Genomic DNA, 46,191 nt, shown 5'->3' with positions numbered 1-46,191 from the left:
TTTCCGCCTTTCCGGAGGTACCGCTGTCCGAAGAACCGCCGCCGGAATTGCTTTCCGTACCGCTGCCGCCGTCCGTACTTCCATTCCCGCCGGAAGAGCCGCTTCCTTCAGATCCGCTTCCGCCCGCACTGCTGCTTCCTTCAGCTCCGCTTTCACCTGCACTTTCGCTTCCACCGGCTCCGCTTCCGCCGGCTCCGCTGCCACCCGTACTATCGCTTCCGTCCGCCGTGCCGCCGCCCGTACTTCCGCTGTCCGTGCTTTCCCCGCCGCCGGAGCTGCCGCCCTGGTTCCCCGAACCGCCATTGCCATCGGAACCATTTCCTCCGCTGCCGCCGGAATGGTTCTTATCATCCCCACCGCTTTCCGACTCATCCTCAGAAGGTATCTCCGTAGGATCCGTATCGCCCTTGCCATCCTCACCCTTATCAGGGATAACCGGCTTAATCTTATCAATCTCATTCTTCACATCATCGACAACGCCGTTGACCGTATCCATAGCGTTATTGATGTCACTGCGGACACCATCCACCAGCCGTTTTACCGTATCATTTCCCAGATTTCCGATGTTGTCCAGCGCACTGCTGATACTGTCGATATAGTCCCTTGTTTCCTGATGATCCTCGGAAATCGTATCGCGGAGAGAATTCACTTCCCGGTTCAGGCTGTCAATCGTATCCTCATACTGCTTCTGGAGCGCCTTTGTATACTCGCTGGCATCACTGGAGGTCTGGCTGAGAGCATCCGACATCTGTATCACCAGACGATTCATAGTCCCCAGATCATCCTGCAGCTTTTCCAGACGGTCCGACAAATATTCGGATTCCATATAAGGCTCAGCCTGGCCGGCAATACCGCCCACGTCCTTACGTCCCAGAATCTCCCCTTCATTTTCACATTCAATAATGGTTCCGCTCTGTCTTCCGGCAATGCCTCCCACGTTGTAGCCCACATGCGCATACCCCACCGGGCCGCGGTTAATACAGCCTGTGACAGTCCCGGAGGTAATCCCTGCAATTCCGCCGCTGTCATTTCTGGTAACCACATTCTGCGTCAGATTCAGGCTTCCCAAATCCACGCCATCCAAATCCAGCGTCGGCTTCAAATCCTCTCCATTCACCACACATTCGCTTACGCAGTCCTTAAGCAGCCCCTTATTTTCACCACATATACCGCCGGTGCCGTTGGTGGCCGTAACCGTGCCGGATGCGCTGCATCCCACCACCTTCCCGTCCGCCTTATTATACCCTACGACTCCGCCGACCGATTTGGATGCGGACACTGTGCCATGAAAGGAACAGCCAGACAGCATGCCGAAATTCATACCTGCCAGGCCGCCCACATTTTCCGCGCTGCCGTCCATCCGCACAGTCCCTTCCACAGTCAGCTCTTCAACCACCGCATTTTTCCCAAGATAGCGGAAAAATCCATAATCGGAACCTTTCCTGGAAAGTGAGAACCCGGATATGGTATGCCCGTTTCCTTTCAGCGTCCCGTTAAAATATGGTATCCCCTGAAAATCCGTCCCTGTCAAATCAATGTCCGCAGTCAGGGAAAAGACCTTCCCGTAACTATACCAGTCATTCCTGCATTCCTGTGCAAAGCTTTCAAGCTCCTGCACATTGGATATTTCGATGCTGTCCGCAACTTCTGTTTCCTGCACAGCAGTTTCTGTTTCCGCTGCACCTGTTTTTGCTGCACTATTTTCCTGCTTTCCCGTGCTGCCTTGCTCTGCCGCCATGCATCTGCCTGTTTCGGAGGCAAAGAGAGAAAGGGCCAGCAGAAAAGTCAGCGCTGTTTTTTTCATATATGCTTTTGCTTTCATTCCTCATCTCCTCCTTTCCCGGCAGCTTCCGCTGCCCCGCAGCCTTCCGGAGAAACGGTATCTTCCGAAGTACCGCCATCCTGTCCTCCGCCATCAAGCATGTCAATATTCGTCTGCTTTCCGGGCACCCAGGTTTCCAGGGATGCATTCATTTTACCCTGGAAGCTGCCCTTGATATCCGCATCGATTTCGCCCTGAATGTAGCCCTTCACATGCCCTGTAACCGACATTCTTCCGCCGATTTCCCTAGCATTGTACTTGGAAAGATTTATGGTAAGAGCCGTCTTTTCAATAATATAGTCACCGAACAGCAATATCTGCGGCAACACGAACAGTACCAGGATAATGGAAATCAACGTTCCCCGTCCCAGCGCAATACCAATGGAAGCCACGGTGGCATCGGAGGCGATCCTGCCGATCAGGAAGCCCGCGCAGGTCAGGATGGAGCCGGACGTAAAAATTGTGGGGAAGGACTGGTTCAGTGTCTCCACAATTGCCTCCTTTATCGGCATCAGCTGCTTTAGCTGCAGATACCTGTTGGAGATAACAATCGCATAGTCAATGGTCGCGCCCATCTGGATTGCGGATACAATCAGGTACGCGATAAAAAATACAGGCTCCCCCGACAAAGCCGGAACGGAGAAGTTAATCCAGATACTGCCCTGAATCGTCAAAACCAGCAGTACGGGAAGTCCCGCGGACTGGAAGGTAAAGAACAGGATTATCATGACAAACAGCGCCGTCAGGATGCTGATAATCAGGTTATCAGAGCCAAAAGAAGACATCAGATCATGATCACTGGTGGAATTTCCCACCAGGATCACATCCTTCCCGGGATAAAACCGCCTGCAGATTCCTCTGATCTCATCCATCGCCGCATAAGTCTCTTCCCCCTCCACCGGCAGCCGGAGAGACAGTACAAAACGGCTGTAATCCTCTCCCTGCAGCTGCTGCTTGGCATCATGCAGCGTATCATACAGCTCATTCAGGTTTTTATCCATTTCATCATCCAGCGTCACATATCCCTGCTCATACTGATCATACAGGAACAGGAACATGTCGATAATCGGGACATCATACTCATCAATTCCCGTAAAAACAGGTCCGTACTGCTCCTGGTTATAAGCGTAGGCCACATAAAGAAGCCTGACAATCTCAATATCCAAATCTGCCAGTTCCGAAAAATCCCTGGGCGAAATCTTATCCGTCAGCACATAATCATCATTGATGGACACATTGGCCAGCCCCAGGGCACTGTCCACATAATCCAGCTTTTCTATTTCCTTCAGTGTCTTTTCTTCCGCCTCATAATTTCCCCTGGGAACCATAACCACCAGCTGATTGGAGGTCCCGAAGGCTCCTTCTATCTTCTCCTGGGCGATTTTTGACTCACTCTTTTTCGCACTCTCCACGGAGCTGGTATCATATATGTATTCACATCCGTTGGATTTGAGGAAAGCAAATACAAGCACCAGCACAAACAGCGGCGGTATGATGTATTTTGTCTTATTCGCCAGCTTCCCTGCAAACGTTATATTAGGGACATAGCACCTGTGATGGGAGTTATCGATCCCTTTGGCAAAAAGCAGCAGGATGCCCGGCATCAGCAGGAATACGGAAACCAGGCTGAAAATAATCGCCTTCACCAGCACAATACCCATGTCATAGCCCAGCCTGAACTGCATGAACATCATGGCCACCATACCTGAAATGGTGGTCAGCGAGGAAGCGCTGATTTCCGGTATGGCTTTGGACAACGCCACCTTTACGGCGCTTTCCGCATCCATCGTCTCGTGCTCCTCCATAAAACGGTCGCACAGGATAATGGCATAGTCAATCGCCAGCGCCAGCTGCAGCACCACCGCAATGGAATCGGTGACGCTGGAGATGGTCCCCAGCCAGTAGTTGGTCCCCTTGTTCAAAATGGCCGCCACGCCAAAGGTAATCAGCAGCACCGGAATTTCCATATATGCTTTTGTGGAAAGCAGCAGCACCGCAACGATTATAATCACGGCCAGCACCAGGATCAGATTCATGTCCTTTGCCAGGGCTTTGCTCGTTTCCTCTTCCGCCCCGACCTCCGTAGACACATAGGTATCGTAGTCCGCCAGCGTTTCCCTGACCGCGTTCATGGCATCCTTGCTTATCTGCTCCTCTTCCTCTCCGGAAAAAGTAATGTCATAAAGAGCATTGGTCCCCGTGTAATGATCCTCGGAATCGTCAAAAGCCACTTCCTTCACGCCCTTGACCGCTTCCAGCTCATCCACCAGCTTTTGAGCATCCGTATATGTAATATTGGACACCATCACCCTGGCGCTGCCATAGGTCAAAAACTGCTCCTCCATCAGATTCAGCCCCCGGTTGGTCTCACTGTCCGCCGGCAGATATTTGGTAATATCCTGATTCACCGAAACCTTATTGACAGAAACCACGCTGTAAATAATCGCAATAAAAAAGAGCACATAAATGGCTTTACGTTTGTTGACAATAAATGTGGCCACCGTCAACCAGAAATTCCCTTTTTCTTTTTTCTCTTCCATCGAAGACACCTCTTGTCATATACTTTAAGTCACTTTCACAAGAGGCAATTATAGTCCCCTCACCGATTATTGGCAAGCTGGATTCCGCATTCTTTTTTACCCAATTCTCTCCGAGTGTCCAAAAGCACCGGTTTTTCCCCTGAAATACCATAAAAAACGCCTTCCCTTTTCGGGGAAAGCGCTTTCTGAAATTCAATGCTTACTATTCTTAATTCTTCTTCAGCCTTACCACATTCCAGCTGTGCTTACCGAACACAGTGCTGAAACGTCCGTCTTCCATAACGGAAGCATTGCTGTAAACAGGAGCCACACAGTCCGGAACAGCCTCCGTATTCACTGCCTTCATATCATCATTGGTCAGCACGATATGCTCAACGACCTTATAATCTGCAAACTGTCTGAAATCGCAGGTTACCTGCATATCCTCTTCCAGATCCTTATTCACTGCAAATACGGTCAGTTCTTCCGCCTCTTCATTCCAGATACATACGCTGTCCAGACAGGAAACCTCACCGTAGGTTTTGCTTTCATAAACAGGAGCCTGAACCAGTGTGTTCAGCACTGTTCCCCTGCCGAAAACGCTGGCATGCATATAAGGATAGAAAATTGTCTGTCTCCATGCGCCCGTATCGGAAGTCATTATCGGAGCAATTACGTTCACAAGCTGTGCCAGGCATGCTACCTTCACTCTGTCCGCATGTCTCAGCATCGTGATCAGCATGCTTCCCACAAGCAGCGCATCCTCAAAATTATATACATCCTCCAGCTGATGAGGCGCCTGCACCCATTTTTCCAGCTGAGAATCAGCTTCATTACTGTGATACCATACATTCCATTCATCAAAGGAAAGATTGATCTGCTTCTTGCTTCTCTTCTTGGCCTTTACGCAGTCACAGATAGAAAGCACGGAGGAAATAAACTCATCCATTCCCTTGGAATTTGCCAGAAATTCCGTAGTATTGTTGTCTCTGTTACCATAATACTGATGCAGGGAAAGATAATCCACCTGATCATAGCACTCACTGAGCATCTCATCTTCCCAATAGCCGAAGGTATCCATGGTCAGGGAAGAGCTTCCGCAGGCCACCGTTTCAATGGTAGGATCCATGAATTTCATCAGCCGGCTTGTTTCCGCCGCCACACGGCCGTATTCCTTAGCCGTCTTATGTCCCATCTGCCAGGGGCCGTCCATTTCATTTCCCAGGCACCAAAGCTTGATATCATGGGGCTGCTCATAGCCGTGCTTCTTTCTCAGATCGCTGTAGTAGGTGCCTCCCTTAAAATTGCAGTACTCCAGAACATCCTTGGCTTCCTCCGGTCCCCTGGTTCCCAGGTTTACCGCCATCATTATCTGCGTTCCGGCCTTCTTGGCCCAATCGGCAAACTCATTCAGCCCAAACTGGTTCGTCTCAATAACGGACCAGGCCAGATCCACCTTGGAAGGGCGCTCACTTTTAGGTCCCACACCATCTTCCCAGTGGTAACCGGAAACAAAATTTCCGCCGGGATAACGCACAATAGGAACCTGCAGCTCCTTCACCAGGTCGATAACATCCTTCCTCATCCCCTGCTCATCCGCAAAAGGGCTGTTCTCCTGATAAATTCCTTCATATACCGCACGTCCCAGATGCTCAATAAAGGATCCGAAAATTCTCTTATCCACCTTTCCTGTCAGGTAGTATTTGTCCACAATAATCTCTGCTTTCTTCATTCCCTCTCCATTCCGCCGCCAACGCGGCAAATCTCCTCTTCTTAATAACCCTATCATAATCTGGAAGATAAAAACAAGCCAGTTCTTTTTCTCCGATATATTTGACTTTTCTTCCGGTCCTGTGCTATGCTCAATCCGGAACCCCGATTCCTGAAAAAACCTTTGAGGAGTAAATTGTCATGATGACTCTCAATTTCTGTGAATACAACCGTTTCAATCAGGACTATGACCGGATCTGCAGGCCATCAGGCAGCGGCGATTACCTTTTTCTTCTCCTGAAAACTCCAATGAAGGTATATCTGGAGGATAAGCTGCATATCACCAAGGAAAATGCATGTATTCTTTACACCCTGCAGACGCCCCAGCATTATCAGGCTGTAAAACGTTTCTGCAACAGCTATCTGCACTTTTCTTCCGACATCAATCCCTGCCTCCGTTTCGGCATCCCGGCAAATACCATATTTTATCCTGCCAACTATATGGAGATTGATTCCTTGATCCGAGATCTCCAACAGGAATACTTTTCCACGGCGGACTTCCGGGAAGAATACATCCATACGCTGATTACCCAGCTGTTTATCTCCATTTCCCGTACTCTGACCAGCTCCGCAGTACGCAGCGAGGATACAGGGAATCTCTATCCTGCCTTCCAGAGCCTGCGTCTGCAAATGCTGTCCGACTGCCAGGAGGACTGGACCATGGAACGCCTCTGCCAGGCCGTCAATATGGAAAAGAGCCAGTTCTATGTCTACTACCGCCAGTTCTTTTCCACCACGCCCAAAAATGACCTTCTTCAGGTCCGGTTGGAAAAAGCAAAAAACCTGCTGAGCAACGAAGCCCTGCAGGTCAAAGAAGTAGCGCGTCTATGCGGTTTTTGCAACCTGCAGCATTTTACAAGATACTTCAAAAAATACTGCGGCTGCGCTCCCCGGGAATACGGGAAAATGCGTTAGAGGCTTTCTTCCTCTTCCTTCACTCCCATATACTCCGTCAGTCTGCTGTAGATTTCAGGATAATCCCTCTTCATATGGACCGGTTTCATTTTCCTGTCCAGGAAGCAATGGCTTGTCTCCCCCGCTGCATGGAGCTTTCCATCCTCCTGCCCATATATTTCGTACCGCAGGCTCATTTTGATTCCATTGAACTTCTCCGGAATAACCTTTACCCTGAAAACTTCAGAATACCGGAAGGAAATACGGTAATCACAGGATACGCCCAGAACCGGTATCAGAATCCCCGCTCTCTCAATCTTGTCATAAGGAAGTCCGATCTGCTCCAGCACATCCGTCCTGGCCTCTTCCATCCACCGGATATAGTTGGAATGATGGACAATTCCCATTCTGTCAGTCTCATAATATTGTACTTTTCTTACATAATCCTTTGTTTCTGTCATTATTCGTTGCCTTCCTTTCCCGGACACCGCGTTTCCAGCGGCTGATAAACAACAGGCGGGCACCTGCAGATGTCCGCCTGTCACTATCATATCTGTCCTGTTGCTTTGCTTATGCCGGATAAGCGCCGTTCTTGGTGTCAGCCTGAGTCATATCAACCTTCTCCTGCTGCGCCTGACGGTATTTGAAGAAGTCCATGGCAACCTGAGGGAACAGAGCATAGCTCAGTACATCCTCATCCTGCTGTTTCCATTCCTTCATTTCAGATTCAATCTTGTCCAGCTCGTTAGGAAGCAGGTCTGCAGGACGGCAGGTAATAACTTCCCTGTCTCCGATAACCTTCTTCTGAACCTCCGGATTGAAAGGTTTAACAGTTACACCGTATTTACCGGCAAGCAGATCCTTGGTCTGATCGGTAGCCATTTTATATCTCTCACCCATCAGAACGTTGAATACAGCCTGGGTACCAACGATCTGGGAGGAAGGAGTAACAAGCGGCGGCTCACCAAGATCCTTACGGACTCTGGGGATTTCCTGAAGCACTGCATCATACTTGTCGCTTGCGTTCTGTTCCTTCAGCTGGCTGACCATGTTGGAAAGCATACCGCCGGGTACCTGATACATAAGAGTCTTAATGTTAACGCCGAGAACCTTGGGATCCATCAGGCCGGTCTTCAGGCACTCTTCTCTGTAAGGTCTGAAGTAATCAGCGATTTCAGCAAGCAGAGCCTGATCATATCCTGTATCATAAGGGGTTCCGCGGAAGGTTTCAACCATAACCTCTGTTGCAGGCTGGGAGGTTCCCAGTGCGAACGGAGAAATTGCACAGTCGATAATATCAACGCCCGCTTCCACAGCCTTCAGATATGTCATGCTGGCAACACCTGAGGTATAGTGGGTATGCAGCTGAATCGGCAGCTTGGTAGCGGATTTCATGGAACGGATCAGTCTGTCTGCTTCATAAGGAACCAGAAGTCCCGCCATATCCTTGATACAAATGGAGTTTGCACCCATGTTCTCAATTTCTTTGGCAATGTTCATCCAGTATTCCATGGTGTAGGCATCGCCCAATGTATAAGCCAGAGCTACCTGTGCATGTCCGCCTTCCTTATTGCAGGCTTTTACGGAGCATTCCAGGTTGCGCAGGTCGTTCAGACAGTCAAAAATTCTGATAACGTCAATACCGTTTGCGATGGATTTCTGTACGAAGTACTCAACCACATCATCAGCATAATGACGATATCCAAGAATATTCTGTCCTCTTAACAGCATCTGCAGCTTTGTGTTCTTGAAAGCTGCCCTTAACTTTCTCAGTCTTTCCCACGGATCTTCATGTAAGAAACGCATGGATGCATCGAAAGTAGCGCCGCCCCAGCACTCTACTGCCTCGTAGCCAACCTTGTCCATCTTCTCAGCAATGGGAAGCATTAATTCGGTAGGCATTCTGGTGGCAATCAGAGACTGATGTGCGTCACGTAATACGGTTTCCATAATTTTAATGGGTTTCGGGTCTGACATTTCCTTTTCCTCCTAAATTTCTAATAAAGTGTAGTAATCTGAAAGACTGACCGTTACAGTTCAGCCTCACCCCGCTTACCTACCGGGCAGGCTGAACTGCAAAGGCGGCTCCAATCAGAATACTCCGAAGATAGCCATGAAGGTACCGGCTGCAACTGCAGTACCGATAACGCCGGCTACGTTGGGTCCCATAGCATGCATCAACAGGAAGTTCGTAGGATCCGCTTCGGCACCGACCTTCTGAGAAACTCTGGCTGCCATAGGCACTGCGGATACACCGGCTGATCCAATCAGAGGATTGACCTTGCCGTGAGTTACCACACACATCAGCTTACCGAAGAGCACGCCTGCTGCAGTACCAAACGCAAATGCGAGCAGTCCCAGAGCAACGATTTTCAGGGTATCCAGATTCAGGAATGCTTCTGCACTTGTTGTAGCGCCTACGGAAGTTCCCAGCAGGATAACTACAATGTACATCAGGGCATTGGAGGCTGTGTCTGTCAGCTGTCTTACAACGCCGGATTCTCTGAACAGGTTACCTAACATCAGCATACCAACAAGGGGTGCTGTGGTAGGAAGAATCAGACATACAACGATGGTAACAATAATAGGGAACAGGATTTTCTCCAGCTTGGTAACGGGACGAAGCTGTTCCATTTTGATTTTTCTTTCCTTCTCTGTGGTAAGAAGCTTCATGATAGGCGGCTGGATAATCGGAACCAGGGACATATAGGAATATGCCGCTACCGCAATGGGCCCCAGAAGAGTTGTCTGTCCCAGCTTACCGCAGAGGAAAATGGAGGTAGGGCCGTCAGCGCCGCCGATAATTGAAATAGCGGCTGCCGCTTTGTCATTGAAGCCCAGGCCGATAGCTCCGAAATAAGCTGCGAAGATACCGAACTGCGCCGCTGCGCCCAGCAGGAAGCTCTTGGGGTTTGCAATCAAGGGACCGAAGTCCGTCATGGCGCCTACGCCCAGGAAAATCAGGGACGGCAGGATTGCCCACTCATCCAGTTTGTAGAAATAATAGAGCAGTCCGCCCACTCCGTTGGCCGCGTCTTCCGCATGCAGCATAATATCAGGATAGATATTAACAAGCAGCATACCGAATGCAATCGGAGTTAAAAGCAGAGGCTCAAAACCCTTGGCAATTGCCAGGTAAAGAAAGATACAAGCTACTGCGATCATCAGGTAGTTTCCCCAGGTCAGGTTGAAGAATGCCGTCTGATGCACCAGATTGTCTAATGTGGTTACTATGTAATCCATTCTGTTGACCTCCCATGTTATTTCAGCCAAAACTCATAAATCACGACTTCATGGGCTTTGGTAGAAAACGGTATAAACCGCTTCTTCTGATTAGTTTAATGTTGCAAGCAGACCGCCTGCTTCAACGGCATCGCCAACAGCCACGTCAATACTTGCCACGGTTCCGTCAGAAGGAGCAACAACAGGGATTTCCATCTTCATTGCTTCAATAGTAACAATAGCATCACCAGCCTTAACAGCCTGTCCAACCTTGGCGTCAATGCTGAATACTTTTCCTGCTGCGCCGGCTTCAATCTTCACGCTGCCTGCTGCGCCTGCGGGTGCTGCTGCTTTGGGTGCTGCAGCGGGAGCTGCCTTGGGAGCTGCCTTCGGTGCTGCTTTGGGAGCTGCTGCGGGTGCGCCTGTGGAAGCGCCTTCTTCTACTACTACATCATATACGTTTCCGTTAACGGTAATTGTATAATTCTTCATGGTGAAATTTCCTCCTGTTAAACAATTATTTAATAATTAGCTTTCCATTTGCTGGTATTGGCGCGTCTGATGCTTCTTACTACAAAACCGTCCGTGGATGCAGCTCCTTCGCTTGCTGCAATGGCGGCTGCAATAACTGCTACCAGTTCATAATCATCTGTCAGATCTTCTTCAACGGCCGCTGCTGCTGCGGGAGCAGGTGCAGCGGGTACGGATACCGGCTCTGCGGTCTCCTTCTTCTTTCCTGTGAAAGCATCCTGTATTTTAGGAATTACTACGAAGCAGGAAATAATCAGGCTGATAAGAATCAGGACAACGAATACGGTTCCCATACCAAGAATGGTATTCAGGGCCGCTTTTTCCATAAGCTCTCCCATGGAATACTTAACGTTCGTCGTAATACCGGTCAGCGTCAGCTGGTCATCCAGAAGGATTTCCACAATCGCGTCATGATCGGTTCCTTCCACCATAACATGAATGGTGGCGCCGTCCTTGTCAACAATTACCTCATGGTCCGTGATAGACTTGAATTCCCCGATATCTTCCATCGCGGAAGACCAGCTGGTCAGGGCCGCGGAAACTACCGCGTCGTTTGCATACTGATCCTGCATTTCCTGTTCCACAATGGTTCTTACGGAATCAAGTACCTGGTCCGCATAATTGATAGCTCCCTCTTCCGTTATACCAAGTGCATTCGCTGCAGACTCATCTGCGGCTTTGCCACAGGCCGTCATGCCGAAGATACAGATGATAGCCATACCTAATACTAACAACCTTTTTTTCATATTAAGTATCATCCTTTCTTATACTGTACCGTGTTTTTTTGCAGGGCGGTCTTCTCTCTTTGTGAAGAGCATCTCGAATGCACCGATTACATATTTTCTTGTATCGGCGGGTTCGATAATAGCATCTACATATCCTCTCTTAGCAGCAGAAACTGCGCTGGTCTGCAGGTAAGCATATTCCTTTGCACATTCATTCACTGCGTCAGCACCCTGTCCGTCGCAGATGATCTTGGCTGCCAGCTTGGCATCCATGGTTCCGATTTCAGCATCCGGCCAGCAGTAGGTCATATCTGCGCCGATAGCCTTGGAATTCATTGCAACGTAAGCGCTTCCGTAAGCCTTTCCGATAATAACATTAACCTTCGGAACAGTTGCGTCCGCAAACGCATATGTAAGTCTGGCAGCAGCCTTTGCAATCTTCTTCTCGGAGCACTTGTCCGCCGTAAAGCCGTTTACGTTGGTCAGTGTAAGCACCGGAATATTGAAGGCATCGCAGAAGCTGACGAATTCAGCGGCCTTATCACAGCCTGCGGGAGAAAGCGCAGCATCAAAGGAAGCGGTCTTCTCACCTTCGTCATTGTAAACTTCACAGCGGTTAGCCACAGCGCCTACGGTAATACCGTTCAGCTTCATAAAGCCGGTTACCATTTCTTTGGCATATGCAGCCTTAACTTCAACAAAAGCATTGTCGTCTGCGATAGTGGAAAGAGCGATGGATGTATCTCCCACACAGTTGGCCAGAGATGCTTCCGCACGGTTCAGATCGTCCGTGCATTCCACGAAAGAATTGTCATCTTCATTGTTGGAAGGAAGCATGCATACCAGATCCCTGATCTGTCCGAGAACGGCTGCTTCGTCACCAACGAAATCCACGATACCTGCTTCTTCACTCTGGAAAGCCGCACTGGAGGTATCACATTTGGAAATTTCATTTCCTGCAAGCGCATTGGGCGCGTTTACAAACAGCCTGGCCTTCTTCTCTTCCATGAAGGTAAAATCGGTCAGCGCGGGGAACAGTGCAAGTCCGCCGCCGCAGGTTCCGAAAACAGCTGTAATCTGAGGAATAACACCGGAAGCAAGCGTCTGTTTCTTATAGATTTCCCCGAAAGCGTTCAGCGCATCCGTTGCTTCCTGTAATCTGAGTCCGGCGGAATCAATCAGGCCAATCACAGGTGCGCCTGTCTTCATCGCCAGATCATAGAGTCCGGCAATCTTCTTTGCATGCATCTCGCCAATACTGCCGCCCAATACGGAAGCGTCCTGGCTGTAAACATACACAAGGTTGCCTTCAATCACTCCATAGCCGGTGATACATCCGTCGGAAGGAGTTTCTGTCTGTTTCAAATTGAAATCAGTTGCTCTGGCAGTTACCATAGCGCCAATTTCAACGAAACTGTTGTCATCGAGCAAAGCGGTAATTCTTTGACTCGCTTGTGAAGTAATACTCATTTTTCAGCCCTCCATTTTATATTAATAAAAAAGTTAACTTTAATCTACGGCTGTACAAGCACCTGCAGGCTGAAATCTGCGGCCGCGGGCAGTGGTTCCGATTGGGACAACCTCACCGCTGCTTCCTGACCCGTGCTCATAGCATCCGTATTTTAGTAGTATAACACGAAACCTGAAAAAGGACTAGATGGAAAAAGTAAAATTTTCATGCAGAAAACAAATTTTTTTCGGTTTTTTTCCGTGCAAATTCCCCTGTTTTTTCAGCAGCTTTCCTCTCTGCCATATTTTTCTTTTACGGATCGGCCGGCCATGCTTTGCATCAGAGCCAGAACAGCTCCAGGATACAGTCCAGGCAGTACCGGTAGGTCAGCGCAAGCACATCCGCCGCCGTAGTGATCGGCAGCTGGGCATATACCTCGCCGTTGACATAGTAGGTTTCAAAGCCCACCGTTTTCCCGGCCAGTACGGGCGCTTCCATAGTCTCAGGGATCTCCGCCTCCATGCGCACCTCGTCCTGATCACACAGCAGCAGGGAAATCTCCTGTTCCTGTACCTGGAGGGGCATTTCCGCCTGGATTCCCCCCGTTACCGGCACCGGCGCCAGCTCTGCCTTTTCATAAATATTCCTCTTCTCATAATTGGCAAGCCCGTATTCATACAGCAGCTTGGCATCGTGCCATTTCCAGCTCTTATGGTTCGGCCAGCCGCAGGCAAGCAGGGCGATGGAGAAGGTCTTTCCCTCCCTGGAAAGCGCCCCTACGTAACAGTAGCCTGCTTTGCCCGTAAAGCCGGTCTTTCCGGTGAGCGCCCCTTCCATCATATTAAGGAAGGCATTGTGGTTCGTACAGGAAAACTGCCTGCTTCCCGTTAACCATTGATTGTCTTCCCCCAGCTTATAATCGGTAAAAGAATAATTGGGAGTCCGGGTGATTGCAAGGAAATCCTCCTTTTTCGGGGAATCGGTAATGCAGTAGCTCATGATGCGGGCCAGATCCCCGGCTGTGGTGGAATGCTGCCGCTGGGCCTCGTTCCCCTCATCGTCCGTATAAGTCATAATGGCGTCAAGGCCGTTGGGCGTAATGAAAAAAGTATCCGTACAGCCGATCTCCTCCGCCTTCGCATTCATCAGCGCTGCAAACCGCAGTACGGCCGCCCTGCTCTCCTCCTCCGAATTGTCCGCGCTGCGTTTGCCGCCCCCGTCCAGGCAGTTGCCTACATGCTCGGCTATAATGGCGGCCGCGTCATTATGGGATTCCAGCATCAGGGAATAGAGCAGATCACCCAGACGGAACACCTGCCCCCTGGATACACCCAGATGGACCTTAGGCATGCCCGCCGCATAGGAGGAAACGGAAACATAATCGTCCGGACTTGCCTGCTCAAGCGCCAGGATACAGGTCATGATCTTGGTTGTGCTGGCCATGGGCAGCACCTCCGAAGCATTTTTCTGCAGCAAAATACGCCCGTTGTCCGCATCCATAAGGACGGCGGACAGGGCGTATAATTCACTGGTTGTACTATTTTCATCATTCTCCCGGGCACATACCTCAAGAGGTCTTACGGGAAATAGGACAGCCGGGCTGAGTGCCAGGATACAGGAAAGAACTATCACATGAAAAAATTTTGTGCGCATACGGATACCTGTTCGCAATGTATTGATACATTTTATTGCCACGGTAACGTTTTTATGTATGCAGCTTTTCCTGCGATGTGATTTTTGGGAATTAATCCCCCATAGCCTCAACAGCCGCAGCCTGTGCAGCCGCTTTGGATGCTTCCTCCTGCGTTACGCCGCTGATATTGATATTCCGGTTTACCTTGGCATCATAGGTGCCTGCCTTTACGATTTCGGACATATCTATTCCCACGGTTTCCTTCATGGTTTCAAACAGCTTCGTCATAACGGCAGGCACATGATCCGCCACGGCGCCCACGCCGTCGCTGTCTCCGCTGCCGATAATGGTAATTTTGTCGATCTTGGTGAGAGGCTCCGCAATCTTTCCGGCGATATCAGGCAGTACATTAATGAGCATTTCCGCCATGGCGGCATTGTTGTACTTCTGGTAGGCCAGCGCCTTTTTCTCCATGGCCTCCGCTTCCGCAAGACCCCTGGCACGGATAGCCTCCGCTTCCGCTTCACCGACCATGCGGATACCGGCAGCCTCCTGCTCCTTTGCAAACGCCTGGGCTTCCGCCGTAGCCTTCATGGCCATGGCGCTCTTCTCAGTCTCGAATTTCTCAGCCTCAGCCCTCTTCTGTCTTTCATACAGTTCAGCCTCGGACTGCTGCTGACGCGCGTAGCGGTCTGCTTCCGCTTTCTTCTTTACCTGTGCGTCCAGCGCCTTTTCCTGCACCTCGGCCTCGCGCTGCTTCAGGATGACTTCCTTTTCCTGCTTGGCGATACTGGCTTCCGCCGTGGTAATTTCAATGGTCTTTCTCTGCTGCTGCTGTTGGATACTGTAGGCTGCGTCCGCTTCCGCCTTCTTGGTATCCTCCATCTTCTTCAGTTCGGCCTTCTGCAGTGCAAGCTCATTGTTCTTTTTAGCAATTTCACGTTCTGAATTAATCCTTGCGTCATTGGCCTGGCGATCTGCCTCCGCTTTGGCAACGGCGATTTCCTTTTCCGCCTCCGCCTTTGCAATGGCAGCTTTTTTCTTAATCTGGGAAATATTGTCAATTCCCAGATCTTCGATGACGCCGTTGCCATCGGAGAAATTCTGCACGTTGAAGCTGACGATATCAAGACCCATGGCAGCCAGGTCGGGTTCCGCATTCTCTTTTACCAGATTGGCGAATTTCTGACGGTCGCTGACCATCTCCTCCAGACGCATGCGGCCCACGATCTCTCTCATGTTGCCTTCCAGCACCTCTCTGGCAATGGATGCAATGTACTGGGTATTCTGGTTCAGGAAGTTCTGCGCCGCCAGGGCAAGCCTGGAAGGCTCGCTGCTGATCTTCACATTAACCGCCGCATCCACCTGGATATTGATGTAATCCGCAGTGGGGACCGCATTGGTGGTCTTTACGTCAATGGCGATCAGCTTCAGGCTCAGCTTATCCATTCTTTCCAGGAACGGAAGCTTCACGCTGGCCTTTCCGATAATGATCTTCTTACGCAGGCCGGAAATAATAAAGGCCGTATCCGGGGGCGCTTTCTTATATCCGGTGAATATAATGACAATTACTAAAATGATGACTACTCCGGCAATGATATATGGTAACTGTATCATACCTTCTCCTCCTTTTTCGTAGGTGCCTTGCGGCAAATTTATATGCGGCATCCGTTTTAACGGCGGATCACCGTGTTCTATGGCCCATACGGAGCTGCCCTTTGCTTTATGGAAAGCAAAACCGCCAGGGCCCGGGAACCTTTATATGTTCAAAGCAAGCTCGGCCTCTTCCTCGGCCTCCTCCTTGAATTCTTCCAGCTTCATCTCATTTAACTCAGGCAGATCCTCCAGGGATTTCACCCCGAAGCTTCTCAGGAACTGTTCCGTCGTTCCGAACAGAAGCGGCCTTCCCGGCGCGTCCATCCTGCCAAGCTCCGTCACGAGATCAAATTCAATGAGTCTGTTTACCGCGTGATCGCAGTTGACTCCGCGGATTCTTTCAATATCCAGCTTGGTTACCGGCTGTTTATAGGCGATAATGGAGAGCGTTTCCAGAAGGGTTTCCGTCAGGACATATTTTTTCGGGGTTTTGGCCACCTTGAGCAGATATTCATACATATCCCCTCTGGTACACATCTGGTAGGCATTTTCAAATTCCACAATGGAAACCCCTCTGCCTTCCCTCTCCCACTTATCCTTCATTTCAGCAATAATCTGCCTGGCCGTCTCTTCCTCTTCCTCTATCACCTCAGCCAGCTTGTCTATTTCCACGGATTCCCCCATGGCGAAAAGAACCGCTTCAATGGCCGCCTCCTGCTGTCTGCGCTCCATCACTGATTTTCCTCCCTGTCAATGTCCTCATTCTCCCCCACAGCGTCCCCCAGCGAGGTCAGGCCATGGAATTCCAGCCCGTCCTCCGGGATTTCCCGGGTGGTAATGATAATATCATCCTCAATGGATTCCTGCTCTACGGAAACAACGCCCGTCTTCATCAGCTCCAGTACCACCAGAAAGGTGACGATGACATCCATCCTGCTTTTCTGGTTCTCCAGAAGCTCCCTGAAATTCATCCGCTTATGGCTTCTTATATAACCGGCCACATAATTTGCCTTGGCGTCAATGTTGACCTCATCCTTTTCTATCCTTCCGAAATGGCTGCGGACAGGATCCACCTTGTCCTCCTGCCGTTTCAGGCAGTTTCTGAAAATTTCATTCAATCGGGTCAGCGTCAGATCCGCAAGCAGCTCCTCATAATTGACCGGCTCCCTGAACTTCAGCACCTCCTCAGGAATGGTGGGAGGCTTATAGAAAACCTTCAGGGCATCCACCTGCATGTCCCGAAGCTCATAGGACATATATTTATAAGCCTTATATTCCAGCAGCTTCTGAACGAGCTCCGCCCTGGGGTCCTCTTCCTCGCCCTCTTCATTCACTTCCCGGGGAAGAAGCATCCTGCATTTGATATCCAGCAGCGTGGCCGCCATCAGCAGAAACTCGCTCATCACATTCATATCCCCTTCTTCCATCTGGCGGATATACTCCATGTACTGCTCCGTGATTTCCGCAATGGGGATATCGTAAATATCCACTTTATTCTTTTCTATTAAATGCAGCAGAAGGTCCAGCGGGCCTTCGAATACCTGCAGCTTGACTTCGATCGCCATCAGTTCCCTCTTTCCGGCTCCAGGCGGACCACAATCAGTTCTCCCGGGTTAAATACCCGTATTGGCAGCGTGTGGGTTCCCAGCCCCCTGCCCAGTACCATTTTACTCTTTCCTTCCTCATACAGGCCCCCATCGTATCTGGGGAACAGGCGCAGCGCCGGGGAAAGCACGCCTCCCAGCACCGGCAGCCGCATAATGCCGCCATGCACATGCCCGGAAAGCACCAGATCCGCTCCCCAGCCTGCATAGGCCTGGAAATAATCCGGATTGTGGGCAAGCAGGATGTTATATTCATCCGCGCAGGGTCGTCCCAACAGCGAATTGAGGTAAGAAACCTTCATCACACTTTTGCGAAGCTTCTTATAATAATCCATATCGATTTCCACGCCAAAAATCCGGATTCCCGTTTCCGGCAGTAAAACGCTCTCATTTTCCAGGAGCACCACTCCCGCCCGGCGCAGCTGCTTTGCATACCGCTCATATCGGTCCTCGTACCTCTCCGTATCCGTTTTCACACGGTATTCGTGATTGCCGTTGGCATAATAAACCGGATACTTCTCCGCCAGGGCGCTCACCGTCTCCAGCGCCGGCGCAAAGGAGCCGGAAACCTGTGAGGTCAGCATATCCCCCGCAATCAGGACGCCGTCGGGACGGCACTCCTCCACCGCTTCAAGCAGCCTGCTGTTATGTTCCCCGAACTGCTTGTTATGCAGATCGGAGAGCATGACGAAACAGCAGCTCTTCTTCAGTCCCCTGCAGGGGATGCGGTATTCAACGGTTACAAAACGGTTGACATCCCGTATAATAACAACAAGGAAAAAAAGAACACATAAAGCCATCAGGCCCAATAAAATCTGTATCAATCGCTTACTCCTTTGCCTTCAGCTCCTCTTATATATAAGAAGCAGCAGCTGTACGGCATCCCTGCTCCGGCCGCCTGCACGAAAAGGGGATGCTGAACAGTTATCAGCAGTATATCATATTTTTAAATATTATAAAAGAAAATATGCCAGAACTTTCAAAACATAATCCCGGTAAACGGCCTTCTCCACATTCTCGGAAAACAGGATGGGCACGGTGCCGATCGTCTCTCCATTCAGCCTGTAGACCGCTTCTCCCGCCTTATCTCCCGCCTTTACCGGCGCCTGTGCGCTCTCCGGAAGATGTATCACCTTTTCTATAGTGCTCAAATCATTTCCCTTCACGTCCAGATAGGAAAAGCCCTGCTGATAGGACAGGCCCGCGTCATCCTGGACGCCGCCGTCAATGAGAAGCCTGGGCAGCGCATCCTGGTTGGCATCCTTATACAGGGCGCTCACGCTGTAGCCATAGTTAAGCAAGGTGGCCGCATCGCTGAAACGCACCTTATAATCCGGCGCTGTCATTACCACGGCTATCAGATCAATATCATCCTTCCTGGCCGTGGCGGACAGGCAATATTTCGCCTTGCTGGTGGAACCGGTTTTCAGGCCCGTGGTCCACTGGTACTGCTTCAGCAGCTTATTGGTGCTGGAAAGGGTAAAGGTGGAGCTGCCCCTTGCCGTATTGTGGGTGATATCCTCCATCCAGATCATGGTGTAATTAAAAACATCCGGATGCCTTGTAATCAGTTCCCTTGACATGGCCGCCACATCCCGGGCCGTGGTATAGTGATTATCCGAATCCGTCAGGCCGCAGCAGTCCTCAAAATGAGTGCCGTTCATGCCCAGCGCCTGCGCTTTTTCATTCATCCTGGAGACAAATTCTTCTTCACTGCCCGCAATGAACTCCGCCATGGCCACTGCCGCATCATTTCCGCTGGCCACCGCAATACATTTGATCATGGTGTCCACCGTCTGCATTTCCCCTTCCTCCAGAAAAACCTGGGAGCCGCCCATGGACTGCGCATGGGCGCTGGTCATCACTTCATCCTCCAGCTTGATGTCCCCTCTTTCCAGCGCTTCAAAAATCAGCAGCAGCGTCATGATTTTGGTAATGCTGGCCGGAGAACAGGCAGCGTCCGCATTCTGTTCATAGATCACAGTTCCGGTGGATGCCTCCAGCAGAATGGCAGAGGGCGCTGCAATGGTAACCGGAGCGCCTTCCTCCGCATACGCCTTTATCCCCGGCATCCATATCAGACATATGACCAGCATGAAAGAAATGATTTTCCTCGCCGTCACCTTTCGATACACACATTTCATAAGGGAAACTCCCCTCTACATAAGTTCTATAACACATTTTATGTAGACCTGGAGGGATTATTCCTTCGGCGTGCCTGTCCCTGAAAATAAAAAGAAAAATCCGCGGTTCCGCCGGAGCTTTATCACTCCGGCAGATCCGCGGTTCCTTTCGGGCACCTGAATTCCTGTGCCGCGCTTCTTACACCTTTTATATTTTATCCGGTTACTGCGCCGCCTGTGCCTGGGCGATTACCGCCGCGGCGATTGCGGGATCCACAGGAAGCCCCGTTGCGGTGTCAATCATATTCCCTGTCGCCGGGTCAATCACCCAGGTGGAAGGATCCACGCCGGTCAGATCGATATCCGGCACCACCACTTCCTGGCCGTAGCCTGTTGCATCGAATATATAGGTCTTGCCGTCCAGCACCAGCGTCTTGTTCATCGCCATGCTGCCGTCCTCCTGGAAGTAGCGTACGCCCTTCTCATCGGTAAACCAGCCGTACTGCATGGAACCGTCCGCACCGAACAGATAGGTCAGGCCGCCGATGTTTACAAATCCCTTCTGCATGAAGCCGTTTACGTCAAAGTAGTAATTCTTTCCCTGGATATTCACCAGATCATGGAGCATATGGCCGTCCTTGGTGTCCATATAGAAGGTATTTACGCCGTCCGTCAGCCAGCCATTGGTGTATAGGGTTCCGTCCGCATTCATGAAATAACGGTTCCCTTCATAGTCCACCCAGCCGTACTGCATACGGTAATTATTGTAAAAATAAGTATTACCGCCCCTTGTAGTAAAGCCGTAAGGGATGATGATATTGGAATAATCCTTGAACTGGAAATTCAAATCTACACGTCCATCAATGCCGCTCACCGTTCCGCTGTTGGAAAACTGCCAGAAGGCCGGATTGGGATATTCACAGGCCTCTGCATACTGTGCCACCCATACGTCAAAAGGGATTGGCCCAACTCTCTGTGTCAGCCAGTTCTTGCTGGAGTACACCATGGGCTGGTAGCCTGCGCTCTGTATAATGGAACAGAAAACCACCGTAAGCGCCTGCAGCTGCTCAGGAGTCATCGTTTTATGCACCGCATCCTCAAGATCAAAAACCACGGGCATGCTTACCGTAAAGGGCGCGATGGCAGCCAGTGTGAACTGGGCCTCCGCCATGGCCGCCTCAACTGTCGTGGCATAAGAATAAAGATAAACTCCCGTCTTAAGCCCCGCCGCATTGGCTCCCACCATGTTGGCGGCAAAATAAGGATCCAGGCCGCTCTTGGCGCTGCCTACCTTAATAAATGCAAAACTGTATCCCTCCGCTGCCACTGCGCTCCAGTTAATGGCGCCCTGATATTTGGAAACGTCAATTCCCTTTGCTATGGCTCCGGCCGCTTCCGCTTCCACGCCGGACGCAAGGAACGTGCTCAGTCCGATTACCGCAGCCAGCGCCAGACTGACAATTCTTTTCTTCCAGTTCATATGTAGCTTCCCTCCTGCTTTTGTGTCCCGATGAATAATAAAAGACGGGGGCCTGAAGGTCCCCGCCTTTTACGTCAGAGTTAATACCATCTGGCTTTGAATTCCTGATATTTTTCCACCAGCCTGTCCCTCTGATCCGTCACATTGAAGTGCAGCGCAGCAAGCAGCTGATGTAAAAAGTCAATTGTAAAAATAAAAATAATCGCTTTCAGCACCCACAATCCGGGGCCGTATGTATACCATGAGGCAACATCCATCACAGCCTGATGGAGATAACCGATTATGATTACCGCATAAAATCCCCATGCTATTGTACTTTCCAGGCAGATAATTCCCTGATAGTTAAAGGGCTTCTCCCTGTAGTCCCACCATACCTCACCGAAAAGGCGAAGCATCAGACGCCCTACCATGTACTCAAAGACAGTCGCCGTAAAGGCTCCCGCCAGGTACAGCATTACCGGATTCCCGGCAAAAGGGCGCAGTAAAAAATAGCCTGCAAGCGCTCCGATCCCATAAATAGGGCAAAATGGACCTTTTGCAAATCCTCTGTTTGTCAGCCTGCGGTTACAGAACGACATGTAGACAGATTCCACAAACCAGCCCAAAATACTGTAAATACAGAACGCCGCGAGCAGATGATAAACATCATTTCCCAGTATTCCACCTATCCACATATTTCTTTCCCCTCTGATCTCCGGCCTTCAGTTCAATGCACAGGATGTCCTGAATGCAGCTTCCGTACAAAGCAGCGTCAGCCCCATCTCCCTGGCAGAAATTTCCAGCCGGATAAAACACAAGTCCTTGGTAGTAAATGCCAAGGACTTCCGTTTACTTAGTTATATTTACGTTTTCTAGCCGCTTCGGATTTCTTCTTACGTCTTACGCTGGGCTTTTCGTAATGCTCTCTCTTGCGGATTTCCTGCTGGATCCCGGCTTTTGCGCAGCTTCTTTTAAAACGACGTAAAGCGCTGTCCAAAGTCTCATTTTCTTTTACGATAATGTTTGACATAGCTCACACCTGACCTCCCTTCAGTCCCTTCAAGTTCACGACTGATTGGGTTTTTTATGCATACCAATGCACAAGAAACATTATACCAAAAATTGCAGGTACGTCAACCATTTTTTTTGCAATTTAAGTATATTTTAAGAAAAAGTGCATTCAAAGTCCTTTTTTCATCAGTTTTTGGTCACTTTTTCCAAATTTCCGTGCTGTTAACAAGTTACTTAAGCTGTCCTTCCAGAACCTTCTCCACTTCGGCAATCGCCTGGGGGATTCCTGCAGGATTCTTTCCTCCGGCCTGCGCCATGTTCGGGCGTCCGCCGCCGCCTCCGCCTACCAGTGCCGCGATTCCCTTGATCAGATTGCCGGCATGGGCTCCCTGTGCCATAGCGCTGTCCGTTGCCATCGCCACCAGGTTCACCTTTCCGTCTTTTTCTGAAGCCAGGACAACAACGCCCTCGCCCAGCTTCTCTTTAAGCTGGTCTCCCAGATCGCGAAGACCGTTCATGTCAGCGCCGTCCGCCTTGGCAGCCAGCAGCTTCACACCCTTGATCTCCTTCACCTGATCCATGACATTGCCCAGGGATTCCCTGGCAGCCTTGCTCTTTAAGGATTCGTTTTCACTGGAAAGCTGCTTCACCTCAGCCATAAGGTGCGTAAGCTTCTCCGTAAGATTGGCGGGAGTCGCCTTCACAATCTTCGCGGCCTCTAAAAGCCTGTCTTCCAGTTCTTTATAGTAAGCGAATACGCCGGGGCCGGTAAGCGCCTCAATTCTTCTCACGCCTGCCGCCACACCGCTTTCCGAAAGGATCTTGAATACGGCAATATCACCGGTATTGGCCACATGGGTGCCGCCGCACAGCTCTGTGGAGAAATCTCCCATCTGCACCACGCGCACACTGTCGCCGTATTTCTCGCCAAACAGCGCCATCGCGCCTGTTTTCTTCGCTTCCTCCAGCGTCATGACTGAAGTCCTGACGGGAAGATGCGCATTGATTTCATCATTTACAATCTGCTCAACCTTTGCCAACTCCTCCGGGGTCATGGCGGAAAAATGGCTGAAGTCAAAACGTAGCCTGTGGGCATCCACATAGGAACCGGCCTGTTCCACATGGGAACCGAGCACAGTGCGCAGGGCTTTCTGAAGAAGGTGGGTTGCGCTGTGGTTCTTGCAGGTATCCGCTCTTCCTGCAGGATTCACGGAAAGCTCCACTTTATCACCCAGCTTGATCATTCCACTGGTCATTCTTCCGATATGGCCAATTTTGCCGCCTGCCAGATGAATGGTATCCTGTACTACAAATTCACCGTCGCCGCAGCGGATTACACCGGTATCGCCGCACTGTCCGCCCATGGTTCCGTAGAAGGGTGTCTGCGCCACGATAATCGTGCCGGACTCCCCATCGGTAAGGGCATCCACAACAGCCTCCTCCGTAGTCATTGCCGTTACGTCAGATTCCCATGACAGCTTGTCATAACCAACGAATTCAGAGGTGATAGCAGGATCGATGGACTCATAAACCGTAACGTCCGCGCCCATATAGTTGGTTACCTTCCTGGCCTTGCGGGCTTTTTCCTTCTGCTCCTTCATGGCAGCCTGGAAGCCCTCCTCATCAATGGTGAGGTTTTTCTCCTCCAGGATTTCCATGGTGAGATCCAGAGGGAAGCCATAGGTATCATAAAGCCGGAAAGCATCTTCGCCCGAAAGCTGCGTCCTGCCTTCCTTCTCCATATTCTCTTCCATCTCGGCCAGAATATTCAGGCCCTGGTCAATGGTTTTGTTGAATTTGCTTTCTTCCTGCGTCAGGACGTTGAAAATAAAGTCCTTTTTCTCTTCCAGCTCCGGATAACCGTCTTTGCTTCCTTCAATTACCGTGCTGCTCAAGTTGGCCAGGAAATCTCCTTCGATTCCCAGAAGCCTTCCATGACGGGCCGCGCGGCGGATGATACGGCGCAGCACATAGCCCCTTCCTTCATTGGAGGGCATGATGCCGTCTGAAATCATAAAGGTGGCGGAACGGATATGATCCGTTACAATACGGATGGATACGTCCCATTCATGCTTTTCTTTGTAGGTCTTTCCCGCCAGCTCGCATACGCGGTTGCGCAGCGCCTGGATGGTATCCACATCAAAAATAGACTCCACATCCTGCACAACGGCAGCCAGACGTTCCAGTCCCATGCCGGTATCTATGTTCTTCTGGGACAGATCCGTATAGTTTCCGTGTCCGTCGTTGTCAAACTGGGTAAATACATTGTTCCATACTTCAATATAGCGGTCGCATTCGCAGCCTACGGTACAGCCGGGCTTTCCGCAGCCGTACTTCTCGCCGCGGTCGTAGTAAACCTCGGAGCAGGGACCGCAGGGGCCTGAGCCGTGTTCCCAGAAGTTGTCCTCCTTGCCGAAACGGAAGATGCGCTCCGCCGGAATTCCGATTTCCTTATTCCAGATATCAAAGGCTTCATCATCATCCAGATATACGGAAGGATAGAGCCTGTCCGCTTCCAGTCCCACCACTTCGGTCAGGAACTCCCAGCACCAGGCAATCGCTTCATGCTTGAAATAATCCCCGAAGGAGAAGTTGCCCAGCATTTCAAAAAAGGTTCCGTGCCTGTCCGTCTTGCCGATATTTTCAATATCGCCGGTACGGATACACTTCTGACAGGTAGTCACCCTTTTGCGGGGCGGAATCTCCTGTCCTGTAAAATAAGGCTTGAGCGGCGCCATGCCTGAATTGATTAACAGCAGGCTGTTGTCGTTATGCGGCACCAGGGAAAAGCTTTTCATCACCAGATGTCCTTTGCTTTCAAAGAAGTCAAGGAACATCTTTCTCAGTTCATTTACTCCGTATTTATTCACGTTTCTTTCCTCCACATCACTGCAGTATGTCCGCATCCTTCCCGCAGGCCGTTTTCCGGGCCGCAAAACGGATCTCAGACACGCTCAATCTATCCTATTATATGTTTAATTTTTTTCCTTGTCAACGCCGCCGCACAGGGTATTTGCAAAGGCTTCTATATTTTCTTCCCGCACGGACGGCATGGCGGCCTTATAATGCTTCACCAGGTTGGTCATCATCCTGGCCATGAACCGGTCAAAGCCCTTCTGCTTATGGATATCCACCTCACCGCCGAACCCGGCGGCACAGACCGAGGCCTCCAGAAGCTCCCTGGGGAAATTCTCCAACAGCACCTGCTGTGTCTGTGCGGAAAAAGCGCTGCAGATAAAAAAAGCGGTTTTTTTACAATTCAGAAGCTCATTCCTGCCCGCTTCCAGAAAAGCCTTTGTTTCTTTCGGGATTTTACCCATACGCACGGGCGCTCCCGTAATAATGCAGTCATAGCCGGCAAGCTGCGGCCTTCCGGCCGCCAGATTGGCAGCTGTGACCTGCGCCCCTCTTTTTTCCAGCTTCTTTTTCAGAATTTCCGCGCATTTTGCCGTTGTCCCCGTTTTACTCTGATAGCAAATCAAACATTTCATCTTAACAGTACTCCTGCCTTTTCCCTGAATCTAACCATTATCAATATCTTCCCGCCAATATCAGCACAGCGGGGCAAATACACGGAGGACGGAATCGAAAAGGCCTCCGATAATTCCCTGTTTGCAGTCCTTTAACGTAATTTCCCGGCTCGCCGCAATGGTTTCCAGACTGTCCTTTTTTAATTCCTCCAGCCCGCTCGTACGGTAAAGAAGCGTGGCGCATTCGAAATGCAGGTACAGGCTCCTGAAGTCCATATTTACGCTTCCCACCACGCCGAACTCGTCGTCGCAGATATAGCTCTTCGCATGAATAAAGCCCGGCGTATATTCAAAAATCCGGATGCCCGCGCGCAAAAGCGGAGGATAATTGGAACGGGTCAGCCGGAAAATGGTTGGCTTGTCAGGAATGGCCGGCGTCACTATCCGCACATCCACACCCCTTTTGGCCGCCGTGCACAGCGCGTTTCTCATCACGTCGTCCACTATCAGGTAAGGCGTAAATATGTAGACATATTTTTTCGCCTGATGGAGAATGTCCAGATATACATTTTCCGCAATGGTTTCGTTATCCAGGGGCGAATCGGTATAGGGCTGCACGAAGCCCTTTCCCTCAAAAGGCTCCGGATGATGCACATGAGGCTTGAAGCAGCTGATATCCGTATCCTCTTTCCTGAAGGCATTCCACATTTCCAGGAACATCTCTGTAAAATTCCACACGCCGTCGCCCTTTAAGCGCACTCCCGTATCCTTCCAGTAGCCGAACCTGACCTTTTCATTAATATATTCATCCGCCAGGTTGATTCCGCCCGTAAATGCGGTATGACCGTCAATGTCAAGGATTTTCCTGTGATCCCGGTTGTTCATTACCAGGGAAAAGAAAGGGATGACGTGGTTAAAGGCCATGCACTTTATCCCGTATTTCTCCAGTCCGGCGTAATAGCCGGCGGGCAGCAGGGTCAGACAGCCCATGTCATCGTAAATCATTCTGACATCCAGCCCTTCCTCCGCCTTCTGCTTCAGGATTTCCAGGATAGTTTCCCACATCTTGCCTTCCGCCACAATAAAATATTCCAGGAAAATAAAATGCTTTGCCTGGCGCAGCTCTTCCAGCATATCCACAAACATTTCTTCCCCGCTGGGATAATAGGTCACGTCCGTATTTTCATAGGCAGGGAAGTCGCTCACACGGCGCACATACTGAAACGTTCCCGCCGCGCGTCCGTGTATCTTTCCCAACCGGTCCTGCAGTTCTCCCTCCTGTATCAGGGTATCCTTAAAAACATCATGCTGGGCATTCAGCTTCCTACGCATATTCCGGGAAGGCTTTTTATCCCCCAAAAACAGATACAGCAGGCCGCCGAACAGCGGCAGCGTCATGATAAGGACAATCCAGCCTATTTTATAGGCCGAATTATCATCTTTTCCGATAATGTAGAGTACAATGGCGATACTCAGTGCTGTGAACGCCGTGGTGATCCAGCTGGAGTATCTCGCCAGCTTTTCCAGCATAAAAACAAACCAAACTATCTGAAGCAATATAAGAACAACCGTAATAACTATCCGGTTGACCACAAGTCTTTTGTACTTCCCCTTCATCAGCTGTCTATCTTCCTTTCTGCTTCTCACGCCGCCCTACAGATGCGGCCGCTTCCCGGGGAACCTTTTTTTGAGCCTCCTGCGGGGTTTCCCGGATATTTTCCTGCGGGTTATCCGGTCTCCTGCCGTTGCGTCCCGCCACATCATTTCTTATCAGCTTATAGGCGGTTGCCGCAACCGGAACACCCAGAAGCATTCCGCCGATGCCTCCCAGTCCGCCGCCCACCGTTACGGCCGCCAGCACCCAGATACCGGGAAGGCCGATGGAAGAACCGACAACTCTGGGATATATCAGGTTTCCTTCCAGCTGCTGCAGCACTACAATAAATATAATGAACAGAAGCGCCTTCAGCGGATCTACCGTCAAAATCATGAATGCTCCCACCGCAGCGCCCAGATAAGCGCCTACAATGGGGATCAGCGCCGTAGCCCCGATAAATGCCCCGATCATCGGCGCATAAGGGAAACGGAACAGCAGCATTCCTATAGTACACAGTGTACCCAGAATTACCGCTTCCGTACACTGTCCTATTATAAAACTGGAAAAAGTTTCATTGGCTGTCCTGTAAATATATCTGATTCTGGCAACTGTCCTTTCCTTCATATATGCATGCATAATCCTGCTCACCTGGGAATGCAGCTTTTCCTTTCCTGAAAGGATATAAATTCCGAAAATCAGACCGATAAAAAAGTTCACCACGCTGCCGACCACAGCGCCAACTGCGGTCAGTGTGGAATTCACAAAGCTGGTAAAGCCCGATTTTACAACATCCGCCACTTTATCCATGACACTGTTCCAATCCACATTCTTCAGCATGTCAGCAGTATTGCCTGCATTATTTTCCTCCAGCCATGCCGCCGCTTCCTCCAGGAAAATCGGCACATTCCTGCCGATTACGGCAAAGGCCTTCCCAAGCTCTGGCAGGACCAGCCTTGCAACCAGGGAAAAAATCCCCGCAACCAGCAGCAGGGACACAACGATGCTTACGCCTCTCCTGCTCGCCGCAACAAACCGGTTCTTTGTTTTCGGGAAATAAATCCGCTCCACCCGGACCATAATGATGTTGATAACATAGGCGACAGCCACTCCCAGAATCAGCGGAAACGCCACATTCCAGAGTTTCAGGGCAACTCCGGCTATCTGGTCAAAATATTTAATTCCGAGAATCAGCAGCGCCGCAAGGCAGATATAAATAATCACAGCAAAATCCGTTTTCTTCTTTTTCATAGTACCTCCGTAAACTCCTGCAGGTTAGTTGCAACTTCCTCATAAACAATATTAATCTATATTACCACAAATCTTTCCAGAAATGTAGTCCTTTCCTGTTTTGAATAAAAATCGGAACATAAAAAAAGTAACTGTCCTCCTCCGCCCGGGGCCCTGCAGGCACAGGACGGCGGCGGCAGGAACCCGGGCGGGGTGCGGACAGTTACAAAAAACGCCAGACACAGAGGATATCAGAATCTGTGCTGGCGGTAGTACCAGTGGAAGGTGCCTTTGTATGAATTTTTTGAAAAATAAAGGGCTTCATCGGCGCGGGAGTACAGGTTTTCAAAGGTTTCTTTATCGGCTTCCCGGTACATGCCGATGGAACAGCTCAGCTGAAAATCATTTCCGTATTTTTCGGATAAAGCGCTGTAGTCCTGCAGAACGGCCCGGGCTTTTTCCTCCGCTTCCTTTCTGCCGCAGCAGCCCGCCTCATAAACTGCGAACTCATCGCCGCCCAGCCTGCCGATGACAGCTTCCTTTGCAAATATCCGCCGTAAGATATCGGCCATGTCCATGATGACCCTGTCGCCTGCCACATGCCCGTAGGTATCATTCACCGCCTTAAAGTCATCCAGGTCGATCATATAGAAGGTGCCGCCTTCACCGCTTTCCAGCCTTTTTTTCACATAATATTCAAAACTGCCCCGGTTATAAAGGCCTGTCATCAGATCCTTTTCAGAAAGGCGTCTGTAGTAATCCACCGTCTTTTTCTCCGGCTCTGGCAGCATTTCCGTTCCTCCTGCAGCCTGGTCCGGCCTTCGGGCCGGCTGCCCGCAGCCGTCTTCCTGGGGAACGGATATATGAATATGTATAATCCGGTTCGCCTTTCCATCTTTTTTCCATACCATGCTTATACGGACGCTTGTTTCTGTCAATCCTGTTACTGAGAGGCCGGCATTCTCAAAAGCCTGTTCTTCATTACCAGGCTGAAATATTTTTTCTATCCGGAGATTGCCGCAGACCAGATAGATATTTTCGGCCAGCCGGGTGCATTGGTACCAGTCCTTCACAGGCCTGTACACATACTCCCTGCCATCTTCCCACTTACCGGAATCCAGTTCACTTTTTATTTGTTCTACAGTTGTGTAGTATTCATGGGCCCGGCTTCCTATTACCACCGAATTTTCCTCAAGAATGCCGCTTATTTCCTGTATTTTACCCGAATTTTGACCGCTCAGGCAGGTAAACATCAGCTGTTTTGTTAAGTCACATAATTCTCTATCTATCATTCCTGCACCTTTCCCGGCCACAACTTCTCTTTGCTCTATTTATAGAGCAATTATATCTTACTTTTTTACTAAAATCAATAATATATCCCACAATTGAATCTGGGAGGCCGCTGTTTGGAATTCCTATCCCTGCAGCGGTATTGGGAGTAATTCATGCAGAAAATAAAATACAATGTTTCTTTGGGTGCTAATATCCGCGCACTCCGCAGGGACTGCGGCCTGACTCAGGAGCAGACAATAGCAAAGCTGCAGCTTTTAGGCTGCAGCCTTACAAGAGGCTCCTATGCAAAAATAGAAGCCGGTATTCAGAATATAAGCGTACAGGAGCTGCTGGCTATGAAAGAAGTTTTTCATGCGGATTTCGAAGACTTCTTCCAAAAACAGCCGGAAGAATAGTACGCTTTTTTTCCGTCCTTCACTGCGGCAGGGGCTTTTCCTTAACAGCCTGTCATAATGCGGATAATCTCCTTATCTGTTTCCTTCATGCCGTCTTTGCCCAGGCGGCCCACGTTTCCTATTGTCTTTTCCACTCCTTTGGATATAATCCCGTCACCGCCGTAGAACTGCTGTCCTTCCCTGTACATGGCATATCCAAGAATTCCCGCATCTACGGAAGAGGCGATTTTCGCCGCACAGGAGGGCTTGGCTCCATCGCAGATAATGCCCGACACAATGGCCAGCGCGTTGACAAGCGTATGATTGACCGCTTCCAAATCACCGCCCTGCAGATAAGCGATGCCGCAGCCGGCCGCGCAGCCGGCGCTCACCGCGCCACAATAAGCGGACAGCCGGCCAATTCCGCTTTTCTGATGGATTGCCGTCAGATTGGACAGTACCAGCGCACGGTACAGCTTTTCCTCCGGACAGCCCAGCTCCTTCGCATATTCAATCACAGGAAGGGAAACCGTCATTCCCTGGTTGCCGCTGCCGGAATTAATAACCACAGGCATTTCGCAGCCGCTCATCCTGGCATCGGAACCGGCAGCCGCTGCCGCCTTTGCCCGGTTTTTAATATCATTTCCATAGGTATGGAGCAGAACCCTGCCGATATTGGCTCCGTAATTTCCCTTCAGGCCTTCCTCGGAGATCGCCGTATTCAATGCAATCTGCCTTCCGATAACCTCCCGCACATCATCCGGATCCACCGTTTCGGCAAAATCATAAATTGCTTCCATATTCAGAAGCGCCCTGTCGGCATCTTCCCTGTTTCCACCTTTTGCACCCACTTCCGGTTTGCAGCCCACAGCGCCCTGCCCGCCGTCATTATCCGCATCCTCCGCCGCCCGGAGCACCTTATCAGCGCACTTTTCCCGGTATAGCGCTTCCCCGTCCTTTTCGATCAGGACAATATTCGTATGGCTCCGGGAAATCTGCACCCTGGCTTCTTCCCCACCCTTCCAGAGGGTAACCGCCATATCCAGCACTTCCTCCGTATCCATGGGCCTGACCTGTATTTTCCCGGCCTTTAGGAAACGGCTGATTTCCTCCTTCTGCCCTTCCGTCACCCCTGCGATGACCTCCAGCGCCCTGTCCGCCTCACCTGCCACAATTCCGGCAGCCGCCGCTGCCTCCATTCCCTTCAGGCCGTTGGTGTTGGGGACCACCACGCTCTTTACATTCTTAATTATATTACCGCTTGCTTCCACCAGCACGCTGTCCGGCATGCAGCCCAGTATTTCCCTGGCCTTTGCGGCACAGTAGGCCAGCGCTATCGGCTCCGTACAGCCCATGGCCGGCACAAGCTCTTCCTTCAGAATTCTGAGATACGCCTGATATCTTTTGTCCTTTTTCTCCATGTTCGCTCCTATCTGCACGCATTTACGCGGCTGGTGATCTGGTTCCGCTTTAACCGCATTATAACAGATACCCGGCAAACAGGCAATGCCGCAGGATAGTGGGCTGCAGGATGGTGGACTACAGGATGGTGGACTGCAGGATGGTGGCTTGCTGCCGGTACAGCCGGCGGACGGCAAAAAATTATGACAAAAAACACAGGCAAAAAAACTTCCGCAGACAGGTATCCATACCTGCAAGCGGAAGTTTTACACTGCATTGAAATATTATTATTAAAGCTATGAAGCTGGAGAACAGTTCAGAATTTGCAACTGTTTAAGCGTCTTCACATTTTCATGGATTATTCTGAACATTTATACAATGCCCTGTGCGGTCATGGCTGTTGCAACCTTTTCAAAGCCTGCAATATTAGCGCCTGCAACATAGTTGCCTTCCATGCCGTAACGCTTTGCGGCGTCATCCAGGTTGTGGAAGATATTGATCATGATGCCCTGCAGCTTGCTGTCCACCTCTTCGAAGCTCCAGCTGAGACGCTCGCTGTTCTGGCTCATTTCCAGAGCGGAGGTTGCCACGCCGCCTGCATTTGCAGCCTTTCCGGGAACGAACAGAACGCCGTTTTTCTGCAGATACTCGGTAGCCTCCAGGGTAGTAGGCATATTAGCGCCCTCGCATACTGCCTTTACGCCGTTTGCAACCAACCCTTCCGCATCAGAAAGTGTCAGTTCATTCTGTGTTGCGCAGGGAAGTGCGATATCCACCTTCACACTCCATACGCCCTTTCCGGAATGATATTCCGCATTGGGCCTGTAATTCAGGTAATCGGAAACCCTTCCGCGTTTTACTTCTTTGATTTCCTTAAGCGCCGCCAGATCAATTCCCTCCGGATCGTATACCCAGCCGGTGGAATCGGAGCAGGTTACTACCTTAGCGCCCATCTGCTGTGCTTTCTGGATGGCATAGGTGGCCACATTACCGGAACCGGAAACTGCGATGGTCTTGCCTGCAATATCAATGCCGTTACACTTGAGCATTTCCTTTGTCATGTACAGGAGTCCGTAGCCGGTAGCCTCCGTCCTTGCCAGGGAACCGCCGTAAGTAAGCCCCTTGCCTGTCAGAACGCCTTCGTAAACATTGCGGATTCTCTTATACTGGCCGTACATATAACCGATTTCCCTTGCGCCGGTTCCGATATCTCCGGCAGGAACATCTGTGTCTGCGCCGATATGTCTGTAAAGCTCCGTCATGAAGCTCTGGCAGAATGCCATGATCTCTCTGTCGGATTTCCCTTTCGGGTCAAAGTCGGAACCACCCTTGCCTCCGCCGATGGGAAGTCCTGTCAGGGAGTTCTTGAACACCTGTTCAAAACCAAGGAACTTGATGATGCCAAGGTTAACGGAAGGGTGCAGACGCAGGCCTCCCTTATAGGGTCCGATAGCGCTGTTGAACTGAACACGGTATGCTGTATTCACATGAACCTGTCCCTTGTCGTCTACCCACGGTACCCGGAAGATAATCTGACGTTCCGGGTTAACCAGTCTTTCCAGTAAAGCATCTTTTCTGTATGCTTCCTCATTGGCTTCCACTACAACTCTGAGAGATTCCAGAACTTCCTTAACTGCCTGATGGAATTCAGGCTGTGCAGGATTTTTCTCCACTACCTGTGCAATGACCTCATCTACATATGACATGTGTGATTCCTCCTTTAATTGTTTTACAAAAAATGCCCGGGACAGAAAACTGGCCTGGGCATTCCAGATGGCTTTGTCCGGCTCTTATTATATAATGGATAAAGCCCGTACGCAAGTACTTTATTACGTTAAATTGACGAAATTTGCTAAAAAACACCTGCTTATAGATATTTTTTCAGCTTTTCAATGGTTTTTTCCTCAAAATCCATGAGCTCCCGGGCAAGCTCCGTGCTCTCATTTCCGGCATTTCCATAGTGGTTCAATGCCTTCCACATGCTTGTCAGCCCCCTGTTACTGCCCTGAATCATCAGCTCCGCAATATGGCTGGTGCTGGTATTCAAAAGCGTATTGGCCTGTATTCCGCCCTTAAGCATCAAATCAGTGACACCGCTGCTGCGGTACTCCTCCGCACGCCCCTCCAGCATCTCATGCCTGGCTTTATCCCTGATTTCTGAAAACTTCAGTTCCTGCCTGCTTAGCTGCAGAGCAAAGGCATCGTCCGTCAGCTTGGGGCTGACAGCTTCTATCGCTTTGATTCCCATTTCTGCATTTTTTTGGATTTCCCTGTATATAGCCGCATCATCACTTCTCATACTCCGCCTTCCTTCCCGGTTGTGTACGCTCCGTGCTGTCCGGGGGTTTTTCCGCTGGCTCCGTTATCCGGTCCTGCTCCGGCGGTGGCGGGTGTTTTCTGGTGCATTTCAAAAATGGGATGTTTCTAACTGTTCTGTCCTGTCAGGAATCGGCTAACGCGGCTGAACTCCTCACATAAGCGTCTAAATACGCCGGCGCCTTGCGGCTAGGCGTATTTAGATGCTTATGTTCGTCAGACAAGCCGCTAAAAGCAGCCGGTTCCTGGCAGGGCAGAGCAGTAAGAAACATCTCCATTTTTTCTCATGCACCGGAAAACACCCGCCACCGCCGGAGCAGGACCGGATAGCGGAGCGGCGGAAAAACCCCCGGACAGCACGGAGCTGAGCCGTAGTTATTGAAAAAAATATATTTTTAAAAAATGAAAAACCGGAAATACTTTTTTTAGTAAGTATTTCCGGGGAGATTTTTATTATTCATTTTTATTTTCTTTATTCTTCTTTATAATTATGATGGTTTCTTATTTAATTAGTTATGTTACGCGCCGTGCGGCCTTGTGCTGTGGGGATCGCGCCCCATACTGCTTCCCGCCTCCCATTTCGGGCTGGCCGGCTGCTGTGTGGGGCTTTTTTCTGCTCCATAGGAAAAAACGGTGATATTACTTACTGATCCGATCTGCCGGACTGTTGCCGTTTTAGTGGCTTGTCTGACGAGCGCAGCGAGGAGTTCAGGCATGTTGGCAACAGTCTGGCAGAGCAGTTAGAAATATCCTAGTTTTGAGGTTGGCGCAAAAAAGCCCCATACGGCTGCCGGCCGGCCCGAAATGGGAGGCGGGAAGCAGTATGGGGCGCAATCCCTGCAGCACAAGGCTACACGGGTCACAAACAACAAATTAGCTATTTTAATACATCCGTCTTAATATATCCGGTCTCTCCTTTGAATTTGACCTTTGTCCAGCCGTCGGCCTGTTTCATCAGGATTTCCACTTCGTCACCGGAGTACCCTACGCCCAGCCTGTCGGCTGTTTCGCTTGCGGATTTACGGACATTAACGGTGGTGGTAAGGCGGTAGGTTCCGCTGTTGGGTACATTGGCAGACGGCGCGCCGTCACCTGCGCCCGGCGTATCTGCCTGGCCGTTGTGTGTGGTATTATCAGTGTTTGCCGTATTATCGGTATTTGCGGTATTATCAGTATTATCTGCATTAGCCGCTTCGTTTCCTGCTTCGGCATTTCCGTCACCTGCATTCTCAGGTTCTTCGGAAACCGCTTCCAGGAACTCCGATTTGATAAAGGCCTCCTGGCCGTTATAATCAATTTTGGACCAGCCGTTGGCACGGTTCTCCAGGAGGGCGAATTCGTCTCCCACCTGAGCCTTTCCAAGAGAATCGGCTGTCTCACTGTCGGACTTTCTGATATTGACCACATCAGTGGCCTTTACCCTGGAAGAGGCGGCTTCCCCTGCATTATCGGCAGGCTCCTGGCCTTCTTCTTCAGTGGTCTCCGTCCCGCTTACTGTTTCGGCTTCCGCCAGGGCATCGCCGACCGCTGTCTTGAGCTTCTCGGACAGATCGGTAAGGAATGCGGCAAGCTCTTCATTCTCCGTCACGGCTTCGTTATATTCTACCTGAACTTTATTGAACAAATCCACCACATCGTCCTGCTTGGTTACGTTGGTGCGGTATTCCTTCATGGACTCATCTTCCGAGCAGTCATGGATATAGTAGGAATCATCCGCCTTCCGGCATACAATGTAGGTATTCAGCCCCGTCACCTTCTGGTCAATATCGTGGAACTTGGCATAATAGGTGACATAGACAACATAGGAATCCTCGATGGGGCCGGGCTTTGTATAGCAGTTGATATCATCATAGCTTTCCAGGTATTTGCTCTTTTCCTGGATGCGCAGCAGCTCGGCCTGATCCGAATAGTCCTTCAGGGACTTGACGGTCTCCATGTCTCCCTCTGCGGCTGCATTATAATATTTCTTCATCAGTGAATTGATTTCGGGATAGGCGTTGACCTCCATGGGCACATTGGGAATGGCCTCTGTGGACTGTGTCTGCGCAGCCGCAGCCTGGGACTGTTCCTGGGTAGCATCCTTGTCTCCCGATTTCTTGCCTATCAGCGAACCGAGCAGAATCCCGATCCCCAAAAGCACCACCGCTGTCACAATGATAACGGCAAGCGACTTCTTGTTCTTTTTCAGCAGTTCTATAAATTCGTTCAGCGCACCCTCCGGCTTGGAGCCATCAGGCATTTTCTTCTGTTCCTCGCTCAATTTCACACCTTCAATCCTGAAAACATCGACTTTAAAACAGAACCGCCCTGCGGCGGTTCTCCAGTTACACTTGGCTGATATATTCACAGCAAGGCAAATTATATGCCAGAGTGACACAAATGCACCCGACAGGAATCGAACCTGCATTAAAGGCGTCGGAGGCCTCCGTTCTATCCATTAGACTACGGGTGCATAAGATATGTTGATGCACTGATTAAATATTACAAATTTGTTACATGCATCACTCTGACATATAATAGCACAAGTTTTTCCGGTTGTCCAGATCTCATTTTGGAAAAATAGAAAATTTATAGCATCTTAAGAATTATTCAGAATATCAAAGAATTGTTATCTTTCCGCTTTTCAGGCTGAAATAGTAAACATTGTCCGATAAAAGCTCCTCCTCAGGCACATTCTGCGCATTTACTTCCCGCACCATATCATATAGATGCTCTCTGTCTTCCACTCCCGTATCCGCAAGCAGAATCACTTCATGCACGGAACTGGGCAGGATATAAAAATCATGTCCCAGTTTACCGGCATAGCTTTCCAGAATCCCGGGATACAAAATGGCTGCCGCTCCATAAAAATGCTGCTTATTGGTAAGTATGTACATTTTACGCTCCGGCTCCTTTTCCAGGGGAAGCCCTGCCAGGAATTCCGCAATCCCGTCCAGTATGGCCCGGCACTCCTCATCCTCCTGCGTTTTCTCACCCTCTGCTGTCAGCTCCAGCTTTTCCTCTACTGCCTTCCTGACTATGTCATACATGAAATCATCCATGTCGGAAAGCTCGTCAGGCAGTATGCGCGGCATATTCTCCAGCGCATCCCGGTAAAGCGTCTCTTCGTCCACATCCCAGTACCGGGCGTGCATATCGCTGATCAGGACACAGGCGCAGCCCATGTTATCGCTCATAAGGATACAGCAGTATACAATGGCAAGATCCAGAAATTCCCTGTGGGGATGGCCGCCAAGCAGCTCCTGATTCTTCTCACAGTTAATCAGGCGGCAGGCCAGCCTTGGCTTCACCATCTTATAATCGTGGAAAAAATCCATATTCAGGTTCTGCTCCGGTTTATTTTCCTCATAAACCGTACATACCTGGCGGACGATTTCCCCCATCGTTTTTCCTCTCTTATATTCCTCATAAAGCCCGTCCAGATATATGGTGGAAGCGACGTCGCTGTCCCCGTCCATGAAAATAATCCCCGTAAGGTTAACGCCGTTGTTCTTTAATACTGTGCTTACGGACAGGGAAACGCCGTCTCCCAGATAGGCCTGTGCGCCATCCTTTACTTTTTTTACAAATTTTTCAAAATCCATTTAATATCCTCTCTTTGTTAGAATTTAAGATTTGACTTTCAGACATGCTTTTCGATCCGATAAAATTTGGTTCATGAGGCATTTGGGCCGCGGCTTTCGTTCGGCCGCAGGCCGCATTTTCCATGAAATAAAAAAGACAATGAAAACTCTGCCATGCAGAAATTCCATTGTCTTATAGGCTAAATAATAGAACAGCATTCCGTTGCTGATTATGCTCTGGACAGATATTCTCCGGTTCTGGTGTCGATCTTGATCTTGTCCCCCTGGTTTACGAACAGAGGTACATATACAACAGCTCCGGTTTCCACTGTAGCAGGCTTGGATGCGCCTGTAGCGGTATCTCCCTTAAATCCGGGTTCTGTTTCGGTGATCTCCAGTTCTACGAAAAGAGGAGGCTCCACTGCAAATACGCCGCCATTGGTTGAGCATATCTTGCACACTTCATTTTCCTTTACGAATTTAAGCGCATCTCCGACAGTCTCGGAATTCAGCGCAACCTGATCATAGGTTTCCATATCCATAAAGGTAAATAAATCACCGTCAGAATATAAATACTGCATATCTTTTCTATCAATACGTGCCTGCGGGAATTTTTCAGTAGGACGGAAGGTCTTTTCCACCACGCCTCCGTTAATGATATTTTTCAGCTTGGTCCTTACAAAAGCGGCGCCCTTGCCAGGTTTCACATGCTGGAATTCTACTATCTGAAAAATATTGCCATCTACTTCAATTGTAATACCATTCCTGAAATCACCTGCAGAAATCATAAAAAATATTCCTCCTAAATTTTCACGTTTAATTCCCTACTAGTTTATAATAAAAATATGCTTTTTTCAACTGTTTTTTTACAGAATTTGCTTTTCCAGTATAAAATCTATGGCCTGGAGGTATCCATCCAGCCCCTGGCCGTAGATTTGGCGGTCACAGGAGGGCGCGGTAACGGAAGTTTTCCGGAATTCCTCCCGTTTCGTGATATCGGAAATATGGATCTCCACCTTGGGCACCGTAATACTTGCAAGCGCGTCTCTGATGGCATAGCTGTAATGGGTGAAGGCGCCCGGATTGATGACAATACCATCCGTCCCGTCAAAATAGGCTTCCTGCAGCCGGTCTATAATCGCGCCCTCGTGGTTGCTCTGGAATACGGTCACCTCGCAGCCCGCTTCCTTCCCTTTTTCCTCCAGGAGCTTCTGCAGATACGCATAATCCTGGGTTCCATAAATATTCTTCTCACGAATTCCGAGGAAATTCAGGTTCGGCCCGTTAATTACAAGTATTTTCATTTTAATCTCCCTTCCGGCTGGATGTCCGTTCCATCCAGTATCTCTTCCAGCAGCTCTTCAAAATCCTTCCCGTCCACGTCCACCACCCGGTCGGCGGCCTGTTCATAAATGGGGTTCCTTACGGCGAGCAGCCTGCGTATCTCCCCTTCGGGATCAGGCTTTTGAAGCAGCGGCCGGGTGGTGTCCCCCTTCAGCCTTTCGCATACCGTTTCCGGACGAATCCTTAAAAAGACCACAAAGCCCAGCTGCTTTAACAGCGCCTGGTTCTCCTCCCGCATGGGAAGCCCTCCCCCGGTGGAAATCACCTGGCCGGGCTCCGCTTCCAGAAGGCTTTTTACCGCCTGGGTTTCCAGCTGCCTGAACCCTTCTTCCCCATAGGAGGCAAAGATGTCCGACACGCTCATCCCCTGCTCCTTTTCGATCCATCTGTCCGTATCCAGGAGCGGACGGCGCAGCCTGTAGGAAAGGCGGATGCCAAGGGTTGTTTTCCCGCTTCCCATGAAGCCGATAAGAATAATATTCCTTTTGTTCCTACTCATTTTTTTCCAGTTCCTTTTTCATCTGTTCATAGCAGAATGCCGCATCCTCTTCCTTCACCTTCAGGCCGGTCCACAGCTCGAAGGCTTCCACACCCTGATACAGCAGCATCTTCAGGCCGTTGCAGGCTTTTCCGCCAGCTTCTTCGGTCAGGCGCATGAACCTGGTATTCGCCGGACGGTAAACCAGATCAAAGCCCGTATGTATCAGCCGGTAGAAATCCCGGTCCTCAATCACCGCTTCGTCCGTATTGGGGGCAAGTCCCACGGAGGTTCCCTGAATCGCCAGATATTTCTTTTCAGGAAGGCTCTTCCAGCTGGAAAGCTCCATGGGCAGGATACACTGCCGCCCCGCCGCGAGATTGGCCTCCTCTGCAACAGCCTGCGCCTTTTCCAGGCTCCGGTTCAGCAGATACACTCTTTCAGCGCCCCGCAGCGCGCAGAGAAAGGCTGCCGCCCTGGCCGCTCCGCCCGCGCCCAGAAGAATCACCTCTTCCCCTGACAGGCTGATCCCTTCGGAGACCAGCGCCCGGTACAGGCCGGGGAGATCCGTGTTATAGCCCTTGAAGCCGTTTTCCACCGGGACAAGCGTATTTACCGCACCGATTAAGGACGCTTCCCTGTCAATCTCCGCAAGGTACGGGATCACTGCGCTCTTATGGGGAACCGTCACATTCACTCCCAGCAGCTGCAGCGCCCGGGCGCCTTCCACTGCCTGCTTCACCTGGTCCCCGTCCACCAGGAAGGGCACATATACCATATTGATCCCGCACCGCTTCGCAAGCGTATTATGAATAACAGGGGAAAGCGTATGCTCCACAGGATTGCCGAACAGACCGCAAATCCTTGTTTTTCCGTCAATCATCTTTCCTGCCCTCCTTTTCCAGTTTCTTCTTATAAAAATGAAGAACGATTTTTTCCAGATAGCGCTTCAGGACGATCTGTATCTCTTCCCTTGGGTTGATGGGCTTAACAAGAAAGCTGTACAGCCCCGCATTCCTGGCGCCCCACACATCCGTAAACAGCTGGTCGCCCACAAAAAAAGTGTTCACATCGTCCGTCCCCATCAAATCCATGGCCCGTTCATAATTTTTAACGCCCGGCTTCCCCGCCTTGTAAATATAGCGGACATGCACGGCGTCATTGAACATTTTCACCCTGGGTTCCTTGTTGTTGGAAAGCAGCAGGCATTCGTATCCAATGGCCTTCAGCCGCTTGAAAAGAGCGATGCTCCTCTTGTCAGCCGGTGCCCCATGGGGCACCAGCGTATTATCAATGTCAAAAATAATTCCCCGGTAGCCCTTTTTATACATGCCCTCGTAATCTATCACGTAGGCGCTCTCCACATATTTATCCGGATAAAACCTTTCAAACATCTGTTTTCTTCCCTTTCCTCATTTCCACCGGCCCGCCTGCAGCCAGGCCGCCTGTCAGTCGCCTTCCTCCAGTATCCCCGCCGCTTCCAGAAGCTTCTTCGTATAAGGATGCTCCGGATGGAAATAAACCTGTTCCACGTCGCCGCTTTCCACGATTTCCCCGTCCTTCATGATCATCACCCGCTGGCTCAGCTGGTACACCACGCGCATATCGTGGGAGATAAAAAGGATGGCAAGCCCCATCTCCTTCTGTATGCTGCGCAAAAGGGCGATAATCTGCGCCTGTATGGTTACGTCCAGGGCGGAAACCGGTTCATCCGCTATCAGAAGCTTCGGGGAGAGCATCAGGCTTTCCGCAATGCAGACGCGCTGCCGCTGGCCTCCAGACAGCTGTCTGGGATAGCGCTGCGCCAGCTTTTCCTCCAGCCCCACCCTGCGCAGCATCTCAGACACCTTTTTTTCTCTCTCAACCCTGTTAAGCCCCGTGTTCAGGCGGAGCGGTTCTTCCAGAATCCATCCCACCTTTTTCGCAGGATTGAGGGAGCTGAAGGGATCCTGGAAAATCATTTGGGGATGCTCCGACTTCTGGACAATCACCCCTTCATATTTGGGAATCAGGCCCAGGAGCGCTTTGGAAAGCGTTGATTTCCCGCAGCCGCTTTCTCCCACCAGCCCCATAACCTCCCCTTCACGGATGGAAAAGGAAACGCCCTTTAAAACGTCCAGATCCTTCTTGGGGCGGAACACGCTGCCCGCCTCCTGGGAATAGGAAACCCGCAGATCCTTCACCATCAGAATATTGTTCGTCTGTGTATTTTCCATGTCAAACCTCCGCCGGCTTTTCGCATCTGGGGATGGCAGCTATCAGGTTTTGCGTATAGCTTTCCTTCGGCGCATCAAAAATCTGATCACATGCGCCCTCTTCCACGATCCGGCCGTCCTTCATCACCACAATCCGCTCGCAGAGACGTTTTACCAGGCTCAGATCATGGGAGATGAATAAAATCCCTGTTTTTTTCTCCCGGTTCAGCTTTTTCAGAAGCTTTACAATTGCCAGCTGCACCGTCACATCCAGCGCTGTCGTGGGCTCATCCGCTATCAGCAGCGCCGGATCGCAGATCATGGCCGCCGCTATCATGACACGCTGTCTCTGGCCGCCGGATATTTCATGGGGATAGGAATGGTAAATTCGCTCCGGATCGGGAAGCTCCACCGCGCGGAGCATTTCCATCGCTTTTCCCTTCCTGTCCTCCCGGCTCATGGAAGGGCGGTGTATCCGAAGGCTTTCCTCCACCTGCCAGCCGATCCGGTATACGGGATTGAGGGAGGTCATCGGTTCCTGGAAAACAATGCCGATGTCATCCCCCTGATAGCCGCGCAGCTGATTTCTCGGACAGGTCAGAAGATCGGTGCCGCGAAACATTATCTGTCCTGTCTTTTTCATATCGTGCCGGCGGAGAAGCCCGGCGATTGCCAGCGCTGTCATGGATTTTCCGGAGCCGGATTCCCCTACCAGCCCCACGATATCCCCTTCTTCCATATGCAGGTTAAAATGATGCACCACGGTTTCGGGGACCAGGTGATCATGAAATTCCAGATTCAGATCGATTACGTCAAGCATCGCTTACCGCCTTTCCAGAGGGAGCACACAGCCTCCCCTAATCCCTTTTTAAGCCTTCCGCTAGCAGGCTGAAGCCAAGCACCATCACCACGATAAAAATGCCCGGAAACAGGGCAAAGCCCGGCGCGGAAAAAATATAGGTCTGCGCTTCGGAAAGCATCCGGCCCAGGCTGGCATCCGGCGGCTGCACGCCTATCCCCAGATAGCTCATGCCCGCTTCCGCCAGAACGGCGTTGTTAAAGCCGATCATGACTGCCGGGACCAGCACGGATATGGTGTTGGGCAGGATATGCACGAACATGATGCGCAGATGCCCCGCGCCGGCCAGCCTGGCCAGCTTCACGTAATCCATGTTTTTGCAGCGGATGAACTCCGAGCGCACGATCCTGGCAAAGCTGGGAATGAAGGCGATTCCTAAGGATATGATCACGTTGCCCTTTCCCGGCCCCAGAAGGCTGATGAATACCAGCGCCAGAAGGATGCTGGGGAAAGCGAACACCACATCGATGATACGCATCAGCACCTCGTCCAGGAGCCCGCCGAAATATCCTGTAAAGGCCCCCAGCAGCACGCCGAAAAAGGTGCCGATGGCCACTGTGGACAGCGCCACCAGAAGCGTGGTCCCGCTGCCCTTCATAACACGGCTTAAAATATCTCTTCCGAAATTATCACAGCCGAAGGGATGTGCAAGGGAAATGCCGGAAAGTTTATTCGCGTTGTCCATGGCGGTGGGATCATAGGGCGTGTAAAAAATACCCACCAGCACCACCAGAAGGACGATTCCCGTAAGTATGCTTCCCAGAATAAAATTCAAGTTCTTTTTTTTCATTATCAAGCCTCTTCCCGCCGGTTCCCGGTCGCTTGGGGCGCTGTAAAAACAAGCAGCCGCCCAAACCGTTGCGCCGGCAGACTTTCCGGTTACTGTACACGGATCCTGGGATCGATTTTCTTGTAAATAAAATCTACAAGGAAGTTGATGAAAATAACAAGGAAGGCCAGCAGCACAATGATGGCCTCCACCACAGGATAATCCCGGTTGGAAATGGAGGTGAGCAGAATTCTGCCCAGCCCCGGAATATTAAAAACCTGTTCGATAATAATGCTTCCCGCTATCATATCCGCAAGCGCCATTCCTAAAAAAGTCACTACCGGAATCATGGCGTTCTTCAGGAGATGCCTATACATCACATTCCTGGTGCTGTTTCCCCTGCTGTACGCCGTTCTCGCATAATCCTGGTGCATTTCCTGCACAATGGAACTGCGCAGCAGCTTCACCGCCATGGCCGCCTTGGGAAGGGCAATGGCCAGCGCCGGGAAAAAGAGGTAGCCCAAAAAGCCCGGAATGCTTTTTGTATAGGAAACATAGCCGCCCGGCGTAAACAGATGCAGAATCAGCCCGAACAGGAGCGTAATCAGTATTCCTGAAAAAAACGGCGGCACAGCCATGATGATCTGGTTGAGCGCCAAAACCACATGATCGGCGGTCCCTCCCTCATGCTTTGCCGTATACAGGCCAAGCGGTATGGAAATAAGCACCATCATGGCAAAGGACATCAGTGTCAGGGTCAGGGTTACCGGAATTTTATCCGACACCATTTTCGTTACAGGCATGCTGTAGCTGTAGGAGGTTCCCATATCGCCCTGCAGCAGGCCGCCCAGCCAGGCGGCATAACGCACGGGAATCGGACGGTTTAAGCCCATCTCCTCCCGCAGCGCCTCCACCTTGGCCGGCGTAGCCTCCGTACCAAGCTTCGCAGTGGCGGGATCCCCCGGTATCACTGCAAACGCCAGAAACACCAGGAAGGATACCACCAGAAGGGTCGCTGCCATGGATATCAGTTTTTTTATAAAATATTTCACGTCGCACTCACTCTCCCTTGCGAAGCTGCCGCAGCTCATTCTTTGTAAATGTGCAGGCCTGTCTGAACTATAACTATTCTTCCACGATATAAAGCTTGGAAACATCCTGTACGTACAGCGGATAGAATTCGTAGCCTGCATATTTTTTATTCAGCGCCACCAGATAGGGCAGATCCTGGATATAAACATTGGCCGCATGCTCTGCCAGCAGTGTTTCGCATTCCTTGAAGGCAGCCGTTTTCTCGTCATCATCGATGGTGCCAAGCGCTTTCGCATAAGCGGCGTCATAATCGGCATTGTTAAAATTGATGAAATTATTGCCCGCGGTGGAAACAAATCGGGAAAGCAAGGCGCTTGGCGTCAGGGCCGAGGCATCCACGCCCACCACCGTAGCCTGGTAATTTCTTTCCGCATAGACGTCGGACAGCCAGCTGTCCCATTCAATCAGGTTAATGTCAGCTGTTACGCCGATTTTTTTCAGCTGCTCCACCAGGACCTGGGCGGTGTCGATGTGCTGCTGGTAGTTGGAAGGCACGGTGATGGTGAAGGAAAATCCGTTTTCATATCCGGCTTCCTTCAGAAGCTCTTTGGCCTTCTCCAGATTCACAGCATACATATCTGAAAGCTCGGGCATAAAATATTTTTCAAAGGCGGGGAACATGCTGCTGCCGATGGCCGTTCCCTTTCCTTCGGAAATCATGTCCATGACTCCCTGGGGATCGACTGCATAGCAAAGCGCCTGCCGCACTCTTTCATCGGTAAAAGGCTCCGCCGCATTGTTCAGGTAGAGCGCCTGCACCAGGTTCATGGTTCCCTCCAGCACCTGGTAATTATCTCCCAGCTGGTCCGCCTGGGCGGTGGTCACTCTGGCAAACATATCAATGGAGCCGCCGTTTAAATCCATGACGATGGAATCCGTATTGGCGCATACCTTGAAGGTAACATGCTCGATATTGGCCGGAGTTCCCCAGTAATCGTCGAATTTCTCTATGACAAAATTCTCCTGGGGGGAACGGGACACATATTTATAGGGGCCGGTACCAATGGGATTGGTATCCGGATTCTCATTGGAAGCGGGAATGACGGCATTGGTCATATAAGCAAGGAAATCGGTGTCCGGGCCGTCCAGCACCACTTCTATTGTTTTCTCATCCACAATATTCACGCTCTGAATATGGGAATACGCCGCTACCAGGGGTTCTCCGTTCGTGGTATCGGCGCATCTGTCTATGGAATACTTCACGTCCTCCGCCGTTACCGGACTGCCATCATGGAATTTTACCCCGTCTCTGAGGGTAAAAGTGTAGGTGGTCGCATCTTCCGATATCCGATAATCACTCGCCACCGCCGGCTGCAGCTCGCCGCTGCTGTCCGGCTTAACAAGTCCTTCGTACAGGTTGAACAATACCTCTTCAGTTCCTGCCGCCACCGCTTTGTGGGGGTCAAGACTGTCTTCAATGTCCTGAGGTATGCCAATCGTTATCTGAGAAGAGTCCTCACCTGCCTTATCACCTGAGCATGCGCTCAGTGCAATAGTTAGTGTTGTGAACACTAAAGTCAAAAGAAACCTTTTTAAAGCCTTTGTCTTCATGTGTTTTTCCTTTCTCTCTCAGCACTTTTCCGACTGGGCGTGAAAAGTACCTTTTCTTTATTTAGTTTTACCGCCCTATTGTATACAAAAACAACTTAAAAAGCAAGAAATTTTTTCGGGCATGGGGATAATTCGTTGGCGTGGGGGGTGGCCATCCCGTCTCTGTTTTGGGGGCCGGACTGCCGGGGGGAGCCTCTGCTGTTGCTTACCGCTGGGGGGGCGGCATAGTTTTATGTAAGGGTCGTATAAAAACGCCGGTCCTTACGACGCGTCCTCTGCGTCGTTAGTACCGCTGCGTTTTTA

40 protein-coding genes and 1 tRNA gene are annotated in these 46,191 nt (G+C 50.6%); 2 read left to right on the top strand and 39 right to left on the bottom strand.

What is annotated here, in order from left to right:
• The 3 genes from HMPREF1548_RS29580 to arfA all read right to left on the bottom strand — a co-directional run.
• Positions 1 to 1,822 (bottom strand): GLUG motif-containing protein (locus HMPREF1548_RS29580; RefSeq protein ID WP_021637608.1); only part of this gene is annotated, 1,822 nt, incomplete at its 3' end.
• Positions 1,819 to 4,362, bottom strand: a complete 2,544-nt coding sequence (locus HMPREF1548_RS16975) for an efflux RND transporter permease subunit (protein WP_021637607.1) — start codon at positions 4,360 to 4,362, stop codon at positions 1,819 to 1,821. The genes HMPREF1548_RS16975 and HMPREF1548_RS29580, both read right to left, overlap by 4 nt.
• A 208-nt stretch (positions 4,363 to 4,570) precedes the next feature.
• Positions 4,571 to 6,073, bottom strand: coding sequence for an arabinosylfuranosidase ArfA (gene arfA, locus HMPREF1548_RS16970; RefSeq protein WP_021637605.1), 1,503 nt, complete (start codon positions 6,071 to 6,073; stop codon positions 4,571 to 4,573).
• Positions 6,074 to 6,252: 179 nt separating this feature from the next.
• Here arfA and HMPREF1548_RS16965 point away from each other — a divergent pair, with 179 nt between their 5' ends.
• Positions 6,253 to 7,026 carry a helix-turn-helix transcriptional regulator gene (locus tag HMPREF1548_RS16965; RefSeq protein ID WP_035322645.1) on the top strand — a complete coding sequence of 258 codons (774 nt, stop codon included), beginning with the start codon at positions 6,253 to 6,255 and terminating at the stop codon, positions 7,024 to 7,026.
• Here HMPREF1548_RS16965 and HMPREF1548_RS16960 read toward each other — a convergent pair.
• From HMPREF1548_RS16960 to HMPREF1548_RS16865, 20 genes are all read right to left on the bottom strand, one after another.
• A complete protein-coding gene (locus tag HMPREF1548_RS16960) occupies positions 7,023 to 7,466 on the bottom strand; it encodes an acyl-CoA thioesterase (RefSeq protein ID WP_025490923.1) in 444 nt (147 codons plus the stop codon). The two genes, HMPREF1548_RS16965 and HMPREF1548_RS16960, sit on opposite strands and share 4 nt — an antisense overlap.
• 109 nt (positions 7,467 to 7,575) lie before the next feature.
• Positions 7,576 to 8,982: an oxaloacetate decarboxylase subunit alpha gene (locus tag HMPREF1548_RS16955; RefSeq protein ID WP_021637601.1), complete on the bottom strand. Its 1,407-nt coding sequence runs from the start codon at positions 8,980 to 8,982 to the stop codon at positions 7,576 to 7,578.
• 114 nt (positions 8,983 to 9,096) lie between these two features.
• Positions 9,097 to 10,248: a sodium ion-translocating decarboxylase subunit beta gene (locus tag HMPREF1548_RS16950; protein ID WP_021637600.1), complete on the bottom strand. Its 1,152-nt coding sequence runs from the start codon at positions 10,246 to 10,248 to the stop codon at positions 9,097 to 9,099.
• A gap of 90 nt (positions 10,249 to 10,338) precedes the next feature.
• Complete coding sequence (locus HMPREF1548_RS16945) at positions 10,339 to 10,719, bottom strand: biotin/lipoyl-containing protein (protein ID WP_021637599.1); 381 nt, start codon at positions 10,717 to 10,719, stop codon at positions 10,339 to 10,341.
• Between the two features lie 29 nt (positions 10,720 to 10,748).
• Positions 10,749 to 11,504, bottom strand: coding sequence for an OadG family transporter subunit (locus tag HMPREF1548_RS16940; protein ID WP_035322644.1), 756 nt, complete (start codon positions 11,502 to 11,504; stop codon positions 10,749 to 10,751).
• A gap of 18 nt (positions 11,505 to 11,522) precedes the next feature.
• Positions 11,523 to 12,953, bottom strand: coding sequence for an acyl-CoA carboxylase subunit beta (locus tag HMPREF1548_RS16935; RefSeq protein ID WP_021637597.1), 1,431 nt, complete (start codon positions 12,951 to 12,953; stop codon positions 11,523 to 11,525).
• 319 nt (positions 12,954 to 13,272) lie between these two features.
• On the bottom strand, positions 13,273 to 14,586 hold the full coding sequence (locus HMPREF1548_RS16930; protein WP_021637596.1) for a D-alanyl-D-alanine carboxypeptidase family protein: 1,314 nt from the start codon (positions 14,584 to 14,586) through the stop codon (positions 13,273 to 13,275).
• 91 nt (positions 14,587 to 14,677) lie between these two features.
• Complete coding sequence (locus HMPREF1548_RS16925; RefSeq protein ID WP_025490919.1) at positions 14,678 to 16,183, bottom strand: flotillin family protein; 1,506 nt, start codon at positions 16,181 to 16,183, stop codon at positions 14,678 to 14,680.
• Between the two features lie 141 nt (positions 16,184 to 16,324).
• On the bottom strand, positions 16,325 to 16,894 hold the full coding sequence (scpB, locus tag HMPREF1548_RS16920) for an SMC-Scp complex subunit ScpB (RefSeq protein WP_021637594.1): 570 nt from the start codon (positions 16,892 to 16,894) through the stop codon (positions 16,325 to 16,327).
• Complete coding sequence (locus HMPREF1548_RS16915) at positions 16,894 to 17,727, bottom strand: segregation and condensation protein A (RefSeq protein WP_021637593.1); 834 nt, start codon at positions 17,725 to 17,727, stop codon at positions 16,894 to 16,896. Before HMPREF1548_RS16915 ends, scpB begins: the two co-directional genes overlap by 1 nt.
• Complete coding sequence (locus HMPREF1548_RS16910) at positions 17,727 to 18,590, bottom strand: metallophosphoesterase (protein WP_051358427.1); 864 nt, start codon at positions 18,588 to 18,590, stop codon at positions 17,727 to 17,729. The genes HMPREF1548_RS16915 and HMPREF1548_RS16910 overlap by 1 nt, the downstream gene beginning before the upstream one ends.
• Before the next feature lie 129 nt (positions 18,591 to 18,719).
• The gene (locus HMPREF1548_RS16905; RefSeq protein ID WP_021637590.1) at positions 18,720 to 19,910 is read right to left on the bottom strand and encodes a D-alanyl-D-alanine carboxypeptidase family protein; all 1,191 of its coding nucleotides are present in this window, start codon (positions 19,908 to 19,910) and stop codon (positions 18,720 to 18,722) included.
• 202 nt (positions 19,911 to 20,112) lie between these two features.
• The gene (locus HMPREF1548_RS16900; protein WP_021637589.1) at positions 20,113 to 21,369 is read right to left on the bottom strand and encodes a GH25 family lysozyme; all 1,257 of its coding nucleotides are present in this window, start codon (positions 21,367 to 21,369) and stop codon (positions 20,113 to 20,115) included.
• Between the two features lie 80 nt (positions 21,370 to 21,449).
• On the bottom strand, positions 21,450 to 22,043 hold the full coding sequence (locus HMPREF1548_RS16895) for a putative ABC transporter permease (RefSeq protein ID WP_021637588.1): 594 nt from the start codon (positions 22,041 to 22,043) through the stop codon (positions 21,450 to 21,452).
• 158 nt (positions 22,044 to 22,201) lie between these two features.
• Positions 22,202 to 22,378, bottom strand: a complete 177-nt coding sequence (gene rpsU, locus HMPREF1548_RS16890) for a 30S ribosomal protein S21 (RefSeq protein ID WP_009252110.1) — start codon at positions 22,376 to 22,378, stop codon at positions 22,202 to 22,204.
• Between the two features lie 211 nt (positions 22,379 to 22,589).
• Positions 22,590 to 25,196 (bottom strand): alanine--tRNA ligase, encoded by a 2,607-nt coding sequence (gene alaS, locus HMPREF1548_RS16885; protein WP_502690636.1) that lies wholly within the window; start codon positions 25,194 to 25,196, stop codon positions 22,590 to 22,592.
• Between the two features lie 138 nt (positions 25,197 to 25,334).
• Entirely contained in the window at positions 25,335 to 25,850 is a 516-nt protein-coding gene (locus HMPREF1548_RS16880) for a flavodoxin domain-containing protein (RefSeq protein ID WP_021637585.1), read from the bottom strand.
• A 60-nt stretch (positions 25,851 to 25,910) separates the two neighbouring features.
• The gene (cls, locus tag HMPREF1548_RS16875) at positions 25,911 to 27,446 is read right to left on the bottom strand and encodes a cardiolipin synthase (protein WP_021637584.1); all 1,536 of its coding nucleotides are present in this window, start codon (positions 27,444 to 27,446) and stop codon (positions 25,911 to 25,913) included.
• A gap of 7 nt (positions 27,447 to 27,453) precedes the next feature.
• Positions 27,454 to 28,674, bottom strand: a complete 1,221-nt coding sequence (locus HMPREF1548_RS16870; protein ID WP_021637583.1) for an AI-2E family transporter — start codon at positions 28,672 to 28,674, stop codon at positions 27,454 to 27,456.
• Between the two features lie 230 nt (positions 28,675 to 28,904).
• Positions 28,905 to 29,945, bottom strand: a complete 1,041-nt coding sequence (locus HMPREF1548_RS16865) for a GGDEF domain-containing protein (protein WP_051358426.1) — start codon at positions 29,943 to 29,945, stop codon at positions 28,905 to 28,907.
• Positions 29,946 to 30,098: 153 nt separating this feature from the next.
• Here HMPREF1548_RS16865 and HMPREF1548_RS16860 point away from each other — a divergent pair, with 153 nt between their 5' ends.
• Entirely contained in the window at positions 30,099 to 30,341 is a 243-nt protein-coding gene (locus tag HMPREF1548_RS16860) for a helix-turn-helix domain-containing protein (protein WP_021637580.1), read from the top strand.
• Positions 30,342 to 30,382: 41 nt separating this feature from the next.
• Here the strand turns inward: HMPREF1548_RS16860 and HMPREF1548_RS16855 are convergent, their stop codons facing one another.
• The 16 genes from HMPREF1548_RS16855 to HMPREF1548_RS16780 form a co-directional block, all read right to left on the bottom strand.
• Positions 30,383 to 31,741, bottom strand: a complete 1,359-nt coding sequence (locus HMPREF1548_RS16855) for an L-cysteine desulfidase family protein (RefSeq protein WP_021637579.1) — start codon at positions 31,739 to 31,741, stop codon at positions 30,383 to 30,385.
• Positions 31,742 to 32,092: 351 nt separating this feature from the next.
• Complete coding sequence (gene gdhA / locus HMPREF1548_RS16850; RefSeq protein WP_021637577.1) at positions 32,093 to 33,427, bottom strand: NADP-specific glutamate dehydrogenase; 1,335 nt, start codon at positions 33,425 to 33,427, stop codon at positions 32,093 to 32,095.
• 161 nt (positions 33,428 to 33,588) lie between these two features.
• Positions 33,589 to 34,020: a hypothetical protein gene (locus tag HMPREF1548_RS16845; protein ID WP_021637576.1), complete on the bottom strand. Its 432-nt coding sequence runs from the start codon at positions 34,018 to 34,020 to the stop codon at positions 33,589 to 33,591.
• Positions 34,021 to 34,914: 894 nt separating this feature from the next.
• Entirely contained in the window at positions 34,915 to 36,303 is a 1,389-nt protein-coding gene (locus HMPREF1548_RS16840; protein ID WP_181970209.1) for an SH3 domain-containing protein, read from the bottom strand.
• A 114-nt stretch (positions 36,304 to 36,417) separates the two neighbouring features.
• Positions 36,418 to 36,489: transfer RNA gene (locus tag HMPREF1548_RS16835), tRNA-Arg, on the bottom strand.
• Positions 36,490 to 36,634: 145 nt separating this feature from the next.
• Positions 36,635 to 37,621: a DUF5688 family protein gene (locus tag HMPREF1548_RS16830; RefSeq protein WP_021637571.1), complete on the bottom strand. Its 987-nt coding sequence runs from the start codon at positions 37,619 to 37,621 to the stop codon at positions 36,635 to 36,637.
• 209 nt (positions 37,622 to 37,830) lie between these two features.
• Entirely contained in the window at positions 37,831 to 38,388 is a 558-nt protein-coding gene (efp, locus tag HMPREF1548_RS16825) for an elongation factor P (RefSeq protein ID WP_021637569.1), read from the bottom strand.
• 78 nt (positions 38,389 to 38,466) lie between these two features.
• Entirely contained in the window at positions 38,467 to 38,904 is a 438-nt protein-coding gene (gene aroQ / locus HMPREF1548_RS16820) for a type II 3-dehydroquinate dehydratase (RefSeq protein ID WP_021637568.1), read from the bottom strand.
• Positions 38,901 to 39,443, bottom strand: a complete 543-nt coding sequence (locus tag HMPREF1548_RS30075) for a shikimate kinase (RefSeq protein ID WP_021637567.1) — start codon at positions 39,441 to 39,443, stop codon at positions 38,901 to 38,903. The genes aroQ and HMPREF1548_RS30075 overlap by 4 nt, the downstream gene beginning before the upstream one ends.
• On the bottom strand, positions 39,436 to 40,305 hold the full coding sequence (gene aroE, locus HMPREF1548_RS30070) for a shikimate dehydrogenase (RefSeq protein ID WP_021637566.1): 870 nt from the start codon (positions 40,303 to 40,305) through the stop codon (positions 39,436 to 39,438). The genes HMPREF1548_RS30075 and aroE overlap by 8 nt, the downstream gene beginning before the upstream one ends.
• Positions 40,298 to 40,816, bottom strand: a complete 519-nt coding sequence (locus tag HMPREF1548_RS16805; protein ID WP_021637565.1) for a YqeG family HAD IIIA-type phosphatase — start codon at positions 40,814 to 40,816, stop codon at positions 40,298 to 40,300. Before HMPREF1548_RS16805 ends, aroE begins: the two co-directional genes overlap by 8 nt.
• A 54-nt stretch (positions 40,817 to 40,870) precedes the next feature.
• A complete protein-coding gene (locus HMPREF1548_RS16800; protein ID WP_021637564.1) occupies positions 40,871 to 41,638 on the bottom strand; it encodes an ABC transporter ATP-binding protein in 768 nt (255 codons plus the stop codon).
• Position 41,639: 1 nt separating this feature from the next.
• A complete protein-coding gene (locus tag HMPREF1548_RS16795; RefSeq protein ID WP_021637563.1) occupies positions 41,640 to 42,437 on the bottom strand; it encodes an ATP-binding cassette domain-containing protein in 798 nt (265 codons plus the stop codon).
• A gap of 37 nt (positions 42,438 to 42,474) precedes the next feature.
• Complete coding sequence (locus HMPREF1548_RS16790) at positions 42,475 to 43,266, bottom strand: ABC transporter permease (RefSeq protein WP_021637562.1); 792 nt, start codon at positions 43,264 to 43,266, stop codon at positions 42,475 to 42,477.
• A gap of 89 nt (positions 43,267 to 43,355) precedes the next feature.
• A complete protein-coding gene (locus HMPREF1548_RS16785) occupies positions 43,356 to 44,297 on the bottom strand; it encodes an ABC transporter permease (RefSeq protein WP_035322643.1) in 942 nt (313 codons plus the stop codon).
• 73 nt (positions 44,298 to 44,370) lie between these two features.
• Positions 44,371 to 45,888: an ABC transporter substrate-binding protein gene (locus tag HMPREF1548_RS16780; RefSeq protein ID WP_021637560.1), complete on the bottom strand. Its 1,518-nt coding sequence runs from the start codon at positions 45,886 to 45,888 to the stop codon at positions 44,371 to 44,373.
• Positions 45,889 to 46,191 lie beyond the last annotated feature (303 nt).

Origin of the sequence: Clostridium sp. KLE 1755 (assembly GCF_000466465.2) — a bacterium.
Taxonomy (GTDB): Bacteria; Bacillota; Clostridia; order Lachnospirales; family Lachnospiraceae; genus Eisenbergiella; species Eisenbergiella porci.
Note: the sequence above shows the minus strand (reverse complement) of the source record. Positions and strands in the feature narration are given on the sequence as shown.

Coding starts and splice junctions, on each gene's coding strand:
- HMPREF1548_RS16975 (WP_021637607.1), bottom strand. CDS start 4,362: ATGGAAGAGAAAAAAGAAAAAGGGAATTTCTGGTTGACGGTGGCCACA.
- arfA (WP_021637605.1), bottom strand. CDS start 6,073: ATGAAGAAAGCAGAGATTATTGTGGACAAATACTACCTGACAGGAAAG.
- HMPREF1548_RS16965 (WP_035322645.1), top strand. CDS start 6,253: ATGATGACTCTCAATTTCTGTGAATACAACCGTTTCAATCAGGACTAT.
- HMPREF1548_RS16960 (WP_025490923.1), bottom strand. CDS start 7,466: ATGACAGAAACAAAGGATTATGTAAGAAAAGTACAATATTATGAGACT.
- HMPREF1548_RS16955 (WP_021637601.1), bottom strand. CDS start 8,982: ATGTCAGACCCGAAACCCATTAAAATTATGGAAACCGTATTACGTGAC.
- HMPREF1548_RS16950 (WP_021637600.1), bottom strand. CDS start 10,248: ATGGATTACATAGTAACCACATTAGACAATCTGGTGCATCAGACGGCA.
- HMPREF1548_RS16945 (WP_021637599.1), bottom strand. CDS start 10,719: ATGAAGAATTATACAATTACCGTTAACGGAAACGTATATGATGTAGTA.
- HMPREF1548_RS16940 (WP_035322644.1), bottom strand. CDS start 11,504: ATGAAAAAAAGGTTGTTAGTATTAGGTATGGCTATCATCTGTATCTTC.
- HMPREF1548_RS16935 (WP_021637597.1), bottom strand. CDS start 12,953: ATGAGTATTACTTCACAAGCGAGTCAAAGAATTACCGCTTTGCTCGAT.
- HMPREF1548_RS16930 (WP_021637596.1), bottom strand. CDS start 14,586: ATGCGCACAAAATTTTTTCATGTGATAGTTCTTTCCTGTATCCTGGCA.
- HMPREF1548_RS16925 (WP_025490919.1), bottom strand. CDS start 16,183: ATGATACAGTTACCATATATCATTGCCGGAGTAGTCATCATTTTAGTA.
- scpB (WP_021637594.1), bottom strand. CDS start 16,894: ATGGAGCGCAGACAGCAGGAGGCGGCCATTGAAGCGGTTCTTTTCGCC.
- HMPREF1548_RS16915 (WP_021637593.1), bottom strand. CDS start 17,727: ATGGCGATCGAAGTCAAGCTGCAGGTATTCGAAGGCCCGCTGGACCTT.
- HMPREF1548_RS16905 (WP_021637590.1), bottom strand. CDS start 19,910: ATGAAATGTGTGTATCGAAAGGTGACGGCGAGGAAAATCATTTCTTTC.
- HMPREF1548_RS16900 (WP_021637589.1), bottom strand. CDS start 21,369: ATGAACTGGAAGAAAAGAATTGTCAGTCTGGCGCTGGCTGCGGTAATC.
- HMPREF1548_RS16895 (WP_021637588.1), bottom strand. CDS start 22,043: ATGTGGATAGGTGGAATACTGGGAAATGATGTTTATCATCTGCTCGCG.
- rpsU (WP_009252110.1), bottom strand. CDS start 22,378: ATGTCAAACATTATCGTAAAAGAAAATGAGACTTTGGACAGCGCTTTA.
- alaS (WP_502690636.1), bottom strand. CDS start 25,196: ATGTTCCTTGACTTCTTTGAAAGCAAAGGACATCTGGTGATGAAAAGC.
- HMPREF1548_RS16880 (WP_021637585.1), bottom strand. CDS start 25,850: ATGAAATGTTTGATTTGCTATCAGAGTAAAACGGGGACAACGGCAAAA.
- cls (WP_021637584.1), bottom strand. CDS start 27,446: ATGAAGGGGAAGTACAAAAGACTTGTGGTCAACCGGATAGTTATTACG.
- HMPREF1548_RS16870 (WP_021637583.1), bottom strand. CDS start 28,674: ATGAAAAAGAAGAAAACGGATTTTGCTGTGATTATTTATATCTGCCTT.
- HMPREF1548_RS16865 (WP_051358426.1), bottom strand. CDS start 29,945: ATGATAGATAGAGAATTATGTGACTTAACAAAACAGCTGATGTTTACC.
- HMPREF1548_RS16860 (WP_021637580.1), top strand. CDS start 30,099: ATGCAGAAAATAAAATACAATGTTTCTTTGGGTGCTAATATCCGCGCA.
- HMPREF1548_RS16855 (WP_021637579.1), bottom strand. CDS start 31,741: ATGGAGAAAAAGGACAAAAGATATCAGGCGTATCTCAGAATTCTGAAG.
- gdhA (WP_021637577.1), bottom strand. CDS start 33,427: ATGTCATATGTAGATGAGGTCATTGCACAGGTAGTGGAGAAAAATCCT.
- HMPREF1548_RS16845 (WP_021637576.1), bottom strand. CDS start 34,020: ATGAGAAGTGATGATGCGGCTATATACAGGGAAATCCAAAAAAATGCA.
- HMPREF1548_RS16830 (WP_021637571.1), bottom strand. CDS start 37,621: ATGGATTTTGAAAAATTTGTAAAAAAAGTAAAGGATGGCGCACAGGCC.
- efp (WP_021637569.1), bottom strand. CDS start 38,388: ATGATTTCTGCAGGTGATTTCAGGAATGGTATTACAATTGAAGTAGAT.
- aroQ (WP_021637568.1), bottom strand. CDS start 38,904: ATGAAAATACTTGTAATTAACGGGCCGAACCTGAATTTCCTCGGAATT.
- HMPREF1548_RS30075 (WP_021637567.1), bottom strand. CDS start 39,443: ATGAGTAGGAACAAAAGGAATATTATTCTTATCGGCTTCATGGGAAGC.
- aroE (WP_021637566.1), bottom strand. CDS start 40,305: ATGATTGACGGAAAAACAAGGATTTGCGGTCTGTTCGGCAATCCTGTG.
- HMPREF1548_RS16805 (WP_021637565.1), bottom strand. CDS start 40,816: ATGTTTGAAAGGTTTTATCCGGATAAATATGTGGAGAGCGCCTACGTG.
- HMPREF1548_RS16800 (WP_021637564.1), bottom strand. CDS start 41,638: ATGGAAAATACACAGACGAACAATATTCTGATGGTGAAGGATCTGCGG.
- HMPREF1548_RS16795 (WP_021637563.1), bottom strand. CDS start 42,437: ATGCTTGACGTAATCGATCTGAATCTGGAATTTCATGATCACCTGGTC.
- HMPREF1548_RS16790 (WP_021637562.1), bottom strand. CDS start 43,266: ATGAAAAAAAAGAACTTGAATTTTATTCTGGGAAGCATACTTACGGGA.
- HMPREF1548_RS16780 (WP_021637560.1), bottom strand. CDS start 45,888: ATGAAGACAAAGGCTTTAAAAAGGTTTCTTTTGACTTTAGTGTTCACA.